At 60.5% G+C, this 55,749-nt stretch carries 58 protein-coding genes and 5 tRNA genes (1 of these 63 only partly in view); 37 read left to right on the forward strand and 26 right to left on the reverse strand.

What is annotated here, in order from left to right:
- The first annotated feature begins 505 nt into the window (after positions 1–505).
- Both AK829_RS00010 and AK829_RS00015 read left to right on the forward strand, forming a co-directional pair.
- The gene (locus AK829_RS00010) at positions 506–1,231 is read left to right on the forward strand and encodes an ABC transporter ATP-binding protein (RefSeq protein WP_052206250.1); all 726 of its coding nucleotides are present in this window, start codon (positions 506–508) and stop codon (positions 1,229–1,231) included.
- Positions 1,231–3,801 (forward strand): ABC transporter permease, encoded by a 2,571-nt coding sequence (locus tag AK829_RS00015; RefSeq protein WP_052203175.1) that lies wholly within the window; start codon positions 1,231–1,233, stop codon positions 3,799–3,801. Before AK829_RS00010 ends, AK829_RS00015 begins: the two co-directional genes overlap by 1 nt.
- A gap of 28 nt (positions 3,802–3,829) precedes the next feature.
- On the opposite strand, the gene AK829_RS00020 is transcribed toward AK829_RS00015, so the two are convergent.
- Entirely contained in the window at positions 3,830–4,213 is a 384-nt protein-coding gene (locus AK829_RS00020) for a FluC/FEX family fluoride channel (RefSeq protein WP_052203177.1), read from the reverse strand.
- Positions 4,206–4,547, reverse strand: a complete 342-nt coding sequence (locus AK829_RS00025) for a fluoride efflux transporter family protein (protein ID WP_052203179.1) — start codon at positions 4,545–4,547, stop codon at positions 4,206–4,208. The genes AK829_RS00020 and AK829_RS00025 overlap by 8 nt, the downstream gene beginning before the upstream one ends.
- Positions 4,548–4,650: 103 nt before the next feature.
- Here AK829_RS00025 and pgm point away from each other — a divergent pair, with 103 nt between their 5' ends.
- The 8 genes from pgm to AK829_RS00065 all read left to right on the forward strand — a co-directional run bounded on the left by pgm (position 4,651) and on the right by AK829_RS00065 (position 10,732).
- On the forward strand, positions 4,651–6,309 hold the full coding sequence (gene pgm, locus AK829_RS00030; protein WP_052203184.1) for a phosphoglucomutase (alpha-D-glucose-1,6-bisphosphate-dependent): 1,659 nt from the start codon (positions 4,651–4,653) through the stop codon (positions 6,307–6,309).
- 10 nt (positions 6,310–6,319) lie between these two features.
- The gene (locus AK829_RS00035) at positions 6,320–6,781 is read left to right on the forward strand and encodes a MauE/DoxX family redox-associated membrane protein (protein ID WP_052203187.1); all 462 of its coding nucleotides are present in this window, start codon (positions 6,320–6,322) and stop codon (positions 6,779–6,781) included.
- Positions 6,782–6,825: 44 nt separating this feature from the next.
- On the forward strand, positions 6,826–7,566 hold the full coding sequence (locus AK829_RS00040; protein ID WP_052203188.1) for a DsbA family protein: 741 nt from the start codon (positions 6,826–6,828) through the stop codon (positions 7,564–7,566).
- 137 nt (positions 7,567–7,703) lie between these two features.
- A tRNA-Ala gene (locus AK829_RS00045) sits at positions 7,704–7,776 on the forward strand.
- Between the two features lie 895 nt (positions 7,777–8,671).
- Positions 8,672–9,142 (forward strand): methylated-DNA--[protein]-cysteine S-methyltransferase, encoded by a 471-nt coding sequence (locus AK829_RS00050; RefSeq protein ID WP_232305747.1) that lies wholly within the window; start codon positions 8,672–8,674, stop codon positions 9,140–9,142.
- Positions 9,135–9,896, forward strand: coding sequence for a fructosamine kinase family protein (locus AK829_RS00055; protein ID WP_052203190.1), 762 nt, complete (start codon positions 9,135–9,137; stop codon positions 9,894–9,896). The genes AK829_RS00050 and AK829_RS00055 overlap by 8 nt, the downstream gene beginning before the upstream one ends.
- 70 nt (positions 9,897–9,966) lie before the next feature.
- Complete coding sequence (locus AK829_RS00060; protein ID WP_052203192.1) at positions 9,967–10,326, forward strand: type II toxin-antitoxin system Phd/YefM family antitoxin; 360 nt, start codon at positions 9,967–9,969, stop codon at positions 10,324–10,326.
- Positions 10,319–10,732 (forward strand): PIN domain-containing protein, encoded by a 414-nt coding sequence (locus AK829_RS00065; protein ID WP_052203198.1) that lies wholly within the window; start codon positions 10,319–10,321, stop codon positions 10,730–10,732. The genes AK829_RS00060 and AK829_RS00065 overlap by 8 nt, the downstream gene beginning before the upstream one ends.
- On the opposite strand, the gene nadE is transcribed toward AK829_RS00065, so the two are convergent.
- On the reverse strand, positions 10,729–11,559 hold the full coding sequence (gene nadE / locus AK829_RS00070) for an ammonia-dependent NAD(+) synthetase (RefSeq protein WP_269745064.1): 831 nt from the start codon (positions 11,557–11,559) through the stop codon (positions 10,729–10,731). The two genes, AK829_RS00065 and nadE, sit on opposite strands and share 4 nt — an antisense overlap.
- 122 nt (positions 11,560–11,681) lie before the next feature.
- On the opposite strand from nadE, the gene ykgO reads away from it, so the two are divergent.
- The 4 genes from ykgO to nrdE all read left to right on the forward strand — a co-directional run bounded on the left by ykgO (position 11,682) and on the right by nrdE (position 15,180).
- Positions 11,682–11,804 carry a type B 50S ribosomal protein L36 gene (gene ykgO, locus AK829_RS00075; protein WP_005288826.1) on the forward strand — a complete coding sequence of 41 codons (123 nt, stop codon included), beginning with the start codon at positions 11,682–11,684 and terminating at the stop codon, positions 11,802–11,804.
- 371 nt (positions 11,805–12,175) lie between these two features.
- Positions 12,176–12,409 carry a glutaredoxin-like protein NrdH gene (gene nrdH / locus AK829_RS00080; protein ID WP_052203200.1) on the forward strand — a complete coding sequence of 78 codons (234 nt, stop codon included), beginning with the start codon at positions 12,176–12,178 and terminating at the stop codon, positions 12,407–12,409.
- A 19-nt stretch (positions 12,410–12,428) separates the two neighbouring features.
- On the forward strand, positions 12,429–12,959 hold the full coding sequence (gene nrdI, locus AK829_RS00085; RefSeq protein WP_083278902.1) for a class Ib ribonucleoside-diphosphate reductase assembly flavoprotein NrdI: 531 nt from the start codon (positions 12,429–12,431) through the stop codon (positions 12,957–12,959).
- A gap of 37 nt (positions 12,960–12,996) precedes the next feature.
- Positions 12,997–15,180 (forward strand): class 1b ribonucleoside-diphosphate reductase subunit alpha, encoded by a 2,184-nt coding sequence (gene nrdE, locus AK829_RS00090; protein ID WP_052203201.1) that lies wholly within the window; start codon positions 12,997–12,999, stop codon positions 15,178–15,180.
- Positions 15,181–15,410: 230 nt separating this feature from the next.
- Here the strand turns inward: nrdE and AK829_RS00095 are convergent, their stop codons facing one another.
- Positions 15,411–16,124: a FadR/GntR family transcriptional regulator gene (locus AK829_RS00095; RefSeq protein WP_052203203.1), complete on the reverse strand. Its 714-nt coding sequence runs from the start codon at positions 16,122–16,124 to the stop codon at positions 15,411–15,413.
- A 152-nt stretch (positions 16,125–16,276) separates the two neighbouring features.
- Here AK829_RS00095 and nrdF point away from each other — a divergent pair, with 152 nt between their 5' ends.
- From nrdF to AK829_RS00115, 4 genes are all read left to right on the forward strand, one after another.
- Positions 16,277–17,299 (forward strand): class 1b ribonucleoside-diphosphate reductase subunit beta, encoded by a 1,023-nt coding sequence (gene nrdF, locus AK829_RS00100; protein WP_052203205.1) that lies wholly within the window; start codon positions 16,277–16,279, stop codon positions 17,297–17,299.
- A 267-nt stretch (positions 17,300–17,566) separates the two neighbouring features.
- Positions 17,567–19,321 (forward strand): aa3-type cytochrome oxidase subunit I, encoded by a 1,755-nt coding sequence (ctaD, locus tag AK829_RS00105; RefSeq protein ID WP_052203206.1) that lies wholly within the window; start codon positions 17,567–17,569, stop codon positions 19,319–19,321.
- Between the two features lie 94 nt (positions 19,322–19,415).
- Complete coding sequence (gene serB, locus AK829_RS00110) at positions 19,416–20,669, forward strand: phosphoserine phosphatase SerB (protein ID WP_052203207.1); 1,254 nt, start codon at positions 19,416–19,418, stop codon at positions 20,667–20,669.
- Positions 20,666–21,397, forward strand: coding sequence for an aminoacyl-tRNA hydrolase (locus AK829_RS00115; protein WP_232305749.1), 732 nt, complete (start codon positions 20,666–20,668; stop codon positions 21,395–21,397). The genes serB and AK829_RS00115 overlap by 4 nt, the downstream gene beginning before the upstream one ends.
- Positions 21,398–21,432: 35 nt before the next feature.
- Here AK829_RS00115 and AK829_RS00120 read toward each other — a convergent pair whose 3' ends face one another.
- Together AK829_RS00120 and AK829_RS00125 are read right to left on the reverse strand one after the other, a co-directional pair.
- Positions 21,433–23,409: an ATP-dependent DNA helicase gene (locus tag AK829_RS00120; protein ID WP_052203208.1), complete on the reverse strand. Its 1,977-nt coding sequence runs from the start codon at positions 23,407–23,409 to the stop codon at positions 21,433–21,435.
- A 2-nt stretch (positions 23,410–23,411) separates the two neighbouring features.
- Complete coding sequence (locus AK829_RS00125) at positions 23,412–24,776, reverse strand: nicotinate phosphoribosyltransferase (protein ID WP_052203209.1); 1,365 nt, start codon at positions 24,774–24,776, stop codon at positions 23,412–23,414.
- 133 nt (positions 24,777–24,909) lie between these two features.
- Between AK829_RS00125 and clpS the strand changes: the two genes are divergently transcribed.
- The 8 genes from clpS (at position 24,910) to AK829_RS00165 (ending at position 30,757) form a co-directional block, all read left to right on the forward strand.
- Positions 24,910–25,248 carry an ATP-dependent Clp protease adapter ClpS gene (gene clpS / locus AK829_RS00130; protein WP_101734831.1) on the forward strand — a complete coding sequence of 113 codons (339 nt, stop codon included), beginning with the start codon at positions 24,910–24,912 and terminating at the stop codon, positions 25,246–25,248.
- A 3-nt stretch (positions 25,249–25,251) separates the two neighbouring features.
- Entirely contained in the window at positions 25,252–25,791 is a 540-nt protein-coding gene (locus tag AK829_RS00135; RefSeq protein WP_052203212.1) for a DUF2017 domain-containing protein, read from the forward strand.
- A 16-nt stretch (positions 25,792–25,807) separates the two neighbouring features.
- A complete protein-coding gene (locus AK829_RS00140; protein ID WP_052203213.1) occupies positions 25,808–26,782 on the forward strand; it encodes a P1 family peptidase in 975 nt (324 codons plus the stop codon).
- A 119-nt stretch (positions 26,783–26,901) separates the two neighbouring features.
- Entirely contained in the window at positions 26,902–27,666 is a 765-nt protein-coding gene (locus tag AK829_RS00145; protein ID WP_083439874.1) for a rhomboid family intramembrane serine protease, read from the forward strand.
- Positions 27,667–28,512 carry a glutamate racemase gene (gene murI / locus AK829_RS00150; RefSeq protein ID WP_232305750.1) on the forward strand — a complete coding sequence of 282 codons (846 nt, stop codon included), beginning with the start codon at positions 27,667–27,669 and terminating at the stop codon, positions 28,510–28,512.
- A gap of 29 nt (positions 28,513–28,541) precedes the next feature.
- Positions 28,542–29,315 carry an MBL fold metallo-hydrolase gene (locus tag AK829_RS00155; protein WP_052203215.1) on the forward strand — a complete coding sequence of 258 codons (774 nt, stop codon included), beginning with the start codon at positions 28,542–28,544 and terminating at the stop codon, positions 29,313–29,315.
- A gap of 15 nt (positions 29,316–29,330) precedes the next feature.
- Positions 29,331–30,068, forward strand: coding sequence for a ribonuclease PH (rph, locus tag AK829_RS00160; protein ID WP_052203217.1), 738 nt, complete (start codon positions 29,331–29,333; stop codon positions 30,066–30,068).
- Positions 30,065–30,757: a non-canonical purine NTP pyrophosphatase gene (locus AK829_RS00165; protein ID WP_052203218.1), complete on the forward strand. Its 693-nt coding sequence runs from the start codon at positions 30,065–30,067 to the stop codon at positions 30,755–30,757. The genes rph and AK829_RS00165 overlap by 4 nt, the downstream gene beginning before the upstream one ends.
- 383 nt (positions 30,758–31,140) lie before the next feature.
- Here the strand turns inward: AK829_RS00165 and AK829_RS00170 are convergent, their stop codons facing one another.
- Positions 31,141–31,515 carry a DUF3817 domain-containing protein gene (locus tag AK829_RS00170; RefSeq protein WP_052203219.1) on the reverse strand — a complete coding sequence of 125 codons (375 nt, stop codon included), beginning with the start codon at positions 31,513–31,515 and terminating at the stop codon, positions 31,141–31,143.
- Positions 31,512–31,949 (reverse strand): hypothetical protein, encoded by a 438-nt coding sequence (locus tag AK829_RS00175; protein WP_052206260.1) that lies wholly within the window; start codon positions 31,947–31,949, stop codon positions 31,512–31,514. Before AK829_RS00175 ends, AK829_RS00170 begins: the two co-directional genes overlap by 4 nt.
- 66 nt (positions 31,950–32,015) lie before the next feature.
- Between AK829_RS00175 and AK829_RS00180 the strand changes: the two genes are divergently transcribed.
- A tRNA-Leu gene (locus AK829_RS00180) sits at positions 32,016–32,100 on the forward strand.
- Positions 32,101–32,165: 65 nt separating this feature from the next.
- Here the strand turns inward: AK829_RS00180 and bcp are convergent.
- Positions 32,166–32,636: a thioredoxin-dependent thiol peroxidase gene (gene bcp / locus AK829_RS00185; protein WP_052203220.1), complete on the reverse strand. Its 471-nt coding sequence runs from the start codon at positions 32,634–32,636 to the stop codon at positions 32,166–32,168.
- Between the two features lie 72 nt (positions 32,637–32,708).
- Here bcp and AK829_RS00190 point away from each other — a divergent pair, with 72 nt between their 5' ends.
- On the forward strand, positions 32,709–32,984 hold the full coding sequence (locus tag AK829_RS00190; protein ID WP_052203222.1) for a DUF3618 domain-containing protein: 276 nt from the start codon (positions 32,709–32,711) through the stop codon (positions 32,982–32,984).
- A gap of 11 nt (positions 32,985–32,995) precedes the next feature.
- Positions 32,996–33,580, forward strand: a complete 585-nt coding sequence (locus tag AK829_RS00195; RefSeq protein WP_052203224.1) for a DUF305 domain-containing protein — start codon at positions 32,996–32,998, stop codon at positions 33,578–33,580.
- On the opposite strand, the gene AK829_RS00200 is transcribed toward AK829_RS00195, so the two are convergent.
- Both AK829_RS00200 and AK829_RS00205 read right to left on the reverse strand, forming a co-directional pair.
- Positions 33,577–34,155 (reverse strand): isochorismatase family protein, encoded by a 579-nt coding sequence (locus AK829_RS00200; RefSeq protein ID WP_052203225.1) that lies wholly within the window; start codon positions 34,153–34,155, stop codon positions 33,577–33,579. The genes AK829_RS00195 and AK829_RS00200 overlap by 4 nt on opposite strands.
- Positions 34,156–34,214: 59 nt before the next feature.
- A tRNA-Lys gene (locus AK829_RS00205) sits at positions 34,215–34,287 on the reverse strand.
- A gap of 203 nt (positions 34,288–34,490) precedes the next feature.
- On the opposite strand from AK829_RS00205, the gene AK829_RS00210 reads away from it, so the two are divergent.
- Positions 34,491–35,651 carry a L,D-transpeptidase gene (locus AK829_RS00210; protein WP_232305751.1) on the forward strand — a complete coding sequence of 387 codons (1,161 nt, stop codon included), beginning with the start codon at positions 34,491–34,493 and terminating at the stop codon, positions 35,649–35,651.
- Between the two features lie 2 nt (positions 35,652–35,653).
- Here the strand turns inward: AK829_RS00210 and AK829_RS00215 are convergent, their stop codons facing one another.
- The 12 genes from AK829_RS00215 to AK829_RS00270 form a co-directional block, all read right to left on the reverse strand.
- Positions 35,654–36,514: a siderophore-interacting protein gene (locus AK829_RS00215; RefSeq protein ID WP_052203226.1), complete on the reverse strand. Its 861-nt coding sequence runs from the start codon at positions 36,512–36,514 to the stop codon at positions 35,654–35,656.
- A gap of 331 nt (positions 36,515–36,845) precedes the next feature.
- A tRNA-His gene (locus AK829_RS00220) sits at positions 36,846–36,918 on the reverse strand.
- Between the two features lie 150 nt (positions 36,919–37,068).
- A complete protein-coding gene (locus AK829_RS00225) occupies positions 37,069–38,784 on the reverse strand; it encodes a phospho-sugar mutase (protein WP_052203227.1) in 1,716 nt (571 codons plus the stop codon).
- A 3-nt stretch (positions 38,785–38,787) separates the two neighbouring features.
- The gene (gene deoC / locus AK829_RS00230; RefSeq protein WP_052203228.1) at positions 38,788–39,444 is read right to left on the reverse strand and encodes a deoxyribose-phosphate aldolase; all 657 of its coding nucleotides are present in this window, start codon (positions 39,442–39,444) and stop codon (positions 38,788–38,790) included.
- 39 nt (positions 39,445–39,483) lie between these two features.
- A complete protein-coding gene (locus AK829_RS00235; RefSeq protein WP_083439684.1) occupies positions 39,484–40,884 on the reverse strand; it encodes an MFS transporter in 1,401 nt (466 codons plus the stop codon).
- 68 nt (positions 40,885–40,952) lie between these two features.
- Complete coding sequence (gene deoD / locus AK829_RS00240) at positions 40,953–41,684, reverse strand: purine-nucleoside phosphorylase (protein WP_052203229.1); 732 nt, start codon at positions 41,682–41,684, stop codon at positions 40,953–40,955.
- Positions 41,685–41,765: 81 nt separating this feature from the next.
- Complete coding sequence (locus AK829_RS00245) at positions 41,766–42,806, reverse strand: sugar-binding transcriptional regulator (RefSeq protein ID WP_083439685.1); 1,041 nt, start codon at positions 42,804–42,806, stop codon at positions 41,766–41,768.
- A complete protein-coding gene (gene orn / locus AK829_RS00250; protein WP_052203234.1) occupies positions 42,803–43,435 on the reverse strand; it encodes an oligoribonuclease in 633 nt (210 codons plus the stop codon). Before orn ends, AK829_RS00245 begins: the two co-directional genes overlap by 4 nt.
- Positions 43,428–44,243: a mycolate reductase gene (cmrA, locus tag AK829_RS00255; RefSeq protein ID WP_052203238.1), complete on the reverse strand. Its 816-nt coding sequence runs from the start codon at positions 44,241–44,243 to the stop codon at positions 43,428–43,430. Before cmrA ends, orn begins: the two co-directional genes overlap by 8 nt.
- Positions 44,244–44,254: 11 nt before the next feature.
- Positions 44,255–44,581 (reverse strand): transcriptional regulator, encoded by a 327-nt coding sequence (locus AK829_RS00260; RefSeq protein WP_052203239.1) that lies wholly within the window; start codon positions 44,579–44,581, stop codon positions 44,255–44,257.
- Entirely contained in the window at positions 44,578–45,036 is a 459-nt protein-coding gene (locus AK829_RS00265) for a hypothetical protein (RefSeq protein ID WP_052203240.1), read from the reverse strand. Before AK829_RS00265 ends, AK829_RS00260 begins: the two co-directional genes overlap by 4 nt.
- A 172-nt stretch (positions 45,037–45,208) precedes the next feature.
- Positions 45,209–45,282 (reverse strand) — tRNA-Arg (locus tag AK829_RS00270).
- 91 nt (positions 45,283–45,373) lie between these two features.
- Between AK829_RS00270 and AK829_RS00275 the strand changes: the two genes are divergently transcribed.
- From AK829_RS00275 to AK829_RS00295, 5 genes are all read left to right on the forward strand, one after another.
- On the forward strand, positions 45,374–47,347 hold the full coding sequence (locus tag AK829_RS00275; protein ID WP_052203241.1) for a cytochrome c oxidase assembly protein: 1,974 nt from the start codon (positions 45,374–45,376) through the stop codon (positions 47,345–47,347).
- Positions 47,348–47,537: 190 nt separating this feature from the next.
- The gene (locus tag AK829_RS00280; RefSeq protein ID WP_052203242.1) at positions 47,538–48,188 is read left to right on the forward strand and encodes a single-stranded DNA-binding protein; all 651 of its coding nucleotides are present in this window, start codon (positions 47,538–47,540) and stop codon (positions 48,186–48,188) included.
- A 115-nt stretch (positions 48,189–48,303) separates the two neighbouring features.
- Positions 48,304–49,974: an energy-dependent translational throttle protein EttA gene (ettA, locus tag AK829_RS00285; RefSeq protein WP_052203243.1), complete on the forward strand. Its 1,671-nt coding sequence runs from the start codon at positions 48,304–48,306 to the stop codon at positions 49,972–49,974.
- Positions 49,975–50,081: 107 nt separating this feature from the next.
- Positions 50,082–50,522 (forward strand): acyl-CoA thioesterase, encoded by a 441-nt coding sequence (locus tag AK829_RS00290; RefSeq protein ID WP_052203246.1) that lies wholly within the window; start codon positions 50,082–50,084, stop codon positions 50,520–50,522.
- A gap of 17 nt (positions 50,523–50,539) precedes the next feature.
- Complete coding sequence (locus AK829_RS00295) at positions 50,540–51,184, forward strand: hypothetical protein (protein ID WP_052203248.1); 645 nt, start codon at positions 50,540–50,542, stop codon at positions 51,182–51,184.
- A 3-nt stretch (positions 51,185–51,187) separates the two neighbouring features.
- Here the strand turns inward: AK829_RS00295 and AK829_RS00300 are convergent, their stop codons facing one another.
- Both AK829_RS00300 and AK829_RS00305 read right to left on the reverse strand, forming a co-directional pair.
- Positions 51,188–51,619: a globin gene (locus tag AK829_RS00300; RefSeq protein ID WP_232305752.1), complete on the reverse strand. Its 432-nt coding sequence runs from the start codon at positions 51,617–51,619 to the stop codon at positions 51,188–51,190.
- 1 nt (position 51,620) lies between these two features.
- On the reverse strand, positions 51,621–52,583 hold the full coding sequence (locus AK829_RS00305) for a mechanosensitive ion channel family protein (protein WP_052206270.1): 963 nt from the start codon (positions 52,581–52,583) through the stop codon (positions 51,621–51,623).
- Positions 52,584–52,677: 94 nt separating this feature from the next.
- On the opposite strand from AK829_RS00305, the gene AK829_RS00310 reads away from it, so the two are divergent.
- Both AK829_RS00310 and AK829_RS00315 read left to right on the forward strand, forming a co-directional pair.
- Positions 52,678–53,838, forward strand: coding sequence for a cystathionine gamma-synthase (locus tag AK829_RS00310; RefSeq protein WP_052206272.1), 1,161 nt, complete (start codon positions 52,678–52,680; stop codon positions 53,836–53,838).
- Positions 53,839–53,935: 97 nt separating this feature from the next.
- Positions 53,936–54,601, forward strand: a complete 666-nt coding sequence (locus AK829_RS00315) for a GntR family transcriptional regulator (protein ID WP_052203250.1) — start codon at positions 53,936–53,938, stop codon at positions 54,599–54,601.
- A 3-nt stretch (positions 54,602–54,604) separates the two neighbouring features.
- On the opposite strand, the gene pepN is transcribed toward AK829_RS00315, so the two are convergent.
- Positions 54,605–55,749, reverse strand: partial view of an aminopeptidase N gene (gene pepN / locus AK829_RS00320; protein ID WP_052206274.1) — the 3' end only. 1,273 nt of this gene lie beyond the right edge of the window; only the last 1,145 of its 2,418 coding nucleotides appear in the window; its start codon lies beyond the right edge, outside the window; its stop codon occupies positions 54,605–54,607.

Below are 55,749 nucleotides of genomic sequence, written 5' to 3' on the forward strand. Positions count from 1 at the left end.
TACTGCACTCGGGAGGGTGTGGGAGAGTAGGTTACCGCCGACCCAACAACTTCAAAACATGATCAAGCAGCCCGCCTGCCACATACACGTGGCAGACGGGCTGCTTTTCGTCATGCCTGCACTTGGTCCCTATACCTGGTCGGCTGTCACTAGCAGACAACGAAACCACGCCTGCAAACCTGCAGGTGGAATGTCTCTACACACGAGTGGTTTCACGTTGTGTGCTAGTAGCAGCCGGAACGAAACGGTCCAGGTGGGTGGGAACAGGGATCCTGCTAGACGATACGCAACACACCCCTGCAAAACCCCAGGTCGAAAGTAGACACACAACACCGAAAAACCATTATCGACTAGCAGATATCGACTAGCAGCCGCAGAAAACCACCGGCGAAGAGGGATTGCAAGCAAGACGAAAGCAACACGAGAAGAAACCAACAGGATGAACCAGTGCAATGAAAACCGCTCCGGTTTTTGCCCGCACAAGCAGCACGGTAGCGTTGCAGCCATGGAAGCTGCTGCACGCGCTGTTGACCTGGTGAAGACATACGGCCAGGGAGATACAACTATTGCTGCCCTGGATCACGTCAATGTTGAGTTTGAGCGCGGGGCCTTTACGGCGATCATGGGGCCGTCGGGCTCCGGCAAATCCACGCTCATGCACACGATGGCTGGGTTGGATGCGTTTACTTCGGGGGAGGTGTGGATTGGGGGGACGGCGTTGGCGTCGTTAAGCGATAAGCAAATCACCGAACTCAGGCGTGACCGCTTGGGCTTCATCTTCCAGTCCTTCAACCTTGTGCCAACGCTCACTGCCGCGGAGAACATCACGCTGCCAACGGATATTGCCGGCAGGAAGGTTGATAAGGCTTGGTTTGATGAAATTACGCAGCGTCTGGGCCTGACAAACAGGCTGAGTCACCGCCCGAGTGAGCTCTCCGGCGGCCAGCAGCAGCGCGTGGCATGTGCACGTGCCCTGGTGAGTAAGCCGGAGATCATCTTTGGTGATGAGCCGACCGGCAACCTGGACTCCAACTCGGGTAAAGAGGTGCTGAGCATTCTGAGGCATGCGGTGGATCATGATGGCCAGACGGTGGTCATTGTCACGCATGACGCGAAAGCGGCGTCTTATGCGGACCGTGTGGTGTTTCTGCGTGATGGCCAGATTGTTCAAGAGCTGCAGGATCCAACGATGGATGGGATTTTGCAGATCATGGCTGGGATTGAGGGCTGATGGCGGGTTCGCGTTCGGCGTTGGCGAAGGTGTCGCTGCGCAACATTGGCGCGCATAAGCTTCGGCTTGCGTTAACGGTCCTGGCGGTGGTGCTGGGCACGGCGTTTATCTCTGGTTCCATGATGTTTACCAACATGTTGGAGCGTACTTTCGACTCGGCGGTCAACACCGCCTACGAGGGCTCTGATGTTGTGGTCGAGCCTGCTGAGGGCAAGGGTGCGATTCCCGCGGAGGAGGCGGATGCGATCCGAAATACTGCCGGAGTCGCGCGTGCCAATGCCGCGGATACGACGGTGGTGGTTGCCGCTCGCGATGATGAGGAGGCCATCCAGACCCGCCAGGGCATGGCGCTGGTCGGGGTGCATTACGGTCCCGACCAGGCAGTGGGAGAGGGCTTTTCGCTTATCGACGGCCACGTGCCCAACCCCCACGCCACCCCCGCCGAAGCCGTGCTTAACGCCAACGGTGCGCAGCACTACGGTGTCGCGGTGGGTGAAGAGATCATCGTGGTGGACAACAACGGGCGCAACACGGTGCGTGTGGTTGGGCTGTATGAGGATGGTAGGACGCAGGGGACGTCGTTACGCTTCCTGATCCCTGAAGCTGACTACCTGGACTTGTATGTCACCGAGGGGTACGTGCCCACGCTGAAGCTGGCCGCAGATGAGTCGGTAGACGCCGAGGCGCTTCGTGACACGATTGCGCAAGCACACCCGGATCTTGAAGTGAGCACCGGTGAGGCGGCGGCGGAGAAGGCGAGCGAGCAGGTGCGCGAGGCACTGTCGTTTGTCTCCTACTTCCTGATTGCGTTTGGGCTTGTGGGGCTGCTGGTTGGCACGTTTTTGATTGCCAATACGTTCTCCATGATTGTGGCGCAGCGAACGAAGGAGTTTGCGCTGTTGAGGGCGCTTGGGGCGTCGAAAAGCCAGGTGACCCGCTCTGTTGCTGTGGAGGCGCTGTTGGTTGGCCTGCTTGGCTCGGCACTTGGCGTGGCGGCCGGCGCGGGCCTGGTGGCGGCGATCCGTTTCGGTATGGAGCGCTACGGCATGGCGCTGCCAGCAGGAGGGATTGGTCTGTCCACGCAGGCGGTGGCGGTGCCGATTGTGGTGGGCGTGATTGTCACCATGATTTCCGCGTGGGCGCCGGCGGTGCAGGCGGGTCGTGTAGAGCCGGTCGCCGCGATGCGCGCCAGCGAATCCGCCGCACCCCAGCCGCTGACCACGCGCACGGTGTGGGGCACACTCATGATTGTTGCAGGTATTGCGGCGGGCGTTGTCGCGCTGATGCTTGCCGACGCCACAACCGCCAACCGCGCCAAACTCGTCGGTATCGCAGCCGTGGCAGTCATCGCGGGCGTGTTTTTGGCCGGCCCGGCGATGAGCTTGCCGATTGTGCCGCCGCTGGGGCGTGTGATTGGGGCGCCGTTTGGTACGGCAGGGAAGTTGGCGTCTACAAACACACGCCGCAATCCGCGGCGTACGTCTGCAACGGCGTTTGCTCTGATGCTGGGCATTGCGCTGGTGACCATGATTGGCATGTTGGGCGCATCCATGAAGCAGTCGGTGGATACCGTTGCGGAAAACGAGGTCAGCGCCGACTACGTGCTGGCCGGCCCGATGCTTGGTGCGTTCCCCATCCCGAATGACCTGATGGAGCGTATCCCGGAGGTTGAAGGTGTGGGTGCCGTTGCCGCCTACACCGAGGTGCCGCTGACACTGGACGGCAAATACGCCAACCAGGTTGGCCAATTCGGCACGACCTCCGTGCTCTACGGTGACCCTGGTGATTTGACCAGTATGAACGTGGTAGCGGGCTCCTCCAAGCTAGAGGGCAATACCGTGATCGCGCCGCTTGCCTGGGCGCAAGAGCGCGGCTGGGAAGTAGGAGACACGGTGATCGTGGCAGCACCTGGGATTTCCACCAACGTGGTGGAGGCGACCGTGAGCGGCATCTTTGATGAGTCATCGATCTTCCTTGCCGCGGTTGCCAGTGCGGATCTTGCTCAGCAGGTGGCACCCGGCAGCGGCAGCATCATGATGATGGGCGTGAAAGGCGACGGCAGCGTAAGCACCGAGCAGCTCCGCGCCAACCTTGAGGCCGAGGTCAAGCACGACATTGTGGTCCAGGTGCAGTCCAAGGACGACCTCTCCGGCGAAGTGCTGGACCTCATTGATCAGATGCTGTTCATCCTTTACGCCCTGCTGTCTTTGGCAGTGGTGATTGCGGTGCTGGGCATTGTGAACACGTTGACGCTGTCGGTGATTGAGCGCAGGCAAGAAATTGGCATGCTGCGTGCCGTGGGCACGCACCGCCGCCAGGTGCGCACCATGATCATCCTGGAATCGGTGCAGATGGCGTTCTTCGGCGCAGTCCTTGGTGTGGGTCTGGGCTTGGGGCTCGGGTGGACGTTCCTGACAGTCCTTGCAGATCAAGGCCTTGAGCACATCGTTGTCCCGTGGGATATGGTGTGGACCATGCTGGCCGGCAGCATTGTTGTGGGTATTTTGGCGGCACTGTGGCCGGCGACGCGTGCGGCGAAGACGCCGCCGCTTGACGCTATTGCTGACTAGTTCTGACTAGACGCTGGTTGGGCGCTGGTTAAGCGCCGAAGCCGCGGCGGCCCCACATCATGCCCATGCCAAAGGCGACGATGCCCACGGCCGCGGTAGCTGCAGCGTACTTGGCAAACTCGCCCCACTGACGCTGCTTATATAACGTGCCCAGCTCCTTAGCCAGCGTGGACCAGGTGGACATCGCCCCGGCAAAACCCGCGCCCAGCCCAATCTGCCAGGCTACGGGCAGCGCCATGGAAAAGCCCAGCACAGCACAGGCGGCAATGTTTGCCGTGAAAGTTCCGGCGCGTGGGTGCGGGATGTGCGACAACGCCCAGCGGGCGATACCGCCGAAGAACGCGCCGACGGCGACGGTGGCCAGGGTGAGAAGTAACGAAAATAGCGCTGGACTGATCAGGTTGCTAAGCATGACGCCCCCTCAGAGCATCTCCGGCCAGCCAGGAGGCAATGCACGCGGTGAACGTGATCAGCATGTAGATCAACGCGCCGAGCATGGTGAACTCCAGCGCGGTGGCTGCCACGATGGAGTAGCTGGTGAACCCGCCCAAGAACCCCGTGCCCCAAAATAGGCCCGGCTTGAAATAACCCATGGCCGCACAGCCGAGCATGTTGACCACAAGCATGGCAATGATCGCGCTTGTATCGCCGCCGCCTGCGTAGAGAGTGACCATATGGCGTAGGCTCGCGCCGAGTGCTGCGCCAAGGCCCACAAGAATCCCAGTGGAAAGTTGATCGGTCTGCATAACCGGCAATGCTAGTTCCCGAGCCAGGATCTCTGGCAGAAACTCCGCTAACGCGTCAAGATGGAAGTTGCACACCCTTGATGCATGAAAAGGAGTACACACTATGGCCCATGAACGCGCCGGTCAGATCGCACTGCCCGAAGACTTGATTGATATTGCAGAGCTGGTCACCGCTTACTACACGCGTGAGATTGATCCGCAGGATGTGGGCCAGCAGGTGGCGTTTGGTACCTCCGGTCACCGTGGCTCCAGCCTGGACAATGCGTTTAATGAGGCGCATATTTTGGCCACCACGCAGGCGATTGTGGATTACCGCAGGCAGGAAAACATCGGTGGGCCGGTCTACATTGGCCGCGATACGCACGCGCTGTCGGAGCCGGCGATGGTGTCCGCACTTGAGGTGCTCATTGCCAATGCGGTGCCGGTGTTTGTGGACGCTGCGGGGCGCTACACCCCAACCCCCGCCGTCTCGCACGCGATCCTGTCGCACAATGCTGCGCTTGCCGGCGGGGTGACGGGCACGGACCCGAAGCGTGCCGACGGCATTGTGATCACCCCGTCCCACAACCCGCCGCGCGACGGCGGCTTCAAGTACAACCCGCCAAGCGGTGGTCCCGCGGGCACTGATGCGACTGACTGGATCGCCGCGCGCGCCAATGAGTACCTGGGCCGCGGGCTGGAGGGCGTGAAGCGCGTCCCGGTCAGCGGGGTGTTGGATGAACGCGCGCAGCGTTTTGACTTTATGGGTAACTACGTTGCGGACCTAGACAACGTGGTGGATATGGCCGCAATCCGGGAATCCGGCCTGCACATCGGCGCGGACCCGATGGGTGGCGCCAGCGTGGACTACTGGGGCGCTATCGCAGAAGCTTACGGGCTTAACCTTGAGGTAGTGAACCCGAACGTGGACGCCACCTGGCGGTTTATGACTTTGGATACGGATGGCCAGATCCGCATGGACTGCTCCAGCCCGAACTCCATGGCGTCCTTGGTTCACAACCGCGAAAAGTTCGATATTGCTACGGGCAATGACGCGGATGCGGACCGCCACGGCATTGTCACCCCGGACGCGGGCCTGATGAACCCGAACCACTACCTGGCTGTGGCCATTGAGTATCTGTTTAGCCACCGCGCCGGCTGGGCGCAGGACACGGCGGTGGGTAAGACGCTGGTGTCGTCCTCCATGATCGACCGGGTTGTGGCATCGCTTGGCCGCACCCTGGTTGAGGTACCGGTTGGGTTTAAGTGGTTTGTGCCTGGTCTTATCGACGGCAGCGTCGGCTTCGGCGGCGAAGAATCCGCAGGTGCCTCCTTCTTGCGTAAGAACGGCACGGTGTGGTCCACCGATAAGGACGGCATCATCCTGGACTTGTTGGCCTCTGAAATCACGGCGGTGACCGGCAAGACCCCGTCGGTGCGCTACCGCGAGCTGGAAGCCCAGTTCGGGGCGCCTGCCTACGCGCGTATCGACGCCCCTGCCAACCGCGAACAAAAAGCCACCCTCAAGGCCCTGTCACCCGAGCAGGTTCCGGCAACGGAGCTGGCAGGCGAGCCGATTACGGCGAAGCTGACCAACGCGCCGGGCAACAACGCCGCCATCGGCGGGCTGAAGGTGACCACCGAAAACGCATGGTTTGCGGCACGCCCCTCCGGCACTGAGGACAAGTACAAGATCTACGCCGAATCCTTCCACGGGCAGGAGCACTTGAAGCGGGTGCAGGACGAGGCGGTTGCAATTGTTTCGGAGGTGTTGGGGAAGTAGGGTTTTGGGGGTGAGCGTAGGCGTCGATAAGCAAAAAGCCCTTGATGTTCTGGCAGCACTGGCCAGGTTTGGCTTGGCGGCGATGTGGATTGTGGCAGGAGCGACCAAGCTGGGACACCACATGCAGGTGACCCAATCGATTGAAGCCTACGAGATCTTCACCCCCTACTGGTCCAACCTACTGGCCTACGTCATTGGGCCGCTTGAGCTTGCCGGTGGCCTGTTCCTGCTGCTGGGTATCAAGATCCGTGCGGCCGGGTGGGTTTCCATGGCGGTGCTAGTCATGTTTGTGATTGGCCTGTGGACTGTGCATGCGCGCGGCATGGTGATTGATTGCGGCTGTTTTACGCCCGGCGAGCGCCGGCCGCAGCCCGAGGACGTTCTGTGGGCCATCGCACGAGACATTGGATTCATGATTGCAACGTCGCTTATGATCTACCGCCCATTTAAGAAGTTGGCGATTTACCCGTAGAATTTGCGGCGACCAGATTTTTGACTCATGAGGAGAACTGAACCGTGACCACGCGGAAAGTGCAGAACCCCAACAGCAAAGGCGGCTCTGCCTTCATCTGGGCCGTAGTAGCCGTCATTGCAATTGCGGCGCTGGTGTTTGGCCTGATCATTTTTAACGGCAACAAGGCGCGCGAAGAAATGCGCGAAGCACAGATGGCCGATATGACCGGCATCACCGTCGAGTGGGCCGATGGTGAAGATCTTATTCACCTCAAGGGTGCAAACCCTGACGCGCCAACTGGCCAGCTGTATGAAGACTTCTCCTGTGGATTCTGTGCTGAGCTGCATGAGGAAACCGATGCGGAAATGCTGCAGGCGCTTCGCGACGGCTCCATCAACGTCGAACTTCGCCCCATGGTGTTCCTGGACCGCGGCGCAGTGAGCCATTCCACCAACTCGCTTGCGGCAGTACTCGCATTGATCAGCCACGGTGAGCTGGATACCGCTTTTACCCTGCGTGATTACCTGTTCTTGAACCAGGCGCAGATGATCAGCAAGTCCAACCCGGACAAGCTGGCTGACCTGGCGAAGGACTACGGTGCTTCCGAGGAAGCAGTGGCTGACATTCGTGAAAGCACGTTTGTTGAAGCCGCACAGAAGATGGGCATGGACAACCTGAATGTGCAGCGGACTGACACTGGTGAGGATCCCTATACGCCACGCGTCAGGTTTGAGGGCCAGGACGTCGACGGCGTTTCCGACGAGGGCAAGACCTGGGTTGAGGTCCTGACCGAGTCCAAGTAACCGGCACAGATGTCGTATTTAACGGCGTTCTGAGTAGCGATTTTGTTGCTGTTAGGGACGCTGCTATATTAATCGGAGTTGTTCCGCTGGTTCTTGGGCGTAAGCGCTGGGAAGCGGCAGGACAATTCCGTTTGAACGGGGCTATGGCGCAGTTGGTAGCGCACCACACTGGCAGTGTGGGGGTCACGGGTTCGAATCCCGTTAGCTCCACAAGATGAAACCGTCTCACCTGGTTGGGTGGGGCGGTTTTTGTTTGCTCTTTTGCTTGGTGGATTCGGGGGTTAAGGGTTAAGGGACCTTTCGGGTTAAGGGACATTTCGTGTGGATTTGCGGCGTGTCGTACTAAGGGACAAACATCGGATAGCAAAGGTCGGATAGGGCCGAAACGGACCCCAAAAGGGCGTTATCCGATGTTTGCTATCCGACCTTTAGGCGTCCACCCTCGGACCAGCCGGACGAACAGCTTCTTTCATGGCTGAACGATTTGTGTCCATCTTTGCTCCGAGATCCTGATTACATGGAAAGAATCGGAAATGATTGGCTACTTCAGAAAGAAGTAGTCGACGCGAGGAGGACGACCAAAGTGAACTACTTTGAAGCTGAAGAAAAGCTCATGAAAGACCTGCAAGTCTCGGTCCGTCACCCTTTCAGTCCTGTGCGCGATGAAGTCTTACTCAGGGATTGCATTAAAGCGTCAGAAGAAGGGCGCATTCCGGATCGAGAGGCAAAACGGATTTGGGTAGAGGAATGGGAGGAGTCAATAAAATATGACTGTCCCCACCTGAAGGGCAAAAGCTGGACTTTGACTTGTTTTAATCGCCTCGATGTCTTTTGCCCATCACGGTTCCGTGGTGGGCATCTTTCATGCCCACCTGCTGGTGAGTTTTCGTATGTAGGGAGAAATAGGTATGGCGAACCGTGGAGGTCCGTGGGTACGAATGTTTGCCGCGCAGGCTGACGCTGCAAAACCCACTAGCAGATAACGCAAAAATGGCCGAATGTAGCGACATGTGACCTGGGGGAACGGAGGGCGTTTTTCAATGTCTGCTAGTGAAAATGCTCCAGTGGTCGCTTTGGCCTCCTCCGGGCCAGTACCTTGGGTCGCATGTATGAGTTGCGGCTGTATGAGATGGATACGCCAATCGGCCGTCTTGGCCTGGTGGAATCCGCGCGGGGTGTAATCAAGGTATTGCTGCCTGGCGATGCGTTTGAGCACCCTGTGCACGCGCAGGAGGCCCGCACTGCCGCAGCCCACCAGCTTGAGGAGTACTTCGCAGGCACGCGCCGTGAGTTCACCGTGCCGCTGGACCTGGACGGTCTCACGCCGTTTCGTGCGCGGGCGCTGCACACGTTGTCACAGGTGCCCTACGGGGAGACGGTGACCTATGCGGAGCTTGCCCACGCCGCAGGTAGCCCGAAGGCGGTGCGCGCCGCCGGCAGTGCGTGCGCGACGAACCCGCTGCCGCTGTTCATCCCGTGCCACCGGGTGCTGCGCGCTGATGGTTCCCTCGGCGGCTACCGCGGCGGTGAACGCGCGAAACGTTTCCTACTGGCTTTGGAGGGGATCAATGTCTGACACGTTTATCAAGCATGGCAGCGCACCCGGGGCTGCGGCGGCTGAGGCGGCGTATCTTCGCTGGTTGCGGGAGGGCTCCCAAGCGGTGGTCAGGGTGCTTCTGCTTAACGACGCCGCGAACACCCTCATCATCGAAAAAGTCGATTCCGCCCGCCCAACAGTGGAAGCAGCCCGGGCCGCTGGCCGAGAACTTGCAGCGATTCACGTCATGGGTGCAGCCGCATTCGGTGCGCCGGCAGATGGCTGGGACGGGCCGAACTTCATTGGCACCCGTGAGCAGTCGTGTGTGCCCACGACGCGGTGGGCGAAGTTCTATGTGGAGCAGCGCGTGCTGCCGTTTGCGGAGCACGCACACCGGGTGGGGCACCTCCCGTCGAGTGGTTTGGACGTTGTGCGGCAGGCGTGCGACGCGCTGCTTGCAGAGGATGAGGACGCGCCCCTTGCGCGCATCCACGGTGATCTGTGGTCGGGCAACCTGCTGTGGTCCTCAACCGGGCCGCGCTTTATTGATCTGGCGGCGCACGGCGGGCATCCGCTGACAGACATCGCCATGTTGGAGCTCTTTGGAGCCCCGCTTTTCGACGCCATCGTGGACGGCTACCTCGCCGCAGGCGGAGAGCTTGGGTGTGACTGGCGGCGTCGCATAGCCGTGCACCAACTGCACCCACTTGCGGTACACGCGTGGACGCACGGGCCGTCTTACGGATCTACGCTGGTACGGGTGGCGGAAGAGACCCTACGCGTGGTTGGTTAGGGGGTTGACTGAGGTCTGAACGGCAGCTACCCTGCAATGTAATACATGTATTACATAAGGGAGGTGTCGCATGGGAATTGAGGTTCGTCTGCAGGAGCTGCTGACTGAACGGGCAGGCACCACGACCGTCTCCATGCGGGAGCTGAACCAGAAAACGCGTGCGGTGATTGACCGTGTGATGAAGGAGGGATCGACGTTGACTGTGACAGATAGGGGAGTGCCGATCGCGGAAATACACCCGGTGAGTCAGAAGGCAGGTTTGGACCGACTTGAAGAACTCGGACTCCTCGCTCAGAGGGGTCGCCCCTTCGAAGAGGGCTGGAAGCCCAGACAGTTTGAGTTTTCTCTGGAGGAATGGCTCGAAGATGAGCGCGGTGAGGAACGTCTGGAGCGAGTAATGGTGAATCTGCGGGATGCATCCGATGGGTAAGACGGAAGCTCTCGTATATGTGGATACTTCCGTGCTCGTTGCGATGACGGGTGAGGAGGCGCATAGCCGGTGGGCACTGACTACGCTGCGTGGACGTGCAATGGTGAGTTCGGCCATCCTGCGTGTGGAACTTGCCCGTTTTGCACATCGAATGAATTACGGCTTGGGATATGTCCGTGAATTGGAATCCAGGGTCTCGCTTGTCAACGTGGATGATGCGGTTATCGCAGCAGCTGTTGCTATTAGTGGTGAGGTTAAAACATTGGATTCTCTGCATGTGGGGACCTGGGCGAGGTTGCAGTCATTGGGGGTGACCTGTCCGTTTGTTACGGCGGATCGCAAACAGGCGCTGGCTGCAGCGTCCATGGGTGCGACGGTGATTCACCCCTACGGAGAGCTGCGTTAGCGCCACCAGGTGTCGTTCGGGCCTGGGGGAAGGTGGCGTTTGTGTTGGCCGATGCGCCAGAGGTGCTCAAGGCGCTGCTGTGCTGCCGCCGGGATCTGCTTGCCCTCCAGGTAGTCGTCGATGTGGGCGTAGGTAATGCCCAGTGCTTCCTCGTCCGGAAGTGCGGGGCGGTCTTCCTCCAGGTCGGCGGTGGGGACCTTCTCCCACAGGCGGGGATCTGCCCCCATGTGCTTGAGCATCGCCGCGCCTTGGCGTTTGGTTAGGCCTGCAAGTGGGATGAGGTCGGCGGCACCGTCGCCATGCTTGGTAAAGAAGCCGGTGACGTTTTCTGCGGCGTGGTCGCTACCAATGACCAACAGGCCGCGCTCGCCGGCAATTGCGTACTGGGCGATCATGCGCATCCGCGCCTTGACGTTGCCCTTGTTAAAGTCGCCCAGCTGTTCAATGCCTAGCGCGTTGGCAACGGCATCGGACATGTCGGTGGTCGCATCCTTGATGTTTACAGTCACGGTTTCTTCGGGCTGGATGAAATCCAGCGCCAGCTGTGCGTCATCCTCGTCGGCTTGGATGCCGTGGGGGAGACGGACGGCGACGAAGGTGGCGTTGGCGCCGGCGTCGATACGCATGCGCACCGCAAGCTGAGCAAGCCTGCCAGCAAGGGTGGAATCCTGACCCCCGGAGATGCCAAGGACGAAGCCGTTAGCGCCGGTGACCTCGAGATAGTCGGCGAGAAATTGCACGCGACGGTCGATTTCTGCGGCCGGGTCGATGGTGGGGGCAACGCCTAATGCGGCGATAATTTCGGATTGCATGAGCCTCATCGTAATGAAGAGGAAACGGAGAGGTTTTGCTTCGGGGGCTCGCGCGTGTAACATTTAACGACGTTGTGCGACCCGGCAACACGCCGAGCGTCGCTAATTGCAGGAATCTGAGCAGAAAGGAGCGCCCGATGAAGGTCCGCAAGTCGCTTCGGTCGCTGAAGAACAAGCCGGGCGCCCAGGTTGTGCGCCGCCACGGCAAGGTCTACGTCATTAACAAGAAGGACCCGCGCTTCAAGGCCCGCCAGGGCTAAGCGCTACGCGCCCCGACTTTATCCCGCTGCTGACGTTTGTCGCGGCGGGATTTGTCGTTTTTGGCAGCGTTATCAGTCCGCGAAAAAGTCTTAGGGAAAATTAATCCCATCGATGTAAGCAAAAACACCATGCCAAGGACTACATGTAGGTAATTTCCATGCCCCATCCTGCGAATACCATGAGTGTAACTACTACATGTAGTAGCGTTTGCCTAATTTTCCCCCAAGGTATAGTGTTTCTGGTGTGCCGCCGAGGGGATCGGCGAAACATAAAAAGAATCGGGGAAGGCACTGTCGCAGGGCCTTCTAGCCAGTTGCGGAACACGTCCGCGAAGACAGCGGAAACCCGCACGGAAAGAGGAAGAAGGCCAATGTCTATCACCGTTTACACCAAGCCAGCTTGCCAGCAGTGCCGCGCAACCACTCGTGCCCTGGATAAGGCTGGGTTGGAGTACAACTTGGTTGACATCTCCCTGGATGATGAGGCCCGTGACTACGTGATGGCACTTGGTCACCTGCAGGCTCCGGTTGTAGAGGTGGATGGAGACCACTGGTCCGGCTTCCGCCCGGAGCGTATCCGCGGCCTCGCAGCAGCAGCGGCATAAGGGAGGCCAGGGAAGAGGCATGCTTCTTGTCTACTTCTCATCCACAACCGAAAACACCAAACGGTTTGTGGAGAAGGTGGGTCTACCGGCAAAACGGATCCCACTGCATCGCAATGATGAACCGCTTGTGGTCAACGAACCCTACATTCTTGTGTGTCCCACCTACGGGGGAGGGGTTTCCCTCACACATGAGAATTCACGCCCGGTTCCGCCGCAAGTCATTCGCTTCTTGAACAACCAGCACAACCGCTCATTCATCCGAGGGGTTATCGCTGGCGGAAACTCGAACTTTGGCAAGGATTTTTGCCGAGCCGGAGAGGTTATTTCCGCTAAATGTAAGGTGCCGTTTCTCTATCGCTTTGAGTTGATGGGGGCGCCTGAAGATGTCACTCGCGTGCGAAGCCAGCTGGTGAAACACGCTGAGCGTCTGGGTCTTGGCCCAGTAGATGCGCCTGTTGAAGAAAGCAGGCAGGATGAAAATGCTGAGCGCCTCGCGCGTTTGCGGGAAAAATATGCTCGTAAATATGCGAAGCGCGTCGCCCACGCGTAGTAGTCACGTACTCATTTAAATAAGGAAGGCAACGCCCGTGTCCACCTCCACCACTGAAACCTCCGGCGCACTTGGCAAGAGCGTCCCAGAGCCGGCATCTCAGGCTGATCAGCTTGATTACCACGCGTTGAACGCGCTGCTCAATCTTTACGACGAGAACGGGCAGATCCAGTTTGACAAGGACCGCGAAGCGGCGAACCAGTTCTTCCTGCAGCACGTAAACCAGAACACGGTGTACTTCCATGATCTGGAAGAGAAGATGAAGTACTTGGTGGACAACAAGTACTACGAGCCGCACGTTATTGATCAGTACGAGTGGGAGTTTGTCAAGGACACGTTCAAGCGCGCGTACTCCTACAAGTTCCGCTTCAAGTCCTTCCTGGGTGCGTACAAGTACTACACGTCCTACACGCTGAAGACGTTTGATGGGCGCCGTTACCTGGAGCGTTTTGAGGACCGTGTGTCTATGACCGCGCTGTTCCTTGCCGCTGGCAATGAGGAACTGGCCACCGCCTTGGTGGACGAGATTATGACCGGCCGTTTCCAACCGGCAACCCCGACCTTCCTGAACGCCGGTAAGGCGCAGCGCGGTGAGCTGGTCTCCTGCTTCCTGCTGCGTATTGAGGACAACATGGAGTCCATTGGCCGCGCCATCAACTCCTCCCTACAGCTGTCTAAGCGCGGCGGCGGCGTGGCGCTGCTGCTTTCTAATATCCGTGAGTCCGGTGCACCGATCAAGCACATTGAGAACCAGTCTTCCGGTGTCATCCCGGTAATGAAGCTTCTGGAGGACTCCTTCTCCTACGCTAACCAGCTGGGTGCTCGCCAGGGCGCAGGCGCGGTGTACCTGAACGCGCACCACCCGGACATCATGCGTTTCTTGGACACCAAGCGTGAAAACGCAGATGAGAAGATCCGCATTAAGACGCTGTCGCTCGGCGTTGTTATCCCGGACGTGACGTTTGAGCTGGCGAAGCGCAACGATGACATGTACTTGTTCTCCCCGTACGACGTTGAGCGTGTCTACGGCGTACCGTTTGCAGATATCTCCATTACGGAGAAGTACGAGGAAATGGTGGAGGACCCGCGCATCCGCAAGTCCAAGATCAAGGCCCGCCAGTTCTTCCAAACCATTGCGGAGATCCAGTTCGAGTCTGGCTACCCGTACATCCTGTTCGAGGACACGGCGAACAAGGCGAACCCAGTGAAGACCGGTCGCATCAACATGTCCAACCTGTGCTCGGAGATTCTGCAGGTCAACTCGGCGTCGGTGCTAAACGATGACCTGACCTACGACACGATCGGCAGTGACATTTCGTGCAACCTAGGCTCACTGAACATTGCGATGACCATGGATTCGGATAACTTCTCCCGCACGGTTGAAACCGCGATTCGTGGCTTGACCGCGGTGGCGGATTTCACCTCCATTGACTCGGTGCCGAGCGTGCGTGAGGGCAACGACGCTTCCCATGCCATCGGCCTTGGCCAGATGAATCTGCATGGCTACCTGGGCCGTGAGCACATCGAGTACGGCTCGGAGGAGGGCCTCGACTTCACCAACGCGTACTTCGCGGCAGTGATGTACGAGTGCATTAGGGCCTCCCACAAGATTGCGGTAGAGAAGGGCGAGACGTTCAAGGATTTCGAGAAGTCCGAGTACGCCACGGGCGAGTTCTTCGACCGCTACAACCCGGAGGACTTCCAGCCGAAGACCGACAAGGTCAAGGCACTGTTCGAGGCATCCGACATTGCCGTTCCGACGGCACAGGAGTGGGCGCAGCTGAAGGCGGACGTGGCACGTGACGGTATTTACAACCGTTACCTGCAGGCAATCCCGCCGACTGGCTCGATCTCCTACATCAACAACTCCACGTCTTCGATCCACCCGATTGCGTCCAAGATTGAGATCCGCAAGGAAGGCAAGATCGGCCGCGTCTACTACCCGGCGCCGCACATGGACAACGAGAACGCGGAGTACTTCAAGGACGCGTACGAGGTTGGTTACGAAAAGATCATTGACACGTACGCCGCGGCCACGAAGTACGTGGACCAGGGCCTGTCGCTAACCTTGTTCTTCAAGGACACGGTGACCACCCGTGACATCAACCGCGCGCAGATCTACGCATGGCGCAAGGGTATTAAGACCCTGTACTACATTCGCCTGCGCCAGATGGCGTTGGAAGGCACGGAGGTTGAGGGCTGCGTCTCCTGCATGCTCTAGCGTGTAACTGCACGACACGATGCTCCGGACGAGTTTGCAGCTACCTACACCCGGCTACCAAGCGAAAAAGCTGCAGGTAGCCGGGTGTAGGTAGCTGCAAACGTGTTTCGGCGATCCAGGCGCCGCGGCCGACGCATGTGAAGCGGCCGACGCACGTGACGCACGTGAAGCGACCGACGCACGTGACGCGCAGAACCAGCGGCAGGGGTACCAACCCCAACGAACAGTGGCTAGATCTCCATGAAACCGCTGACGCCGGTCAGCAGGCGACGGGACGCGTCTTCGGCGCCTTGGGGATCTCGCTTAGCCACGCTTTCAGCCAAATCCACGTGTACGCGCATCGTTTCTAGTTCTGGTTCGTCCGGCATGATGCCGTAGCGGGTACGGCCTTCAAGCACGTTCATGATTGGCTCGGCGAGTGCGGCGAACATTTCATTGCCCGACGCTTGGAGCAAAAGGGTGTGAAACTCCTTGTCCGCTGCAAGGAACTCGTCGGAGTTACCCTGGCCGGCTTCGGTTAAGTCGACTAGTTTCACGGCCAGTTCGTGAAGACGGGCCGCCTGCTCGGGGGAGGCGTTGCCGGCTGCCAAGTTGGCGGCGATTGGTTCGACTGCGGTGCGGACTGCATCCAACGAGGTGATCTGTCCGGCGCGTTGCGTGTCGCTGGCTAGGCGCCATGCGATAACGGAGCGGTCGAAGACTGCCCAGCGGGAGGCTGGAAGGACGCGGATACCCACACGTCGTGAAGAAGAAACGAGCCCAAGCTGCTCCAAAGCGCGCATCGCTTCACGCGCAACCGTCCGCGAGATGCCGAATCGGGTGGAGATGTCTTGGAGCGTAAAAGTTTCACCCTCTGACTTGGCGCCGGAGACAATTTCTCCGCCAAGTGTGTCAAGAACTGCAGAAAGAAGCGGCTCTGCGGTCGTCTCTCGTGCAACTGACATGGGAACAAACCTCCGTCGCATACGGGTGATATTGCGGGTGATATTGATCGCCTAATAGTTTAATGATCATCTCTCTTCGCCCAAATAGTGGGGGTTTGATCTCTGTAAACGCGGTGCGCTCTGCATGAGCTGTCTGGGGTAGGATGAGCTGCATGAGCCAAGAGGAAAACCTGCAGTCTGTTGTCCAAGACGGTGATTATGACGCGTATGTCGCGGCCCACCCGGAGCCGATGAAGGCGATTAACTGGAACGAAATCCCTGATGAGAAGGACCTTGAGGTGTGGGATCGCCTCACGGGTAACTTCTGGCTGCCGGAGAAGATTCCCGTGTCCAATGACATTCCGAGCTGGAACACGCTCAATGATGACGAGCAGCTTTCCACGATGCGCGTGTTCGCAAACCTGACGCTGTTGGATACGCTGCAGGGCACCGTCGGCGCGGTATCGCTGCTGCCGGACGCGAAGACGCTGCACGAAGAGGCCGTCTATACGAACATTGCGTTCATGGAGTCGGTGCATGCGAAGTCGTACTCGAACATTTTCATGACGCTGGCGTCCACCCCGCAGATTAACGACGCGTTCCGCTGGACGGAAGAAAACAAAGAGGTGCAGCGCAAGGCGAAGATTGTCGAGTCCTACTACCGTGGCGACGACCCAATGAAGAAGAAGGTCGCCTCCGTTATGCTGGAGTCGTTCCTCTTCTACTCTGGTTTCTACCTGCCCTTGAACTGGTCGGTGCACTCGAAGCTGACCAACACTGCGGACATTATTCGCCTGATCATCCGTGATGAGGCGGTGCACGGTTACTACATTGGTTACAAGTACCAGGTCGGCCTGCGCGACGAGTCCCCGGAGCGCCAGGAGGAACTTAAGGAGTACGCCTTCGATATCCTCTACGACCTGTACGAGAACGAGATCCAGTACACCGAAGACATCTACGATCCGCTTGGCTGGACCGAGGACGTGAAGCGCTTCCTGCGCTACAACGCGAACAAGGCGCTGAACAACCTCGGTTATGAGGGCCTCTTCCCGGCGGATGAGACTCGGGTGTCGCCGGCTATTTTGGCTTCGCTTGCTCCAAATGCGGACGAGAACCATGACTTCTTCTCGGGCTCTGGCTCGTCGTATGTCATTGGTAAGGCGGAGGATACCCAGGACGACGACTGGGATTTTTAAAGAGCTTTTGCTTATCGACGTCGCGTGTAACCCCCAATCGGGTGAACCCCGAGCATTGCTGTGGAGGGTTGCGCGCGGCGTTGTTCGTTTCAAGGTGAGCTGGGGGTATGGCCGGGGTCACGTTCAATTCGGCCCGCCGGGGGCGGGGAAGGACTAGACTCTGCCGCATAGCTTGCCTGTGATGGCTGGCAATTTCATGTGCTAATCGTTACGATGATTCGGTACCTTAAGTGGCTTTTTGCATAAAGCCCGAGTCAGGAGGATCGTATGACCGCTGTGGCGCCAAGGCTGGACAACTATGTCCCGCCGACTCGTCCGGAACCAACGGGTAATGCCCGTCGTGGTTCCAAGCTTTACAAAATGATGACCACGACGGACCACAAAGAACTGGGCATTATCTACATCATTATGTCCTTCATCTGGTTCTTCCTCGGTGGTCTGATGGCCTTGCTGCTGCGCCTTGAGCTGTTTAGCCCGGGCCTGCAGTTCCTGTCCAACGAGCAGTTCAACCAGCTGTTCACCATGCACGGCACAGTGATGCTGTTGGCGTTCGGTACCCCGATCGTTTGGGGTTTTGCTAACTACGTTCTGCCGCTGCAGATTGGTGCTCCGGATGTGGCGTTCCCGCGTCTGAACTCCTTCGGTTTCTGGATCACCCAGGTGGGTATCGTCGCGTTCCTCGCTGGCTTCCTCACCCCGGGTGGTGCTGCTGACTTCGGTTGGACCATGTACATGCCGCTGGCTGACGCAACGCACACGCCGTCTGTGTCCGCGAACCTGTGGATCGTTGGTGTGGGTGCAACCGGTATCGGTACCGTTGCTTCCGCTATCAACATGCTGACCACGGTGCTGACCATGCGTGCTCCGGGCATGACCATGTTCCGTATGCCGATCTTCACTTGGACGGTGTTCATCACCTCGATCATCGCTCTGATGATCTTCCCGCTGCTGCTTGCTGCTGCTCTGGGTGTTCTGTATGACCGTCTGCTGGGCGGCCACATCTACGACACCGCTAACGGTGGTGCGATTCTGTGGCAGCACCTGTTCTGGTTCTTCGGCCACCCTGAGGTGTACGTCCTGGCGTTGCCGTTCTTCGGTGTGATCTCTGAGGTCATCCCGGTGTTCTCCCGTAAGCCGATCTTCGGCTACATCGGCCTGGTCTTTGCAACCCTGGCTATTGCGGGTCTGTCCATGGCTGTGTGGGCACACCACATGTTCGCAACCGGTGCGGTTCTGCTGCCGTTCTTCTCGTTCATGACGTTCCTGATCTCGGTTCCGACCGGTGTGAAGTTCTTCAACTGGGTTGGCACCATGTGGAACGGCCGCATCACCTTCGATTCCCCGATGCTGTGGGCGATGGGCTTCCTGTTCACCTTCCTCTTCGGTGGTCTGACCGGTATTATGCTGGCTTCCCCGCCGCTGGACTTCCAGCTGCATGACTCCTACTTCGTGGTTGCTCACTTCCACTACACCCTCTTCGGCACCGTGGTGTTCTCCACCATCGCTGGTGTCCACTTCTGGTTCCCGAAGATGACGGGCCGCATGCTGGATGAGCGCCTGGGCAAGATCTCCTTCTGGCTGGTCTTCATCGGCTTCAACGCAACCTTCCTTGTTCAGCACTGGCTGGGCAACATGGGTATGCCGCGCCGCTACGCTGACTACCTGGACACCGACGGCTTCACGCTGCTGAACCAGATCTCCACGGTCGGCTCCCTGATCCTGGGTATCGGTATGCTGCCGTTCATCTGGAACGTGTTCAAGTCCTGGCGCTACGGTGAGATCGTCACTGTGGACGATCCGTGGGGCTACGGCAACTCCCTCGAGTGGGCTACCTCCTGCCCGCCGCCGCGCCACAACTTCACCTCCCTGCCGCGTATCCGCTCCGAGCGCCCGGCCTTCGAGCTGCACTACCCGCACATGGTGGAGACCCTGCGCCGCGAGGCACACACCGGCCACTCCACTGACACGCCGGCTACCTGGAAGGGCGAAAGCCAAGCTGCCACGGTTGGCGCTGAGAAGTAGGCCTGCTGCGCTATACGTCGCGCGACCTGACTGATTACAACAATGAAGCCCCTCATCGACAGATGGGGGGCTTCATTGTGTTAGTGTCCGCGCTATGAAGCCTCTTGAAATTGCCCTACAGACAGGTCTGAAAAGGGCCGTCATTAGCACCTCTGGTCCGGACAAGCCGGGCGTGTCCGCAGAGTTCTTCGCGGCACTCGCCAGCCATGAGGTGCAGCTGCTGGATGTGGAGCAGACCAACTTCCGCGGACGCCTCCACCTTGCAGCCCTTGTGGGCATGAACCCAGACGTGCTTTCGGACCTTGAGCGTGATCTGCGCAGTGCACTGTTTGACTTCGGCCAGGTCGTCGCGATCGAAACCGGCGAGGCTGTAGCGAAGGGCTCACGCGAAAAATCCACTCACGTTGTTGTTGCCTTGGGTAACCCGCTAACGGCGGAGAACGTCTCACGCTTGGGTGCGGCCCTGGCATCTTTCGGCGCCAACATCAACGTCATCCGCGGCATTGCGCAGTACCCGCTGACCGGCCTGGAGTTCCGCATTACGGTGCCGGATTACACTCCGGGCGACGGAAAGAAGATCCGCAGGGCTCTGGCGGAGCTGTCCGCTAAGCAGGGGATCGACTTGGCTATGGAGCACGCGGGGCTACACCGCCGGGCGAAGCGTCTTGTGTGCTTTGACTGTGATTCCACGTTGATCACCGGCGAGGTCATTGAGATGCTCGCGGCGCACGCCGGCCGTGAAGCAGAGGTTGCTGCCGTGACGGAGCGTGCGATGCGGGGCGAGCTTGATTTCGAAGAGTCGCTGCGTGAGCGTGTGAAGACCTTGGCGGGCTTGGACGCTTCCGTGATCGATGAGGTTGCTGCAGAGATCCAGCTGACGCCGGGTGCGCGCACCACCATTCGCACGTTGAACTCGATGGGGTATCGCACTGCGGTGGTCTCCGGCGGCTTTATCCAGGTACTAGAGGATCTGGCCGAGGAGCTGGAGCTTGATTACGTTCGGGCCAACACCTTGGAGATTGTGGACGGCAAGCTGACCGGCCGCGTCATCGGTGATGTTGTGGACCGTGAGGCGAAGGCGAATTTCCTTGAGGTCTTCGCTGCGGATTCCGGGCTGACCATGGCGCAGACAGTCGCCGTGGGCGATGGTGCCAATGACATCGACATGCTTTCGCGCGCGGGCCTTGGCATTGCGTTTAATGCGAAGCCAGCGCTGAAGGAAGTTGCGGACGCTTCGGTTAACCATCCGTTCTTGGATGAGGTGCTTTACATGCTGGGTATCCCGCGTGAAGAGATCGACACCTTCAACGAGGCCAGCGGCGTTGATTCCCAGCCGCCGCAGCTGTGACGCAGCCGAGTGAGGCGTTTGCCGCGGCGCATCGCCTGCTGGCGGAAACCCGGACGGACTACAGGCAGCGCACCGAGGACCCGGATGATCCCTCGACAGTCCAGGCGATGCAGTTGGTAATTCACCTGCCGAAGGTGGATCCGCCTTCGCGTAACCAGGTGCTGGTAGATGCAGCGAAGGCAACGGTGGCCGTGTGCTTGGATCCGAGGGCAGGAGAGCTAGGGTTTTGGCGTGACGGGCTCGGACGTTGGTATGACCACCGCATCCGGAAAGTAGCCCGCCGCGCCCGCGGTAAGGCCTGGGATGACGTACAGGCGCTACCTGGCGTGACGGTGGGGTCGGTGCGCGCGTTCGTGCCCTCCAGCGTCGCGGAGGTGCCCCATGCCATTTCTAAGCTGCAGATCAAGGGCACCGATGTAGAGCAGTCGGAGCTTTTGCTTGTCGACGCCAACGTGCCCACCATCTACATCAACTCCACCCTGCACATGTCCTTGGGCAAGGCCGCTGCCCAGGTGGGGCACGCCGCCATGCTCTACGCAGCGGCGCTGCCGCTAAACAGCGCACACGCGTGGGCCGAGCAAGGGTTCGCGCTCAACGTGCGTGAAGTGGACGGCGTCGAGTTTTCGCAAGCGTGCAACACGCCGGGCGCGGTGCCGGTGCAAGACGCGGGCTTTACGGAAGTCGCACCGGGTTCCACCACGGTGGTGGCTGTGCCGCCGGCTGGGTAGGTACGCGGGCAGGGCTAGCGGGCAGGGCTAGCTGGCTAGCTTGCAACGAGGCGCCGCAACGCGCCGCGCACCACATCCGGGTCTGTGGTCTCCCAGTAGGGCAGCAACGACTTGCGTAGGAATGCACCGTAGCGCTTCGTCACCAGGCGGTTGTCTAACACCGCGATAACGCCCTTGTCATGCACGGAACGCAATAGCCGGCCTGTGCCTTGGGCGAGCAGCAGCGCAGCGTGCGTTGCAGAGACCTCCATGAAACCGCTGCGGCCAGCGGCATCCGCGGCGGCCGCACGTGCCTGCAGCAGCGGGTCGTCGGGGCGGGGGAATGGGATGCGGTCAATGATGACCAAGGAGCACGACGAGCCGGGCACATCCACGCCCTGCCACAACGTCAACGTGCCAAACAGGCACGAGTTTTCGGACTTGGCAAACTTGTCCACCAATGCGCCGGTGGTGTCCTCGCCTTGCAAGAAAATGTCGAAGGGTAAACGCTTGCGCGTCTCTTTGGCGGCTTGCTCAGCGGCCTTGCGTGAGGAAAACAGCGCGAGTGTGCGCCCACCGGCTGCGGTGATCAGCTCAGCTATCTCATCCAACGTCTGTGGTGAAAGCCCCTCGCGGCCAGGCGTTGGCAAGTGCTTGGCGGTGTAGAGAATGCCGGACTTCCTTGGGTTAAACGGCGTACCAGCATCCAGGTGGTCCCAGGAACCCTCGGGAAGCCCCCACGCTGCCGCCATGGCGTTGAAGTTGCCGCCAACGGTCAAGGTGGCGGAGGTGAGGACGACGGGTGTGGCGTCGAAAAGCGAGGTGCTCAACAAAGGAGCCACTGACAGCGGCGCGACCGACACAGCATCATCATCGCGCTCGTTGCGGGTTAGCCACACCACGTCGCGGTGCTTGGCGGGGTCATCCTCATCAAACACGGACAGGATGCGATCCACAGCGTCCTCGAGCTCCCCAAGGTGGTTTCTCAGGTTGCCGCGTTCGGCGAACTTCTCAGGGTCATTCTCGGACTCGCCGGGTGGGGCATCCCCGATGGCCATGCGCGTGCGCGACAGGGCGCGTGAAAGGCCCTCAAACGCGGCGCGGGCCGGTGGGGTGATGGTTTCCCAACGCCCGGGCTCCTCAATGGCTAAAGCGGCGTTGACGTCATCCACCACGTCCTCGAGGACAGCTTTGTCCGCACCGAGCTTGCCGGCGCGACGCGCCGCTAAGGTCAGGGCTCGACCAGAGATCACGTTGGTGGCAACAGAAGTAATACGGCCGTCAAGCTCATGGGCCTCATCGATCACCACCGCCGAGTGCTCGGGAAGGATGTTGACCTCAGAGAGAGCATCAATGGCTAGCAGCGCGTGGTTGGTTACCACCACGTCCACCTTGCCGGCTTCCTCCCGGGCAAGTTGCGCAAAGCAGGATTCGCCGTGCGGGCAGCGGACTGCGCCCAGGCATTCGGCAGAGGTGACAGACACCTGGCGCCACACAAGATCGCTCACGCCGGGGCTTAAGTCATCGCGGTCACCGGTCTCAGTTTCCTGCGCCCACTCGGCCACACGCTTGACCTCTTTACCAATGCGTGAGAGGTTATCTTCTTCAATCAGCGCCTCCGGTGCATCGCTATCAAGCGCAAGTTTATGCAGGCAGGCGTAGTTGTTTCGGCCTTTGAGGATGGCAAAGGTGGGGCGGCGCTCCATGAGTGGCTCCAGGGCGTCTGCAAGCCGGGGCAGGTCGCGCTCCACCAACTGGCGCTGCAGCGCAATCGTCGCGGTGGACACCACCACGGTGCTGCCGGTGCGCTGGGCGTGCAAAAACGCGGGCACCAGGTACGCCAGGGACTTACCGGTGCCAGTGCCAGCCTGCACCGCCAAGTGACGCTGCGTATCAAACGCACGGGTCACCGCCTGCGCCATGGCCAGCTGGCCTTCACGTGTAGCGCCGCCGATGGCTTCCACCGCTGCGGCAAGCAGGTCCTCGGTGGTTTGGCTCAGCGGCTGGTCGCTCGTCTTCTCGCCTGAAGCCACGCTTACTCGGCCGGCTCCGGGAAACCGACAAACTTGGTCGGGATCGCGGCCTCACCGCGCGAAAGGGCCAGGCCTTCCCACGGCAGGGTCGTACGAGCCTGGGCGTGCAGGGAACGTGCGGATTCCAGATCAAAGTCTGCGTCTACAACCTTGCCGCCGCGAATCATTGGCACCGTCAGCTCCTGGTAGTCCAGGTTGGGCTTGCGCTCAACGTCTGAACCCAAAGGCAGAATCACCTCGCCGACAGCAACGCCAGACGCACGGTAGGCACGCAGCGCAGTCTTCGCGCCGCCGTAGGTGCGTTTGCCGGAGGAGCGCTTTGCCACAGCGTGGCCTTCAACCTCCACCAGCTTGTACACCAGGCCAGCAGTCGGTGCGCCGGAGCCGGTGACTACAGACGTGCCAACGCCAAAGCCATCAACCGGGTCACTACGAAGCCCAGCAATAGTGAACTCATCCAAATCAGACGAGACGATGATGCGGGTGTTAAACGCGCCTGCCTCATCCAGCTGCTTGCGTACGCGGCGTGACACGATGCCCAGATCGCCTGAGTCAATACGCACCGCACCCAGGTCGGTGCCTGCAACCTCAAGGGCATTTTCCACACCCTTGGTGATGTCGAAGGTGTCCACCAGCAGCGTGGTATCCACACCGGCGGCGTCAATTTGTGCCTTGAACGCGGCCTTTTCGTCCGGCTGGCCGTTTTCATCCACGTGCAGCAGTGTCCACGCGTGCGCGGCGGTACCGGATGCCGGGATGCCGTAACGGTGGGACGCCTCCATGTTGGACGTCGCGTCAAAGCCCGCGATGTAGGTTGCACGTGCCGCGCTGACCGCAGCCAGCTCGTGGGTGCGGCGCGAACCCATCTCAATAATCGGCTTGCCGTCTGCCGCAGACACCATGCGTGAAGCTGCAGAGGCCACCGCAGAGTCCGAGTTGAAGATGGACAAGATGACGGTTTCCAAAATGACGCACTCGGCGAACGTGCCGCGCACCGTCAGGATGGGGGAGTAGGGGAAGTACAGGTCGCCCTCACGGTAGCCATCAATATCGCCGGTGAAGGTGTAGTCGCGCAGGTACTGTTTCGCTGCGTCCGAAAGGAAAGGTGCAGAGGCGATCTGCTCTTCTGTGAAACGGAAGCTTGTGATCGCGTCGATCACACGCGCGGTACCAGCGACCACTCCGTAGCGACGCTCCGCTGGCAGGCGCCTGGTGAACACCTCAAACGCACACTGGCGGAAGGCGGTGCCGTCCTGCAGCGCGGCGTCGAGCATGGTCAGCTCATACATGTCTGTAAGAAACGCAGTGGATTCATTGCACGTGGAGCTACGGTAATCGCTTACACGCTGCGGCGTCTGTTCGGTCATGGTGTTCAAGGCTACCCTCGGCAGGCACACAGCGAGCACACGGCGGTCATGCGGTGGTCATCCGGTGGCCTTGCAGTGGTCATGCGGTGCTGTTTGTGTGACCGCTCGGGTACGCTGTGGAGCCATGAAACCCATGACACACTCCAATGCGACGAACCCGAAGTCGGTGCGTGCATCCTCCCCGCTCGCTTCGCCCGAGCTTGATGAGGCGATTGAGGTTGAGGTGACCACGAGCGAGAACCTGCCGTGGATGTGCATCGTCTGGGATGACCCGGTGAATCTGATGAGTTACGTGGCCTACGTGTTCCAAACCGTGTTGGGCTATGACCGCAAGCGTGCCACCGAGTTGATGATGCAGGTGCACACCGAGGGCAAGGCCGTGGTGTCTTCGGGCGAGAAGGACAAGGTAGAAACCGACGTGAAGAAGCTGCACACGCACGGTTTGTGGGCAACCATGCAGCAGGCGGGGTAGATCATGGAAGCATGGCGTAGGAAGAAGGGGTTGTTGCGCTCCGGCGTGAAGTTCACCACCCGTTTTGATCCGCTTGAGCGTGAGTTGATAGGCAACCTGACGGCTACAGTTGCTGAGGCGTTAATTGGGCGCGCCCAGTCCGCGCCGAAGGATGAGTTTGCGGAGATGATGGGTGTCTCCACAGGCCATACGGAGGCACCGGAGGATCCACGTTTGGCGCGTTTGCTGCCGGACTTTGAGCTGGAGGCGGACCAGGAGTTCGACGGGGATAACGGCCTGCTTCGCAGCCTGCACGAGAACGACATTATTAAGTCGAAGCTTGAGAACCTGCAGGTGGTCAATGAGGTACTTGGCCCCACTGGTGGGGTTGAGGTGACCATTGATCAGGAGGACGCCCCACGGTTCGTCGCGGCGCTCAATGACCTGCGTTTGTACGTGTCTGAGGATACGTCGGGCACGGAGCGCGCCCAGGAGAACCGCCAGTTGCTGATGGACTGGTTGGCGGTGTGCCAGGACTCCTTGCTGGAAGCAATGTTGGACTAGATAGGGCTTGTTGCTTATGGACGTCTCGTTGCCCCTTTCCATCGGCCACCAATCCTTAGGCGATACGGGTGTGACAGCGATTGTCCCCGTGGACCCAGAGGGCATGCGCGCGGCAGTAGACGTCCGGGGCGGTGGCCCGGGGACGCGTGAGACTGACCTGTTGGAGCCGTACAACACGGTGGAGAAGGTCGGCGCGATTTTGTTGTGCGGCGGCTCTGCGTTTGGTCTGGCGGCTGCAGACGGTGCGATGGGGGAGTTAGAAAAGCACGGGCGGGGTTTCCGGGTGTTTGGTGATGAGGTGCCCAACGGACCTGTGGTGCCCATCGTGCCGGCGGCGGTGATTTTTGATCTGGTGGTGGGCGATCCCGCGCACCGCCCCGTAGCTGCTGATGGTGCGGCGGCTGTGCGCGCTGCCCTGGAGAGCCAGCAGGGCGACCTGGCCCGCGGCTGGGTTTCCGGCAGTGTGGGGGCGGGCTGCGGCGCAACCGCAGGTGTGCTGCGCGGCGGCTTCGGCGTTGCGCAGCAAAAAGTTGGGGAGTACACCGTGGCCGCGTTCATCGTGGCCAACCCGGTTGGCTCCGTGATTGATCCGAACACCGGGTTGTTCTACGGCGACCCGTCCAAACCAGCCGTGGACACCGAGGCGTTTGCTCAGCTCAAACGCCCGATGCCGAAGCTGAACACCACCATCGGCGTGATTGCCACTGATGCGCCGTTGGACAAAGCGCACCTGAAACGCCTGGCCATGACCGGCCACGACGGGATTGCGCGCGCCGTGCGACCGGCGCATTCACCCCTAGACGGAGACACGTTGTTTGCGGTGTCCGTGGGTGGGGACGGTGTGGGGGGTGTGGGGGTTAACGTGGACGTCGAGAAGCATATGGCTCTTGGTGAAGCTGCCGCGACGTGTGTGGAAACCGCAATTGTGAACGCGGTGATGCACGCAGAGCCTGCCTATGGGGTGCGGGCGTGGCGTGAGGTAGCCAGCTAAGCTGGCCCACGATGAATCACAACCAGCACCACACCCCGCCCGGCTGGGGCTACGGACCCACCGGCCAGCCCGGCTACGGCAAACCGTTCCAGCGGCCGTTTAGCCACCCAGAAACTCAGATGCCTGCCTTCTACCAGGGCCAGCCTGGACTGCCTGGGCAGCCCGGCCAGCCTGGCCAGCCTGGGCCACAGTTCGGCCAGCCGAAGAGCAAACGCAAGGCGCAACGCCGCACAGGCCTGCGCTTTGCGGCGCTATATGTGCTGTCCATCTGGGTGGTGTTTATCATCAACTCGATCGTCTTCGGCGGAAACTTGCTCTACATGGGCATTCACCCGCTGGACGTGCCGTCACTGCCGTTTATCTTCACCTCCCCGCTGCTGCACGGCAGTCTGGACCACATTTTGGGCAACACCGTGCCGGGTGCGATTTTCGCGTACCTTGTGGGCTACTCCGGCAAGCGTGTGTTCTGGGAGGTCACAGCTTTTGTGGTGATTATCGGTGGGCTTGGGACGTGGCTGTTTGGCGGCATTGGCACCAACCACGTCGGTGCATCCGGCCTTGTCTACGGCTGGCTGGCGTACCTGATTGTGCGCGGCTTCTTTAACCGTTCCGGCCAGCAGATTGCGTTGGGTGTCATCCTTGGTTTCCTGTACTCCGGTTTGGTGTGGGGCATGTTCCCAGGCAACCCGGGAGTGAGCTGGCAGGCGCACCTGTTCGGTGCGATTGGTGGTGCAGTTGCTGCGATGATCATCACCTCTGATGACCCGCCAGCACTGGTGATGAAGCGCCAGCGCAAGCAACTGGAGAAGCAGCAACTGAAAAACGCCCAGCAACCGGTGCAGATGCCGTACCAGCAGAACCCGTTTGGTAACCAAAGGCGTTAGGTGAATCCGGTGGTAGAAGCTGTGGACACTGTGGGCACTGTGGATGCGCAAGCCCCGATCGGGATTTTTGACTCCGGCGTTGGCGGACTCACCGTTGCGCGCGCGGTGATGGATCAGTTGCCGCATGAGTCCATGATTTACATCGGCGATACCGCGCACGCCCCGTACGGCCCGCAGCCGCTTGCAGACGTGCGTGCCCACGCCCAGCGCATCAGCGACGAGCTTGTAGAACGCGGCTGCAAGATGCTGGTGATCGCCTGCAACACCGCTACGGCCGCCTTTCTTCATGACGCACGGGAGCGCTACAACGTTCCCGTCGTCGAAGTCATCCAGCCGGCGGTGCGCCGCGCCATGGCCACGACCCGCAACGGCAAGGTCGGCGTGATTGGCACCCAGGCCACGATTACCTCCGGGGTGTACCAGGACCTGTTCGCACTCAACCCGTCGGTAGAGGTCACGGCCGCGGCGTGTCCAGCATTTGTGGAGTTTGTGGAGCGCGGTATCACCTCCGGCCGCCAGATCCTTGGTGTGGCGCAGGGCTACCTTGAACCGCTGCAGGCAGCCGGCGTGGACACCCTTGTGCTTGGGTGTACGCACTACCCGTTGCTGTCTGGCGTGATTCAGCTGGCTATTGGAGACGGCGTGACGCTAGTCAGCTCTGCCGAGGAAACCTCCAAGGACGTGCTGCGTGTGCTGACTGAGCAGGACATGCTCGCCGAAGCCGGCACGGGAGCAGGCCGCGCTGCCGCACCGACTCGCGTGTTTGAGTCCACCGGCGATCCGGAGAAATTCGACCAACTTGCGGAACGTATTTTGGGCCCGCGTATTCATGCCGTGCAGCGCTGAAGTCATGCGTACCTAGTACAGTGTCATCCATGAAGTTGACCATCATCGGTTGCTCTGGAAGCTTGGGCGCGCCGGGCAATCCCGGATCTTCGTACGTGGTGTCCACTGAGGGCAACCCGGACGTCGTGATGGATTTGGGGCCGGGTGCGCTTGCTGGGCTTCGTAACCTGGGCTTTGATCCGTCGGCAGCGCACGTGACGTTTTCTCACTTGCATGCGGATCATTGCTCGGACACGGCGTCGTTGTTGGTGTGGCGTCGTTACCACCCGGAGCGCCCGGCGGTGGGGAAGAACCGGATGTATGGGCCGAGTTTTACCGCGGATTTTATTGGCCAACTGGGTGCTGATGGGCCGGATAAACCAACTGACATCACGGATACGTTTGATGTTGGCGTGTGGCAGGAGCACCAAGCCGTCACATTCGAAGGCGTGACTATTACGCCGTTTGCGGTGGAGCATCCCGCTGAAGAGTCGCATGCGTTGCGTGTCCAAGACAACGCCACTGGTGCAGTGCTGACGTATTCGGGCGATAGCGGCTATACGGCGTCCCTAGTCAAAGCAGCTCAGGGTGCGGACCTGTTTTTGTGTGAGGCTGCCTGGGGGCCTTCGGCTGAGGGACAGCCGGAGGGCATGCACTTGTCCGGTGAGGAAGCCGGCCGCATTGCGCGTGAAGCCGGGGTGAAGAAGCTGGTGTTGGTGCACATCCAGCCGTGGAGTGATAAGCAGGCCACCCTGGAGGCTGCTCGCACGCAGTTTGATGGTCCGATTGTGCTTGGTGAGGCGGGGGCGGAATTCACCGTGTGAGTTAGGCTGGGTCGCATGACTGATCCAGCTTTGTTTACGCGCGCGGATGGCCGCGCGTTTGATGAAATGCGTCCGGTTCGCATCACCCGCGGTTTTACCTCCAACCCGGCGGGCAGCGTGCTCGTGGAGTTTGGTAACACTCGCGTGATGTGTACGGCTTCTGTGGAAGAGGGCGTGCCGCGTTTTAAGAAGGATTCTGGCGAGGGGTGGCTGACTGCGGAGTACTCCATGCTGCCGGCCGCGACGCATGAGCGTATGCCGCGTGAGTCCATGCGTGGCAAGGTCAAGGGCCGCACGCACGAGATTTCCCGTCTGGTGGGACGTTCGCTGCGCGCTGCGGTGGATCTGAGCCAGCTGGGGGAGAACACCATCCAGATTGACTGTGACGTGCTGCAGGCTGACGGTGGTACCCGCACCGCATCCATTACCGGCGCGTATGTGGCGTTGGCGGATGCGATCAACGTGCTGAAAGAGCGTGGGGTGGTTCCGGGCGAGCCGCTTCTGGCCCCGATTGCGGCAGTCAGCGCCGGGATTATCGACGGCCACGTCTGCCTCGACCTCCCCTACGTCGAGGACTCCCGCGCGGAGGTTGACCTGAATGTGGTGATGCAGGAAGGCGGCAACTTCGTGGAGATCCAGGGCACCGGCGAACACGGCCTGTTCGGCCGCGACGAGCTCAACCAGATGCTGGATGTGGCAGAAAAGGGCTGTAACGAGCTGATCCGCGCGCAGCGAGAGGCGCTTGGCCTGTGAAGCTGCTCGTAGCCTCCGGGAACGCGAAGAAGCTCCGCGAGTTAGACCAGGTGCTTCAAGATCTGGATATTCGTGGTGTGGAGCTTCTTTCGCTTGCTGACGTCACCGCCTACCCCGAACCACGCGAAACCGGCCTCACCTTCGCCGAGAATGCCTTGATCAAGGCCCGGGCGGGCGCACGTGCCACAGGGTATGCGTGCGTGGCGGACGATTCCGGTCTGAGCGTGGATGCCCTGGGTGGCATGCCGGGGGTGTTGTCTGCGCGCTGGTCGGGTGCGCATGGCGATGATGAAGCGAACAACCGCCTCCTGCTCGCCCAGATGGAGGACATCGAGCAGCGTGCCGCGGCGTTTGTGTCCTGCTGTGCGCTGGTGGTGCCAGGTTCTGGTGCGGGTGCGGATGCCGGTGCCGGTGTGGGGGCGGGTGCCGGTGCGGGTGCTGAGGCTGAGGCTGGTGCCGGTGCGGGTGCTGCCGAAGAGCTGCGGGAGTTCACCGCTGAAGGGCGCTGGGAGGGCCAGCTGCTGTACACCCCGCGTGGCGAGAACGGCTTTGGCTACGACCCGCTGTTTGCACCTAACGACGCCGACGGCCGTTCCTCCGCAGAGCTGACCGCGGAAGAGAAAAACGCCCGCTCCCACAGGGGGCAGGCGTTGCGGCTGCTTGCACCGCATATTGCGGCGTTGCTCTAGGGCTGGCCTAGCGCTGGTCCCCGCCGCCGCGACCGCCGCGCCGACTGGCCGTGCTCGCCGTGTCCGCCGCGCCCGGCTGGCCGCTTTCAACAAATATGCAGGGGAAGATATGCAGGTCTGCAGGTCACGGGCTTTTTTCATTAACGGGGTGCTTATTGAAAAAACGCTCTGACCATTGCTCCTGCATATCTTCCCCTGCATATCTGCGTTTGGACGCTGTCCGCCGGCCGGTCATTCCGGCGGTGGGGAAGCGGCGCTGGGGGGAAGCCACGCAGGACGTAAGACTGGCAGCACGTAAGACTGGCCGTACGTAAGACTGAATGCGGAAGTGAAAAACGCCCGCTCCCACAGTTTCGCGGGGGCGGGCGTTGCGGTATTGCGTCTTAAAGCTGGAAGGTCTGCTTCACTTCTTTACGACGCTTCGCTTCCACCACAAACGACAAGAACGGCACCACGCCAGAAATGGCGGTAACCACCCAGGTTGCCGCTGGCCAGCGGGCGGTGGTGCCCAGGTTTAGCGACGTCATCAAAAACAGCACGTACGCAAGACCGTGCACGCGTGCCACCCACGCCAGGGCCGCAACATCCATGTGGAAGCCGTACTCCAGGATCATGCGCAGCACCAACAAGAGCAGCAGCACACCGGTGAGCCACGCCGCTGCCGAAAACAGGTTCAGCGCAGTGCGCACGCGGCGTTGACGCTCCGGGTGAATGCGGGGTTGCTCAGCCTGAATGGGCTGCTGTGTCGGCTCAGTCATGAAGTGCCTTTCTCGGGGTCTGGTTGGTGCCGACGCTGCGGCGTTAACAACTCGTTGTATTCGTCAATGTCGAGGTGCGGGCGTTCGGGCAAGAAGGACTCATCAATCGCTTTAGGGCCAGCGGCCGAAGAGTCTGCGCCGTACTTTGCAATATCGGCCTCGTACATGTCCTCCAACGCTTTGCCGGCATTGATGGCGTCGATCTTTTCGTTTTCCATCCGGATGCCGGTGCGATACGCGTAGACAAAAAACGCGCCGAAGAACGGCCACTGCAAGGCGTATCCCAAGTTCTGGAAGGTGCCAGTGCCGGATTGGTAGCGCTGCCACTGCCAGTTCGCCAGCAGGATTGTGGTGATCACCGCGGCGATCAAGAGGAGAATGTGCCAGGCGCGTACGCGCACACGTTGACGCGGTTGCTCTGGTTGCTCATTCATACCCCACACCTTACCCCCGTGCGGTGCGGGGCCAAACGCCAAAGCGGTGTAGAGTGTCAAAGGCATGCGCCCGTGGCGGAATTGGCAGACGCGCTGGATTTAGGTTCCAGTGCCTTAGGGCGTGAGAGTTCAAGTCTCTCCGGGCGCACCACGTACGCCAGCTAAACGCTGGCGAAGTGCCGGTGTTTAGCTGGCGAAATGCCAGCGAGACGCTGGTTAGATACCCCAGTCGCGCAGGATGCGGCCAACGTGGCCGGCGGCGCGGACGTTGTACTGGGACTGTTCGATTTTGCCGTCGTTAACCAGGAACGTGGAGCGAATCACACCTTCGACGATCTTGCCGTAGTTGTTCTTCTCACCAAACGCACCCCATGCGCGCAGCACGTCCTTCGACGGGTCGGAGAGCAGCTCCACCTTCAGATCGTGATCAGCGCGGAACTTTGCCAGTGCTTCCGGCTTGTCGGGGGAGATGCCCACAACGGCCACGTCAGCGTCGGCAAACGCGGACCACTCATTGGTAAAATCGCAGGCCTCGGTGGTGCAGCCGGGAGTGTTGGCGCGGGGGTAGAAGTAGACGATGACGCGCTTTCCTGCGTAATCAGCCAGCGAGACTTCCTCGCCACGGTCATTGGTCAGGGTGAATGCTGGGGCGGTGTCGCCTGCTTCAAGTCGAATCTGCTCAGTCATGCCTCTCCGTTTTACACGTTTTTCTATTAGTGTGGTTCGCAGTACTGAGAAGTTTTGATTGGAGTTTTACCCGTGGCACGTGACATCAACGACATTGAGCGCGAGCTTGCTCGTACTCGCACCCAGCTCGCCAGCACTTTGGATGAGTTGGCAGATCGCGCAAACCCCTCTGCGCTTGCAGACAACGCAAAGGGCCAGGCGAAGAACCTTCTGCAGGATGAGACTGTGCAGAAGGTTATCGGTGGCATCGCAGTGGGTGTTGCCGCGTTGCTGAGCATTAAGTTCTTCAACAGCCGCAAGCGCAAGAACGAGCTCAAGGAGCTGCAGCGCCTGCTGGCTCAACGCTAAGATCAACAGGTATGACCAAAAGCCATTCTCCGCGCCGCCCGTACACCGCAGTCATCGCCATCCTGGCAATCGCACTGCTTGTACTGGCGGCGTTGTTTGTTGCTCCCCGATTCCGCAGCGACGCTGGCGGCGATGGCACCCCGAACGACGTTGACGTGCACTTTATTGGCATGATGGTCCCGCACCACGATCAGGCCATCGAAATGTCCGATGTGTTGCTCGCCTCCGATGTGGAAGACCCAGCTGTTCGTGACCTCGCGCAGCGTATTAAGGAAGGCCAGGAGCGGGAGAACGAGCAGATGCTCGCGTGGGCCGACGAGTGGGGGATCGAAGACGACATGGAGCTTCACTCCCACCACATTGCCAACGGCATGTTCATCCCCTCGCAGCTTGAAGCGTTCCGCAACCTTTCCGGCGATGAGCTTCGAGCAGAGTTTCTTGAGATGATGCACCACCACCATGCCGATGTCATCGCGATGACGCAAGGCGAAGTGGACAACGGCGGATACGCCCCCCTGAAGAAGATGGCGAAAGAGATGATTGCGGTGCAAACCGCTGAGATGCGCGAGATGGAGCAGCTGCAAGCTGCCGGTTAGTCCACGATTTCCGCGCCGGCCACTTGCATCTCGGTGAGTGCGGCTTGGCCACGTGCGGCGTCGACAGGCGAGCAAAGCTCCGGCAGCACCCGCACGGTGAAACCTTCCTTCAGCCCGTCCAGGACCGTGGCGCGAACGCAGTGATCGGTGGCGATGCCAACCACGTCGATGGTGTCAATGCCCTCAGCGCGCAAATAGTCCGCGAGTAGGGCACCAGCCTCAACATCACCCACACGGCCCTCAAAGCCCGAATAGGCGGCCGTAAACGCCCCCTTGCGGAAGAAGGCATCAATCTTGTTGCTGTGCGCGTCCAGCGGCGCACGAAGCGCGGCCCCTTCTGAATCTGCGACGCAGTGGACCGGCCAGGTATCTACAAAGTCCGGGTTCTCGGAAAAGTGTGAGCCCGGATCAATGTGCCAATCCTGGGTGGCAAGGATGTGGGAATACTCATCGTTGTTCGCGTTCGCTACAAGCTCCGCGATCCCCGCAGCTACCTGGTCGCCCTTCTCAGTGGCAAGCGAGCCGCCGGGGCAGAAATCATTTTGAACGTCCACAATTACTAATGCACGAGTCATGTGGACAGCGTAGCGAAAAGCCCCTAGCCTTTGTGCAAAAGCTAGGGGCTTTGCCCTTGTGCGCCATCAGGGAATCGAACCCCGAACCCACTGATTAAGAGTCAGTTGCTCTGCCAATTGAGCTAATGGCGCAACGGGATATGACTATAGCAGCGTGTTTATTATGTGTGAAATCGCCTGGTCAGAGACGGTTTTTGTGTTGGTGTTGCGAGTTTAAACTTTTTGTCTGTTTGACGCTATCGTGTCATGGGTACAACAAATGGTGCTTGGGTTTGAAGGGCTTGAAGGGCGGCGAAATGCGAAGCAGGGCAATTGCGGCGAGGCTAGCAGGCCTAATGCTGTGTGGAATCACACTCACTGCTTGCACCATTGGGGAACCCGGCACAAGCCAAGGCGCCGACGCAGATACTTCGCTGACCACCGGTGCCGCAGCAGCCACCACTGCCGCGGCTAAACCGCCACGCATTTCCGTCAAAGACGGTGCGACGGGGGTGGAGCCGTGGGATGGGGTAACGGTGGCGTCGGCAAGCAAACTGCTCGAGGTCAGCATGACCAACGAACAGGGCCGGGAAATTGACTCCAAATTCAATGCGGACAAGACCGAATGGACCACCGATGAGCCGATGGGCTACGGGCGCACATACACGTTGACCGCGAAAAACGTGGACGGCAAGACGTCAACCGCCACGTTCAGCACCATCGTCCCGGACAGGCAAGCCACGGCAGCTGTGGGGCCCCTCGACGGATCAACCGTTGGTGTAGCGCAGGCCGTGAGTTTCCGCTTCAGCGTGCCAATCACGGACACCAAGGCGGTGGAAGACGCAATTACTATTCAGACCTCCAACGACACCGAGGGTGGCTTCTTCTGGCTCGACCCTTATGAGCTGCGCTGGCGTCCGAAGGAATACTGGGAGCCCGGCACCGAAGTAGACGTTGCGGCCGAGTTCTACGGGCGCGATTTTGGTGGCGGCACCTGGGGTTCCAGTGACATCAACATCAGCTTCACCATCGGTGACGCAGTGGAGACCGTCATTGACAACGCCACCAAGACTCTGACTGTCACCCGCAATGGTGAGGTGCTGAAGTCATTCCCCATCGCCCTTGGCCGCGACGGCTCCTACGACACGCCCAATGGCACCTACGTGATTGGCGACGAGCACGAGAGCCTCGTCATGGACTCCCGCACCTACGGCCTCGGCCTGGACCAAGGCGGCTACGTTACGCCGGTGGACTGGGCGACCCAGATGTCCTATTCCGGCATCTACGTCCACTCCGCACCGTGGGCTGCCTGGGCGTGGGGCAACACCAACGTCTCCCACGGCTGCGTCAACGCGTCGCCGGAGAATGCCCGCTGGTTCCAGGAGACCGTCCGCCGCGGTGACCCCGTCATTGTGAAAAATGCGCTGGGAGGGGACCTTTCGCCTTACGACGGCCTCGGGTACTGGAATTTCCGCTGGGAACAGCGCTCCGGCGGCTCTGAGGACCCGAACGCTTAAGGCTAGGCTTTAGCGCTTTCCTCCTCGGCTTCGATCTGCGCGTTGAACTCTCGCTTTGAAGCCTGCCACTGGTCTTCCGTCATGCCGATACGCCAGTAACCGGAGATGGACACGTCCTGGCGTGCAATTTCCGAATCAACGAAGAGGAATCGGCGCATCTCCTTAATCATCTCCGCGACACCGTGGATAAACCATCCCGTTTTCTTGCCCTCGGGGATGCCGGCTTCGCGGACAACGCGGGAAAGCTCAGTGCCGTGGGTAGCACCGTTGCGGGTCACCCAGTGGATTTCCACACCTTCGCGGGTGGGCAGTTCGAACGTGCGGTCATCGGCTTCGATCTCGATGTAGGCGGTGGCCGTCGCGGCCTCAGGCAAGTGCTTTAATCCAGCGCCGATGGCGGGGGCGGAAGATTCATCTCCAGCAAAAACGAAGTGGTCGTAGTCTTCCGTCGGGCCCCACGCGCCGCCTGGGCCGAAGAAGCCAAACTTCTCTCCCACCTCAGCCGTGCGCGCCCAGGGGCCGGCCAGCCCAGCGTCACCGTGGGTGACAAAGTCAACGTCGAAGTCGCCGGTTTCCGGATCCAGGTTAATCAGGGTGTAGGTGCGGGTAACCGGCTGCATGTCACGCGGCAGCTCTTCACGGACCTTCACAGCATCAAACGGCCACGAGTAATCGGCGCCTTCTGGCACGAACAACAACTTGATGTAGTGGTCCGTAAACTCCAGCTCTCGGCCCACGAGGGCAGGGGAGTTCATGTTCAAACGAACCAGGTCTGGGGAAAGCTGGCGACGGCCCGTCACGGTTGCTTCGTTTGCCTTGCGGACTTTGCGCCTTGGCGCCGTGGTATTTGCCTGCTCGGCCATTGTGATCACTGTCCTCGGGTTCTTGTGGGGGTATGTCTATCGAGGACAGCGTACACGTTATTGAGTTAGGTAAGGCTAACGTATATTCGTGGTGCTGTTTGGGGTGTTGGCCAGCCGCCTAGTGGGGGCGGCGGTGGATGGCGGAGAGTTTGCAGCTACCTACACCCGGCTACCAAGCGAAATTTCCGCTGGTAGCTGCAGGTGGGTAGCTGCAAACGTGTTTTGGGCGAGCCGCTACCAGACTCGGTGCCCTCGATGCCCGGTTAACCCGGTGCCGCCGCTGCACGAAACGAAAACCGGCGCCCACCCGAAGGTGAGCGCCGGCGCTAGGGGTGGCTGACGGGGCTCGAACCCGCGACACCCAGGATCACAACCTGGTGCTCTACCAGCTGAACTACAGCCACCATCGCTGTCATGCTCTAGCAATAAACGCTAATTGCAAACAGCTCTGCCTACCTTAGTACGACTGGCCAAGGAAACAAAAACCGCAGGCCAGTCGCACTAACGCAGAGGCAGTGTCTTCGCGGTCTTCGCGGTCTTCGCGCGCAAGTGGGTTACATGCCACACAACGTGCGGGTGGCGTCTGAAAGCGCGGCAAGGCGCGCATCGGCAGCCGCCCAGTCCACAGCGCCAGCACCGGCACCAGAACCAGCACCGGTACCAGCGCCAGAACCAGAACCAGCACCATCAACGTCCATGACTACCTCCAGGTAGCACTTCAGCTTTGGTTCGGTGCCGCTTGGGCGGATGATTACGCGGTCATCAGCCTCGGTGCGGATCAGGATGCCGTCAGTGCCGGGGGTGTTGCCATAGCCGCCAGCAAGATCGACGTACTCCGTAACGGCAGAGCCGGCCAGCTCTTTCGGCTGTAGAGCGCGCAGTCGCTGCATGGCCTCGCTGATTAGGGACAAATCCTCCACACGGAACGTCAGCGGCTGCGTGCGGTACAGGCCGTAGGTGCGGGCGAGCTCGTCGAAGTGCCCGAGCACACTCACCCCGCGTGCCTTCAGTTCAGAGACCACGGTTGCGGCGACGATGGCGGCGGTAATACCGTCTTTGTCGCGCACGTGGGCGGGGTCCACACAGTGGCCGATGGCTTCCTCATAGCCGTAGACCAGCTCAGGCGTGCGTCCGATCCACTTGAACCCGGTGAGTGTGGTGGCGTGCTTCAGGCCGTGCGCTTTGGCAATCTGGCCCAGCATCCGCCCGGATACGATCGAGCAGGCCGTCGCGCCGCCAGAGGCGTGCGAGGCCTTGTACTCGCCGAGCAGGGCTCCAGTTTCGTCGCCGGAAAGCTTCACCCAGCCGCCGCCGATCGAGGTGCCGGCAGACGCCGTGTCGCGCGCCGGGACCGCCAACGCACAGCGGTCCGCGTCCGGGTCGAGTGCGATGATCAGGTCCGCACCCACCTCGTTCGCCTTCGCCACGGCCAAGTCGAGCGCCCCGTCTTCCTCCGGGTTGGGGAAGGCCACCGTTGGAAACTCCGGGTCAGGAGCCCATTGCTTATCGACGCCCACCACGTCCCCAAACCCCGCCGCCCCCAGTGCGTCCTTCGCCAACTGTCCGCCCACGCCATGCATGGGGGTTAAGACGATGGTGATGTCCGCGGCGGGTTTGCCAAGCGCCTTGGCGGTTTCGATGTAGGTGGGGCGGGGGTCGGGGTTCACGTGGGCGTCGGCAAGCAAAAGCTCTGTGGCCCCGGGAACTTTCGCGATCTCGGCTGCGATCTCCTTGTCCGCGGGGGCGATGATCTGCACGCCGGCGGCATCACCTGTGGCGACGCGGCCGCCGAGGTAGACCTTGTAGCCGTTGTCCCACTTCGGGTTGTGGGAGGCGGTGACCATGATGCCGACGTCAGCGTCGAGGTGGCGCACGCTAAATGAGGTCAGCGGGGTCGGCTCACCAAGCGGCAGCAGCATCGCGTCGCCACCAGCACCGGCGACAACCTGGGCTGCGGCTTTGGCGAACTTGGTGGAGCCGTGGCGGGCGTCGCAACCAATCACCACACGCGGGGTGTCCACCTGCTTGTTCAGCCAGGCCATGAGCCCGGCGGTGGCGCGCATGACAACGGCCTGGTTCATGGCGGACTCGCCGAACCCGATCGGGCCGCGCAGCCCTGCGGTGCCAAACTCCAGGGGTCCGGCGAACGCGCGTGCAAGCGCCTCCTCGTCGTTTGTGTCCAGTGCCTCTTGGAGCGCCGCGCGGGTCTCCGGGTCAGGGTCGTGGGCCAGCCAGGTTTGTGCTTGCTCGCGTAAATCTTCGCGCAGCATGGCCTACTCCCAACCGTCCAGCACAGCCTCAGTGCCGGAAAGGCCCAGGCGTGACGCGCCGGCCTCGATCATGGCGCGGGCGGTTTCGGCATCACGGATACCACCGGAGGCCTTAACGCCAAGTTGCTTGCCGACGGTCCGACGCATCAACTCAACCGCATGCACCGAAGCGCCGCCCGCCGGGTGGAATCCGGTAGACGTCTTCACAAACTCCGCGCCAGCAGCAACGGAGGCTTCGCAGGCTTTGACGATCTCTTCGTCTGTAAGCACCGCGGACTCAATGATCACTTTCAGCAGCACGTCACCGCAGGCCTTCTTCACCGCGACGATGTCCTCGCGCACGGCGTCCCAGTTGCCTTCCTTGGCAGCGCCGATGTTGATCACCATGTCCACCTCGTCCGCGCCGTTGTTCACACACCACGCGGCCTCAGCAGCCTTGGCCTCCGTGGGCACTGCGCCCGAGGGGAAGCCGCAGACCACGGCCACCTTGAGGTTCTCCGGCGTCTGGATCGGCAGCATGGACGGCGACACGCAGACGGAGAAGGTGCCCAGCCGTGCGGCGTCTGCAATCAGCTTCTCCACATCAGCGTGAGTGGCCTCGGGCTTCAGCAGCGTGTGGTCCACCATCTGTGCAACATCGTGGCGAGTAAGTGAAGTCATGAGTTGTTCTCCTTCAAAGTGCGAGTGGTGTTTGGGGTGTTAGGCGGGCTGTTTCATACGCGCGGTCATTGCGGCGTAGAGCAGCGTGCCGGCAACAGCGATGGCGGCCAGGATCAGCATGACCATGGGGTACGTGCCAGCGTCGGCAGGCAGGAAGCTCGGCGTAGGCAGGCCCAGGTCCGCCAGCTTTGCGCTGTATGCAATGCCAAGCGGTACGGCCAGGTTGATGGTCAGGTTGTAGAAACCAATGGCAATACCGGATTTCGCCGGCGGGATGTTGCCAATAGCGGTTGCCACCAGCGGGGCGTAGAGCAGTGCGAAACCGCTGGCGAACAGCAGGGACGACACCACGAATACCCACGGGCCGGCCTGCATGAAGAACGCCACAATAAGCAGGGCGACAACAATGGAGGAAAGCGCGGTGAAGATCGCCGGGCGGGTGGGCAGGAACTTGCCAATCTGGCCAGAGAACACACCAACCAAAATGGCGGCGGTGTAGCCCGGGATAAGCAAGTACGAAGCGGTATCAGCAGTCAGGCCGTGGACCTGCTTTGCCATTGCCGGGAACAGCACCAGGTACCCAAGCTGCACCGAATAGACAATGAACACCAGGATGATGGCGGTGACGTACGGGCGGTTCTGGAAGAACTCCGGGTTGACCAGCGGACGCTTGCCGTTCTTCACGTACATGACAAACAACACCACAGCGGCAATGCACGGCAGCAGCCACCACCAGTTAAACGCCTGCATGAACATGATGGCAGACGTTGCCAACACGGCAATCAGGCCGAGGCCGATCCAGTCCACGTGGCCAGACTCCAGCGATGCCTCCTCCGGCACGGTCTTCAGAATCACCGGGATAGCGAGTACGAGCACCAGCGGCACGAGGAACATCGCGGTCCAGGACACCTGGGTGGCAATGTAGCCGGAGGTCAGCGCGCCGAACAGGGTTGCTGCCTGGAACGCTGCGGTGGAAAAGCCCAGGTAGGTCTTCTGGTCCTTCGGTGCGAGGTGCTTGGTTACGTAGATAACGTAGAGCGTTTCCGCAGCCGCCAGGCCGGTGGTCTGGATGATGCGGCCGGTTAGGACCAGCGGCCAGGAGCTCTGGCCAAAGTAACCAATCAAAGAACCGATCAGGGTGAGCACAATGCCCACGAGCAGCAGCTTACGAATGCTGACTACGTCTGCCAGCGCCGCGTAGACCACGGCGCCGATGCCGATGATCACACCGGCCAGGGAGGCTTGCAGACTGACCTCATTGAGCGACAAGCCAAGCGCCTCACCCATTGGGTCAGTCATGAACTTGAAGCCGTTATCAATGATCAGTGAGAAAACGAACGTGAACAAAATGATGGGCACGGCGTGCTTCGGGCTGAGTTTCGTTTCAGCGCCTGAGTTTGGGCCCGAGTTTGGGCCCGCCTGTGCGGCCTGTGTTGTCATCGCTTCGGACTTTCTGTGTCAGGAATTTCTTGGTGGGGATTGCTAGGCAGCGTGTCTAGGCAGCGTGCTTAGACGGCAGCCAGCGGCAGCGCCAGCTCCATCATCTGGGTGAAGGCGCTCTCGCGCTGCTCGGCGGTGGCCTTCTCGCCAGAGCCGATGACGTCAGAGACGGTGAAGATGCCCAGTGCGTCCACGCCGGCCTCAGCGGCGGTGGCGTAGAGGCCAGCGGATTCCATCTCAACGCCGAGCACACCCATGCGGGTCCAGCGGTCATTCACGTCATCTTGGAAGTTGTAGAAGATGTCAGAGGACAAGATGTTGCCCACGTGAATATCCACGTTCTGCTTCTTCGCCTCCTCGGCGGTGGCGGACAAGAGCTTCCAGGACGCGGTCGGGGCGTAGGTGCCCGGCAGGTTGTACTGCTCCAGGAAGCGCGAGTCCGTGGATGCAGACGATGCGACGATGATGTCAAAGAGTTTCAGGTCCGGCTGGAAGCCGCCGCAGGAGCCGACGCGCACCAGCTTCTTTACGCCGAAGAAGTGGATCAGCTCGTAGGCGTACAGGCTGATGGACGGCACGCCCATGCCGGAGCCCATGACGGAGACCTCGTGGCCCTTGTAGGTGCCGGTGTAGCCGAGCATGTTGCGTACGGCGTTGAACTGGACGGCGTCCTCAAGATAGGTCTCTGCGATGAACTTTGCACGCAGCGGGTCGCCGGGCATCAGGATGGTTTCGGCGATCGGTCCGGTGGGGACGATGTGAGCGGTTTGGGTGGTTGGAATCGGGCTGGAATTTGCCATGGTGCGGATGTCCGCCTTCCTGAGAGTGAACCTGTTCTTGCGCCTTTTATTGTAGAAAACCCTCGGAACATATGGCAATTGTCATTTTTGCAAATGTTTACGACGCTCGTGCAGTGCCAACACGCGCCGGGCCGTGTGCTCATCAATCACCAGGTCAGTAGCCAGCCCCATCCACAGCGCAGTCTCAATTGCCTCCGCCTTGTACGTCCCACCAGCAATGAGCACGCGACGCGGACGTGCACGCAGATCCTCCAGGCTGATGCCTACGGTCAAGGCGTCGATGTCCGGGGCAGCAATGTTCCCATCGTGGGTGTAAAACCGCGAACACACATCACCAACGGCAACCCCTACGAGCTGCTCCACCATGGCGTCCGAAAGATAGCCCAGGTTCATCACCAGGGATTCCCTGCGTGCGGAGCCAACCGTAAACGCCACGAGATCCGTCTCACGGCCTTGGTTCAGCACGTCAGCAATATGAGAGTCTTGCTCCACAATGTGCTTGGTTTCCACCTGGTCAAAGATCACCGGCAGCGGCAGCGCAAGCGCCGGCGCGTTGAAGGCGGCGCAGAACAAATTCATCGTCTCAAAGTTGTTCGTAGACAAATTTGAGCGCGATGACCCGCCTTTGAGCTGCACAATCTGGCGTGCGCGGGTATGCGTATGGCGCAGGTTGCGGGCCACATGCAGCATGGTTTTGCCCCAAGACACGCCTACAGACATGCCGTCTTCCACCACTTCTTCCAGGAAGCGGGCGCCGGCAATGCCAAGGTCATCGACTATCGACGGATGATCGCCCGCCCCACTCGGCGCCTGCGGAGGGTGCACCACGCGCACGTCATCAAGACTGAACAATGCGCGCAGCCGATCACCAACCTGCGCACCCGCCTCCTGCGGGTCATGGATCTCAATAACCACAAAGCCACGCTCACGGGCATGCTGCAGAAGCTTCGCCACCGTCGGGCGCGAAATACCCATCTGCGCCGCCACCTCCGCCTGGCTTAAGCCCTCGCGGTAATACAGCTTTGCGGCGTCAATCGCGTCACGGTCGCGCTGCACCGTGCCCGAACGCTGGCCTGAACGCACCGTGCCCGAACCCGCAGCGCCCGAACGCTGGCCCGTCATAGGTACGGCTTGTACGCTTCGTGCGCATCAATCGCAGCAGCCTTGGCCGCGTCGCCGTCGGGGCCGGGGGTGGGGGTGAACACGCAGCGTCGGTAGTAATCAAGCTCCTGGATGGACTCCACAATGTCCGCCAACGCACGGTGGCTCATGCCCTTATCCGGCTGGTTCTGATACGTCTTCGGGTACCAGCGGCGCGTGAGCTCCTTGATCGTGGAAACGTCGATCATGCGGTAGTGCAACGCGGCATCTACCCGCGGCATTTGCTCACGGATAAACATGCGGTCCGTGGCAATAGAGTTGCCCGCAAGCGGCGCCGGGTGGTTCGGGTCGCAGTGCTTCGCAATCAGCTCCAGCACCGCCTCTTCGGCTTCCTCGATGGAGACGGTGGAGCGCTGAATCTCATCCAGCAGGCCGTTTTCGGAGTGCATGTTGCGCACAAAGTCATCCATCTGGGAAAGCTGTGCCTCAGTGGCGTGGACGACTAAGTCAATGCCGCTATCCAAAATGTTCAGGTTGGCATCTGTGACCAGGGCGGCAACCTCCACAATCACGTGGCGGGAGGGGTCAAGGCCAGTCATTTCGAGGTCGACCCAGACCACGCGATCGTCGCGAAGCAAAAGCTCAGGCATCCTGCTCTTCTCCCATCTTTGCGTAGAAGGAACCCAAAAGCGGCGAGAGCGAACCGCGCGGGGCATAGGTTGACACAACATCCATCGCCTTCGACAGCGGGCCCGGCACTACGCGACGCTTATTGCGACGCATCGCACGCAACGTGTCATCAGCGCAGGACTCATACGTGGTCCAAAGGAAATCGGGCACAAGCTTGTCAATAAAGCTCTGCTCTTCCTCCGGAATCTCCGCCGCGCGCACCGGCCCTGGGGCAAGCAACGTGCAGTGCACACCCGTGGGCTTCAGCTCATAGTGCAGCGACTCTGTAAACGTATTCACACCCGCCTTAGTAAAGACGTAGGTGGAGTTGTTCGGAATAGGGGAGTTACCGGCTGCGGAACCCACGTTGCACAAAGCACCCGAACCGCGCGGCACCATCTGATCCAGCACCGCCTTGGTCAGGCGAAAGACCGCCGTGGCGTTCAGGTTGAACTGGTCTACCTCGTAGTTCCAGTCCTGGCGCATGAACGGGCCGAAGCTGGCAATGCCCGCAGAATTAACGCAAATGGCGATCTCACGGTTCTGGATGTGCTCAATCAGCGCGGTCACGTCGCGCTCCTTCGACAGATCCGCCGCAAACACCTCCACGTGCACGCCGTGCGCGCTTGCCAGCTCCTCCGCCAGCGCCATCAGCACGTTTTCGCGCCGCGCCACAATAATCAGGTTGTAACCACCCGCGGCCAGCTTGCGGGCCATCGCCTCACCGATGCCTTGGCTAGCACCAGTGATCAGGGCATAGTTGCTTTTCGACGCCTCCGGGAAACTCATAACCCTAAACCCTACCCACTCACGTGATCTTCACCGGCGATAGAACGCAACGCGTCCATGTGGCCGCGGTATGCGGCAAGGCCTGCGTTAGTCAGGGTGACCCACACGGTGTCTTTCGCGCGGCTGGAACCGTACTCGCGGAAACGGGTGACGTACCCGTGCTCTTCAAGTGCGCTGAGCTGCTTGGATAGCGTTGCGTCAGTGGTGTCCACGATGTCGCGCAGCTGCGCAAAGCGCATCTCCTTGCGGATGTTTTCCTCAGTGGCGCCGGCTGCGGCAAGTGCCGCGCAGATCTTCAGGCGCGTAATGGGGTGGATGGCCGGGTCGAGCTGGCTCACTTAGGAACTCGCCCCCAGGTAAGTCCAGCCGCCACGATGAAGACGAGCGCGATGAGGATTCCGGCGGCGGCTGCCACTGCGAGGTTTCCGAGCGGCAGGAACTGGAAGCCGACGTAGATGATGGTGTAGCTAACCATATACGTCAGGAACGTTTTCGAGTTCCATGTGTCTTCGTCCGGGCGTATGTCCTGCTTGTAGGAAATGCGCACCGTGCGTTTCCTACGCGTCTCCGTGACCCAAACAAGGATGATGGTGGCCGCGATGAGGAGGAATGTGATGAGCACTTGCTCCATCAGTGCCGCGCCAAACGCAAGGCCTATGACCACGCCAGTTGGGATGATGTACGCCCAAGGCCGTGATGTGGTTGTTTCGGTTGCGCGCGATTCCACGTCTTCGGCGGCACGTAGCGCCTCGCGGGCGTCTTGTGCATCTCGTGCGGTTTCCAAGCTTTCCATGGTGGAAAGTGTACGCCGTGGAGGGGCAGCGCACCAGCGTGAGGACTGTTTGCAGCTACCTACACCCGGCTACCAAGCGAAATTTCTGCTGGTAGCTGCAGGTAGGTAGCTGCAAACGTGGATTCTGTCGGCGAACAGGCGGCGAGCAGCCGGCGAACGGCCGGCGAAAAAGCGCCCCCAGCAGGACTCGAACCCGCGACACACCGGGTAGAAGCCGGTTGCTCTAATCCACTGAGCTATGGAGGCAGTACACGAGGGATTGTAACGCAGGCCAAAACACAAAGAACACCAAGAGCCGGTTAGGCCTTGAAAACGTTGGAAACGTAGGGTTGTTGGCATGCGTGAAAAACGGTCTGTGCAGGCGGCGTGGCCGTTCTACCTCACCTCAGTGCTTCTTGCGGGCATTCTTGCGGGAACGCTGGGGCAGTTGTTCTCCGGTGAATCGCTTGCGGTGTTGGGTATTCCTGACCCAGGCTGGCCAACCACGTTCGGGCTCCCGGCGGTACGCGGTGCGGCGTGGATGCTGTCGGCGCTGGCCAGCGGCTCGTTCCTCTTCTCCGCGTTTCTGATCCCGCCGAAGCAGGTGGGCAAAGACCTCAACGGGGCGCCGTTGACGGTTGATGGGGTGGTGGCGTCGAGGGTGGGGGCGTGGGCGTCGATAAGCATGATGGCCCTCGGGCTGATCATGATTCCGCTGGTGCTTTCCGATGTTTCGGGACAACCCCTGAAAGACGTCCTGTTCAGCCCCGGCGCGTGGTCCACCGCAATTGACCAGGTCAAAGAAGCCAAGGTGTGGCTCATTGTTGCCGCGATCGCCGCAGTAGTGGCGCTCGGCGGGTTCATGGCACGCACCTGGTGGCCGCAGGTGGCGCTGTTTCTCGGCTCCGTGCTGGCCATCATGCCGCTGGCGCTGACCGGGCACTCTGCCTCCGGCGGCAATCATGACTTTGGCACCAACTCCTTTATCTGGCACCTAGTGGGAATGCTGCTGTGGGTTGGTGCGCTGATGGCGCTGGTTGCGCACGGGCGCAGGCTCGGGCCAAACATGGAGCAGGCGGTGCGCAGGTACTCCACTATCGCGCTGGTGAGCTTCATTGTCATGCTGGTCTCTGGCGTGGTCAACGCGCTGATCCGCATTTCACCGGAGCAGCTGACGCAGTACCACTACGGGTGGGTGTTGATTGCCAAGTTTGTGGGCATTTTCGTGCTGGGGCTGATGGGGTTTGCCCACCGGCAGAAGACCATCCCGGCGCTTGCTACCAACCCGCGCGCGTTTGGGCGTCTTGCCGCCGTGGAAGTGCTGCTCATGGCCCTGATTACCGGCTTGGCGGCAACGCTTGGGCGCACCCCGCCGCCCCCGCCGCAGGTATTCAACATCAGCGTGATGCAGGTGAAGATGGGCTATGACCTCTACGAGCCGCTGACGGTGGGCAACTGGCTGACGCTGTGGCGCCCAGAGCTGCTCTACAGTGCAATCGCCCTGCTGTTGGCGGTGTACTACCTCTACCTGGTGCGACGCGTGAAGAATTGGGAGCTTTCGCGCACCCTGTGGTGGCTGGCGGGCTGCGTAACCATCGTGATTACGCTGTCCTCGCGCCTGGGTCTGCACATGCCGGCGTCCTACTCCGCGCACATGACGGTGCACATGATCCTGTCCATGATCGTGCCCGTATTTATGGTGCTTGGCGCGCCGCTGACCCTGATTCGCCGCGCCTACCCGGAGGGTGAATTCAACCCGCGACTGTGGGCGGAAAGTTTCCAAAACTCCAAGTTCTTGAAGGTGGTCACCTTCCCGCCGCTGAGCTTGGGGCAGTTTGTCACTTTCTTCTACGTGATGTACCTGTTCCCGTCGCTGTATGAGCTGATGGTTTCGGAACACGCAGGTCACGTGATTATGAACGGCGTGTTTATGGTCTCTGGCTACTTCTACTTCTGGGAACTGATCGGCCCTGATGAGATCCCAGGCCGCCCCAGCGCCAAGGTCCGCCTTGCCTGGCTGTGGGTGTCCATGCCGATCCACCTGTTTATGGGTATCTACCTCATGCAGCTGAGCGCCGTGCTGGCGGAGGACTTCTACCGCTCGCTGGCGCTGCCGTGGGAGCCGGACCTCTTGGCAGACCAGAAGGCCGGCGGCGGCATCGGTTGGGCGTCTGGCTCCTTCCCGCTTGTGATTGTCTTCGGGGTGCTGTTCCGTGCCTGGTTGGCTGAAGACCGTGAGGAAACCCGTGAGGTGGATCGCCGCGCGGAGGAAGACGACGATGAGGAGTGGCGCCGCTACAACGAGATGCTGGCGCAATACAACCGCCAGTAGGATGCTCTGACCTGCGCGTTTTCATTAAGTGTGGATAACTTCCGGGTTATCCACAGCTTTTTTCTTTGGGGGTTGGCAAGCAGGCTGTGCCGTGACATTCTGCCCGTGGGTACGCAAAACAGCGTGCTGTAACCGCCGGTAGCTACCGGCAACTGTTTAGAAGGAACATCACGGAAAGGGGGGCTCTTCCATGAGCACCGAAATCACCATCCACGGCAACCTTGTTGCAGAACCCACCATCGCCTGCGTAGGGGAGAAAGGCACTGCGCTGTCCAAGCTGCGCGTTGCTTCTTCACGACGCCGCCGGACCGACGAAAAAGACGAGCACGGCAAAGACGTCTGGTTGGACATTGACCAGCTCTACATTGACGTCAATTGTTGGGGCGACCTTGCGGTAAACGTCAAGGCGTCGCTGTTTCGCGGCAGTCCGGTTGTTGTTACCGGACGGTTGGTTACAGAGTCGTGGGAGGAAACCCACGAAGACGGCAAGACCGTCAACCGCTCAAGGATCACCATGCGCGCGTCCCGCGTGGCCTTTGACTTGAGCAACTTCCAGATCAACTCGCGCAAGACCACCAGCGTCTCCCACACGGTAGAGGGCACTGAAGAGGTGCAGGTGAAGTCCCTGGAAGACCTGCTGGAACGCAACAGTCAACCTCGCGAAAGTGCGGAGGACCAGCTGCCGCCGCGCAAACCCATGGCATCGAGCTTTGGTGCGGCATCTAACGCTGCACCCGATATGGGATCTAGCGCCGGGTCCAGTGCGGGATCCAACGCCGAATCAAGCGGTGATCTCGTCGGTGCCGCGGCAGGGGTTGATGAGGACGGGAGGCCGTTTTAAGCGGCTGGTTTAAACGCCGTCTAAACACCTGACGTTGCTGCCGCTCTAGCAAGGGCTCGCGTGATGTACCCTGTGGAAAGCATTTCAAGCACTGTTTAACACAAGGGGATACCACGTGGCTGAGTTCATCTACACGATGAAAAATGTTCGCAGGGCCATCGGTGACAAGGTCATTTTGGACAACGTCACCATGGCTTTCTACCCCGGCGCCAAGATTGGCGTCGTCGGCCCCAACGGCGCCGGTAAGTCGTCCTTGCTCAAGATCATGGCTGGCATTGATCAGCCGAACAACGGTGAAGCCTTCCTGCAGCCGGGTGCCACGGTTGGCATCTTGCTGCAGGAGCCGCCGTTGAATGAGGAGAAGACGGTTCGTGAGAACGTCGAAGAGGGCTTGGGCGAGATCTTTGAGAAGAAGCAGCGCTTCGAGCAGATCGCCGAGGAGATGGCCACCAACTACTCCGATGAGCTGATGGAGGAGATGGGCAAGCTCCAGGAGGAGCTGGATGCCGCTGACGCTTGGGAGGTTGACTCCAAGATTGAGCAGGCAATGGAAGCCCTGCGCTGCCCGCCGTCTGATGCGCCGGTGACCAACCTGTCTGGTGGTGAGCGCCGCCGCGTGGCGCTTGCGAAGCTGCTGCTGTCCGAGCCGGATCTTCTGCTTCTTGATGAGCCGACGAACCACCTGGACGCCGAGAGCGTGCTGTGGCTGGAGAAGCACCTGCAGTCCTACCCGGGTGCCGTGCTTGCCATTACCCACGACCGTTACTTCCTGGACAACGTCGCCGAGTGGATCTGTGAGGTTGACCGCGGCCAGCTCTACCCGTACGAGGGCAACTACTCCACCTACCTGGAGAAGAAGGCTGAGCGTCTGGAGGTTGCTGGCAAGAAGGACCAGAAGCTGCAGAAGCGCCTGAAGAATGAGCTTGAGTGGGTGCGTTCCTCCCCGAAGGCACGCCAGGCGAAGAACAAGGCGCGTCTGGAGCGTTATGAGGAGATGGCTGCTGAGGCGGAGCAGTACAAGAAGCTGGACTTTGAGGAGATCCAGATTCCTACCCCGCCGCGCCTGGGCAACAAGGTTGTTGAGGTTGAGCACCTGGACAAGGGCTTTGACGGCCGCATCCTGATCAAGGACCTGTCGTTCACCTTGCCGCGTAACGGCATCGTGGGCGTGATTGGCCCGAACGGTGTGGGTAAGTCCACCCTGTTCAAGACCATCGTGGGCCTGGAGGAGCCGGACGCAGGTACCGTCACCGTTGGTGACACGGTGAAGCTGTCCTACGTTGACCAGAACCGCGAGAACATCGATCCGGAAAAGACGGTGTGGGAAGTGGTCTCTGATGGCCTGGACTACATCGTGGTTGGCCAGAACGAGATGCCTTCGCGCGCGTACCTGTCCGCATTCGGTTTCAAGGGTGCGGACCAGCAGAAGCCGTCCAAGGTGCTTTCTGGTGGTGAGCGCAACCGCCTGAACTTGGCGCTGACGCTGAAGCAGGGCGGCAACCTGATCCTGCTCGATGAGCCGACGAACGACCTGGACGTTGAAACCCTGGGCTCCCTGGAAAACGCGCTGCAGAAATTCCCGGGCTGTGCTGTGGTGATTTCTCACGACCGTTGGTTCCTGGACCGCACCTGTACCCACATCCTTGCCTGGGAGGGCAACATTGAAGAGGGCAAGTGGTTCTGGTTCGAGGGCAACTTCGGCGACTACGAGAAGAACAAGGTTGAGCGCCTTGGTGAGGAAGCTGCGAAGCCGTCCCGCGTGACGCACCGCAAACTCACCCGCTAACGCCTACCCGCTAACCCCTACCCGCTAAGCCTCACGTTAGGCAGCTTTTTACCCCGCGCTGGATTGAATTCGGCGCGGGGTTGTGTTTGGCATGTAGGGTTTAGCGCATGGCAAAACAGGGTGTAGAAAACAACGTCCACGTGTACGAAGTGCCGCTGCGCTGGGGGGATTTTGACCGCTACGGGCACGTTACTAACTCCGCCTACCTAGAGATTGCTCAGGAGGCGCGCCTTGCGTTTGCTCGTGAGTACTTCTACTCGCAGGGCCACGATTTTGCGGTGTTTGTGCGTCGCGTGGAGGCGGACTATATGCGCCCGATCCTGCCCAATACGGCAACTGCGGTGATTGAAACGCACGTTTCGCGTTTGGGCAATACGTCTTTTACTACCCACCAGGAGATCAAGGACTCGCAGGGCAGGGTCTGCTGTGTGGTGGAGTGTGTGCAGGTGACGGTTGATGACGCAACTGCTACTCCGCGTGCGATTACAAAGCAGGAGATCGGCATTTTGTCGCTGACGGCGGCACCGGGTGCGGGGGAGTTGGAGTAGAAACAGACGTAGAACCAGTGTCACCTATTACCTTTACGCCGCACGGCGACCAAGGGCTTGGAGGCCTTCGCGCGTTGCTGCAGCGCGCAGTGGCCCTAGATCCGCATGCGCTTGCCCGTTTCCAAACGGTGGGCGCCGCGCTCAACGTGTTTGTGACCACGCCGTTTGACTGCATTGTGGCCAGGCGCGTGGCGGGGGAAATCTCCCGCGACGGTGCGGCCGTTTCGGCGGCGGAATTCTGGGAGGCGCTCAGCAAGCAGACCGGGCAGACGGTTACTATCGGCCGCCCGCAGGATGCCTCCTGGCCGGGCGCGCTGCCGCCGGTCGAGGGCTTTCAGCTTTGCGACGAAGTACCGGTCAGCACCGCACGCCAACTCGCGGACGAAGGCAAACGCCTTGCCAAACAATTCTCCGGACCGGCAGGGCCACCGCGCTCGCTTCTCGACGCCACGGTGATCACCGCCAACGCCACCTCCGACACCCCTGTTGAAGTACCCATGCGCATGATTTTTACGTGCACCTCCATGGGCCTGATTCCGGGGTTTGAGGCGCCAGCGCACATCCCACGCCACCTGCGTGTCGCCAGCGCCGGCAGGTGGGTGCGCCTGGACGCACCGTACGGCTCCGTGTTTAAAAACGCTGGCCTGGGCCTGCTCTTTTAGCAGTTAGGCAGGGCTGCCCGGCTCCTGGTTAATCATCATGTACGCCACGCGCTGCATGTGGTTCCAGAGTTGGTGGCGGTGGTGGGGCGACAGTTCGTCGTCAGTAAATTGCTCCAACGAACGCCCCATGAGTGCTAGCCAGCGCTCCGCCTCAGCCATGCCGATTTTGAAGGGGAAGTGGCGGCGGCGAAGCATTGGGTTGCCGCGCTTTTCCTGAAACGTGCGGGGCCCGCCCCAGTACTGTTCGAGGAACCAGCGAAGGCGGTCCTCGGCGCCGTCGAAATCATCCTCCGGGTACATGGGGCCGATCAGGTCATCGGTTTTGACCTGATCATAGAAGCCTTTGACTAGGCGGCTGAAAAATTCGGTGCCGCCGACGTCCTCGTACAGTGTGCGCTCCTGGTCATCGCGCGGTGGTGTTGGGGTGATTTCCACCTCAAGCTCCTTTCTCTTCTTTTCCAAAACCCACAAGCACAGAATCCATAGGTGCCAGCACAACGCCAGCATCGTGCAGGTCTTTCAAAATGCGGTGGTTGATAAAGCGGGCGACGGACCACTGCTGTCCCGGCATCGTCTTTAACGTAACGCGGAAGGATGCATAGGTGGGGTTGAATTCTGAAGGGCCGAGCATGGCTGGCGGGCTCATCACCTGGTTGCGGATCTCCGGTTCCTGGATGGCTGCCTGTGCTGAGCGTTCAATGATTGCGGAGGCCTCATCCGGGTCCGCCATGACGGAAACCGGGATCTGCAGGCGCGCCACGGAGTAGTGGATGGAGTGGTTGCCCACACGGTCAATGTCCCCGTTGCGCACGTGCCACAGTGCGCCGTCCATATCGCGGATGGTGGTCACGCGAAGGGTCATCTCCTCAACATCACCCACAATGTCATCAACCTGGATGGTGTCTCCAACCCCGTACTGGTTCTCCAGCAGGATGAACATGCCGGAGAAGAAATCCTTCACCAGGGATTGCGCGCCGAAACCAATGGCCACGCCCACGATGCCGGCAGAGGCGATCAGTGGCGCTACGTTCACGCCAAGCTGATCAAGCACGGCCAGCAGCGCCCACGTCCACACAATAATGGCGGCCACTGAACGGGCCACGTTGGACAGGGTTTTCAGGCGCTGTCGGCGTCGGCTTTCCTGCGCACGGCCCTGCGGGGTGTCGGGAATTTCGCGTGTGCGCAAAAGGCCGGGGTTGTTCATCCTGGCATTCGTGGCGCGGCGGATCAGGTGCGCTGCAACCCGGTCAAGGATGAACGCGACGACGAGGATGAGCGCGATTTTCAGGGGCCGTTCGAGCACTAGCTCGCGCGTGGCGGGGTCGTTCCACCACGTGGAGACCCCTTCTACTGCTTCTTCGAGGTTTTCTGCGGCTGCTGATATGTAGGTGGTGTTCATCAGGCCCATAGTCTACGCGAGTGGGGAAGGTGGGCGTGCATATAAATCGTCGATAATGAACAGCTTGGTCTAGTTTGTGGCTACGATGCTTGGCATGTCTACCAACACGAGCAATCCAGGCCCGTCGACCGCAGCGATCCACGCAGGCTACGAACCCGATAGCCTCTACGGGCCGATCAATACGCCCATCTACGCCTCCACCACGTTTGCACAGAACGGTCTAGCGGAACTGCGCGGCGGCTATGAATACACCCGCGTTGGAAACCCAACGATCACCGCGCTGGAGAAGTCCGTTGCGGCACTTGAGGGTGCTGACTTTGCCGTTGCGTTTGCCTCCGGGATGGCCACGGTGGACGTAGTCCTGCGCACGCTGCTGAAACCCGGCGACCACATCGTGGTCTCCAACGATGCTTACGGCGGCACCTACCGCCTGATCCAGCAGGTGTTTTCCCTCTGGGGCGTGGAAAACACCGTGGTGGACATGACCAATGCCGAAGAGGTTGGTGCGGCGGTTCAGGACAACACCAAGGTGATCTGGGTGGAGACCCCGACGAACCCGCTGCTGTCCATCGTGGACATTGAGGCGGTGGCCAAGGTGAAGGGGGGCGCTGCGTTGGTGGTGGATAACACGTTTGCTTCGCCGTACCTGCAGCGCCCGTTCGAGTTCGGTGCGGACGTGGTTTTGCACTCCACTACCAAATACATCGGTGGGCACTCCGACGTGATCGGCGGCGTGGTTTGCGGCAAGGATGATCTGATCGAAGGCTTTGAGGAGCAGCTGCGCTTCTTCTTCGGCTGGGTGGGTGCGATCCCATCGCCGTTTGATACGTACCTCACGGGCCGTGGCTTGAAGACGTTGCCGGTGCGCATGGAACGCCACTGCGATAATGCCGAGGCTGTGGCCAAGTACCTTGAGGGGCGCAAGGAAGTTGCCCGTGTGTGCTACCCGGGACTGGAGTCGCACCCTGGCCATGAGGTGGCGAAGAAGCAGATGCGTCGCTTTGGTGGCATGGTTTCCGTGCTGTTCCAAACTGAAGAGCAGGCCAAAAAGTTCTGTTTGTCTACACAGCTCTTTTGTCTCGCGGAGTCCCTCGGCGGTGTGGAGAGTTTGCTTGAGCACCCGGCGACCATGACGCATGTATCCGTGGCCGGTTCCGCCCTTGAGGTGCCTGGTGAGCTGGTACGTATCTCCGTTGGCATTGAGGATGAAGCTGACCTGATTGCGGACCTGGAGCAGGCATTCGCGCAGCTTTAGGCGACACCCCTGGGTGGGTGTCTTCTAAGTTGCTTGCTGGGGATTCTGTAGCTACGTTTAAGCATGCAGAAAGACTTATATCCCAGGAGGCTTGACGGTGGTCAAGAAACCCGCGTACATGGTTATCGCCGATGCGCTGCGGGCCAGAATCGAGTCGCATGAGCTTGCCCCCGGTGACAGGTTGCCGTCGGAACGCGAGCTCGTAGAGCGTTTTGGCGTGGCGCGCATGACAATCCGCCACGCATTGGACATGGTCCAATCGGAAGGGCTGATTGAGCGCCGCCGCGGACGCAACGGTGGCACGTTTATCCGCGCCACCCCGCCAGTGTTGGAGTTGAACTCCGGCGTGGGATTTGAAGAGTACTTTGCCGCTGAAGACAGCGGGGTAACAAGCGCAACCCGCAGCTTGGGCCAGGTGCCGGCGCCGCATTCTGTGGCCAACGCATTCAAGGTCGAACCTGGTTCTGAGGTCACTGAACGCCAGGTGGTGTTTTCCTCCGAAGGTCAGCCCTTGATGTTTGCCACGTGCTACACGCTGCCGGGGCGAGCCCGTGAGGAGCTCTCTCCCGAGCCTGAGTGGCGGGAGGATATTTTGACGGCAACGCGCGCCTCGGACCGCGAGTGCGAGGCACTTGGCCTTGGCACCAACGCGGTGGTGCAACGCGTCACTCGCAGCATGTTTGTTGGCGATGATCTGACGGAATTCAGCCTCATCGCCATCCGGCCGGACGCAGCGAAGCTACGCGCGGTAACTACCGGCTAACTGTTAGTTAGCTTCAGCATCTACCGTGCGGTTGCGCAGCTTACGTGCCGTGCGGTCCTGGCCTTCGGCCACAACACGCTTCAGGCCAGAAGGCACCTGCGGATCATTGAGCAGGGCATCCGCCTTTTCCACGCTTGCCTGATCCACAGCCCAACCCGGGTACATACCCTCAAGGGTGCGCTGCGCCATCTCATTGGTCAGGCGATCCCACAGACCAGGTGCGATGCGGAAGTAATCATCCGCAAGGCCATCTAGTCCGGCATCGGTGAAGGTGAGGCCATCCATGAGGTAGCGCGCCTCAAGGTTGGTCAGGTCCTCTTCAACAAGCTTCTTCCACGCCCACGCCTTGTCCGCGACCGCGCGCACGCGCAGGCGAGAGATAGCGCCCTCGGAAGAGTCATCGTGCTCCTCGTCAGCAGCAGACGCTGGCAGCTGTCCAACCGCAACCAGGTTGGTGATGGCCAGCCAACGTACCTCCTGGTTCTCAGAGGTTTCCAGCAACTGCTTGAAGTAGGCCACCGTCTCATCGTTCGCCTGCAGACGTGCTAGCGCACGATCAGAGATTGCACGCGGCTCAGCACCACGGAAAGCGTTGTTGAGCAGGTCGAAGCCCTCGGTCTGCCAGGACGGTTCCACAAACCCACGCACCGCAGCGGTGCCCTGCGCAAACAGGCGCTCCTGCACACTTGGGTGCGTCTCCGCAGGCGCAAAGCGCGCCACCAGGCGCACAAACTCACGAGCCGGCAGGACACCGTCGCGGGTGGCCTCCCACAGGGACGACCACACCAGGGTGCGCGCCAGCGAGTCTTCGATGTCGCCCAGGTGCTCAAGCGCGAAGCGAGTGTGCTCGTCGCTTAAGCGCATCTTGCAGTAGGTCAGATCCTCATCATTCACCAGTGCCAGGTCGTGCTCCACGCCAGCCAGCTCAGGGATCTCCGTGCGCTCACCGTGGATGTCGGTTTCTACCTGGTGGGTGCGGCGCACGGTGCCGTCGACAAGCGAGTAAAGCCCCACGCGAACGCGGTGCGGGCGCAACACATCAGACTCCTGCACCACCGCAAACCCATCGGACGTATCCGCACGCAGGGTGGATACACCCGTGGTGCGCAGCCACGCGTCGGCCCAGTCGGACAAATCGCGGCCCGAGG

It is taken from the genome of Corynebacterium riegelii (assembly GCF_001263755.1).
Classification (GTDB): Bacteria; Actinomycetota; Actinomycetes; order Mycobacteriales; family Mycobacteriaceae; genus Corynebacterium; species Corynebacterium riegelii.

Excerpts from the sequence above, each read along its gene's own strand:
- AK829_RS00010 (WP_052206250.1), top strand. The coding sequence starts at position 506 with ATGGAAGCTGCTGCACGCGCTGTTGACCTGGTGAAGACATACGGCCAG.
- AK829_RS00015 (WP_052203175.1), top strand. The coding sequence starts at position 1,231 with ATGGCGGGTTCGCGTTCGGCGTTGGCGAAGGTGTCGCTGCGCAACATT.
- AK829_RS00020 (WP_052203177.1), bottom strand. The coding sequence starts at position 4,213 with ATGCTTAGCAACCTGATCAGTCCAGCGCTATTTTCGTTACTTCTCACC.
- AK829_RS00025 (WP_052203179.1), bottom strand. The coding sequence starts at position 4,547 with ATGCAGACCGATCAACTTTCCACTGGGATTCTTGTGGGCCTTGGCGCA.
- pgm (WP_052203184.1), top strand. The coding sequence starts at position 4,651 with ATGGCCCATGAACGCGCCGGTCAGATCGCACTGCCCGAAGACTTGATT.
- AK829_RS00050 (WP_232305747.1), top strand. The coding sequence starts at position 8,672 with ATGTATGAGTTGCGGCTGTATGAGATGGATACGCCAATCGGCCGTCTT.
- AK829_RS00055 (WP_052203190.1), top strand. The coding sequence starts at position 9,135 with ATGTCTGACACGTTTATCAAGCATGGCAGCGCACCCGGGGCTGCGGCG.
- AK829_RS00060 (WP_052203192.1), top strand. The coding sequence starts at position 9,967 with ATGGGAATTGAGGTTCGTCTGCAGGAGCTGCTGACTGAACGGGCAGGC.
- AK829_RS00065 (WP_052203198.1), top strand. The coding sequence starts at position 10,319 with ATGGGTAAGACGGAAGCTCTCGTATATGTGGATACTTCCGTGCTCGTT.
- ykgO (WP_005288826.1), top strand. The coding sequence starts at position 11,682 with ATGAAGGTCCGCAAGTCGCTTCGGTCGCTGAAGAACAAGCCGGGCGCC.
- nrdH (WP_052203200.1), top strand. The coding sequence starts at position 12,176 with ATGTCTATCACCGTTTACACCAAGCCAGCTTGCCAGCAGTGCCGCGCA.
- nrdI (WP_083278902.1), top strand. The coding sequence starts at position 12,429 with ATGCTTCTTGTCTACTTCTCATCCACAACCGAAAACACCAAACGGTTT.
- AK829_RS00095 (WP_052203203.1), bottom strand. The coding sequence starts at position 16,124 with ATGTCAGTTGCACGAGAGACGACCGCAGAGCCGCTTCTTTCTGCAGTT.
- nrdF (WP_052203205.1), top strand. The coding sequence starts at position 16,277 with ATGAGCCAAGAGGAAAACCTGCAGTCTGTTGTCCAAGACGGTGATTAT.
- ctaD (WP_052203206.1), top strand. The coding sequence starts at position 17,567 with ATGACCGCTGTGGCGCCAAGGCTGGACAACTATGTCCCGCCGACTCGT.
- serB (WP_052203207.1), top strand. The coding sequence starts at position 19,416 with ATGAAGCCTCTTGAAATTGCCCTACAGACAGGTCTGAAAAGGGCCGTC.
- AK829_RS00125 (WP_052203209.1), bottom strand. The coding sequence starts at position 24,776 with ATGACCGAACAGACGCCGCAGCGTGTAAGCGATTACCGTAGCTCCACG.
- clpS (WP_101734831.1), top strand. The coding sequence starts at position 24,910 with ATGACACACTCCAATGCGACGAACCCGAAGTCGGTGCGTGCATCCTCC.
- AK829_RS00135 (WP_052203212.1), top strand. The coding sequence starts at position 25,252 with ATGGAAGCATGGCGTAGGAAGAAGGGGTTGTTGCGCTCCGGCGTGAAG.
- AK829_RS00140 (WP_052203213.1), top strand. The coding sequence starts at position 25,808 with ATGGACGTCTCGTTGCCCCTTTCCATCGGCCACCAATCCTTAGGCGAT.
- AK829_RS00145 (WP_083439874.1), top strand. The coding sequence starts at position 26,902 with ATGCCTGCCTTCTACCAGGGCCAGCCTGGACTGCCTGGGCAGCCCGGC.
- AK829_RS00155 (WP_052203215.1), top strand. The coding sequence starts at position 28,542 with ATGAAGTTGACCATCATCGGTTGCTCTGGAAGCTTGGGCGCGCCGGGC.
- rph (WP_052203217.1), top strand. The coding sequence starts at position 29,331 with ATGACTGATCCAGCTTTGTTTACGCGCGCGGATGGCCGCGCGTTTGAT.
- AK829_RS00170 (WP_052203219.1), bottom strand. The coding sequence starts at position 31,515 with ATGACTGAGCCGACACAGCAGCCCATTCAGGCTGAGCAACCCCGCATT.
- AK829_RS00175 (WP_052206260.1), bottom strand. The coding sequence starts at position 31,949 with ATGAATGAGCAACCAGAGCAACCGCGTCAACGTGTGCGCGTACGCGCC.
- bcp (WP_052203220.1), bottom strand. The coding sequence starts at position 32,636 with ATGACTGAGCAGATTCGACTTGAAGCAGGCGACACCGCCCCAGCATTC.
- AK829_RS00195 (WP_052203224.1), top strand. The coding sequence starts at position 32,996 with ATGACCAAAAGCCATTCTCCGCGCCGCCCGTACACCGCAGTCATCGCC.
- AK829_RS00200 (WP_052203225.1), bottom strand. The coding sequence starts at position 34,155 with ATGACTCGTGCATTAGTAATTGTGGACGTTCAAAATGATTTCTGCCCC.
- AK829_RS00210 (WP_232305751.1), top strand. The coding sequence starts at position 34,491 with ATGCTGTGTGGAATCACACTCACTGCTTGCACCATTGGGGAACCCGGC.
- AK829_RS00215 (WP_052203226.1), bottom strand. The coding sequence starts at position 36,514 with ATGGCCGAGCAGGCAAATACCACGGCGCCAAGGCGCAAAGTCCGCAAG.
- AK829_RS00225 (WP_052203227.1), bottom strand. The coding sequence starts at position 38,784 with ATGCTGCGCGAAGATTTACGCGAGCAAGCACAAACCTGGCTGGCCCAC.
- deoC (WP_052203228.1), bottom strand. The coding sequence starts at position 39,444 with ATGACTTCACTTACTCGCCACGATGTTGCACAGATGGTGGACCACACG.
- AK829_RS00235 (WP_083439684.1), bottom strand. The coding sequence starts at position 40,884 with ATGACAACACAGGCCGCACAGGCGGGCCCAAACTCGGGCCCAAACTCA.
- deoD (WP_052203229.1), bottom strand. The coding sequence starts at position 41,684 with ATGGCAAATTCCAGCCCGATTCCAACCACCCAAACCGCTCACATCGTC.
- AK829_RS00245 (WP_083439685.1), bottom strand. The coding sequence starts at position 42,806 with ATGACGGGCCAGCGTTCGGGCGCTGCGGGTTCGGGCACGGTGCGTTCA.
- orn (WP_052203234.1), bottom strand. The coding sequence starts at position 43,435 with ATGCCTGAGCTTTTGCTTCGCGACGATCGCGTGGTCTGGGTCGACCTC.
- cmrA (WP_052203238.1), bottom strand. The coding sequence starts at position 44,243 with ATGAGTTTCCCGGAGGCGTCGAAAAGCAACTATGCCCTGATCACTGGT.
- AK829_RS00265 (WP_052203240.1), bottom strand. The coding sequence starts at position 45,036 with ATGGAAAGCTTGGAAACCGCACGAGATGCACAAGACGCCCGCGAGGCG.
- AK829_RS00275 (WP_052203241.1), top strand. The coding sequence starts at position 45,374 with ATGCGTGAAAAACGGTCTGTGCAGGCGGCGTGGCCGTTCTACCTCACC.
- AK829_RS00280 (WP_052203242.1), top strand. The coding sequence starts at position 47,538 with ATGAGCACCGAAATCACCATCCACGGCAACCTTGTTGCAGAACCCACC.
- AK829_RS00290 (WP_052203246.1), top strand. The coding sequence starts at position 50,082 with ATGGCAAAACAGGGTGTAGAAAACAACGTCCACGTGTACGAAGTGCCG.
- AK829_RS00305 (WP_052206270.1), bottom strand. The coding sequence starts at position 52,583 with ATGAACACCACCTACATATCAGCAGCCGCAGAAAACCTCGAAGAAGCA.
- AK829_RS00310 (WP_052206272.1), top strand. The coding sequence starts at position 52,678 with ATGTCTACCAACACGAGCAATCCAGGCCCGTCGACCGCAGCGATCCAC.